The organism is Picosynechococcus sp. PCC 73109, from assembly GCF_001521855.1.
Lineage (GTDB): Bacteria > Cyanobacteriota > Cyanobacteriia > Cyanobacteriales > MRBY01 > MRBY01.
This window is the reverse complement of the sequence record NZ_CP013998.1, coordinates 2629705-2686227: the sequence shown is the minus strand read 5'-3', so window position 1 is coordinate 2686227 and position 56523 is coordinate 2629705. Positions and strand designations below refer to the sequence as shown.

The following is a 56523-nucleotide window of genomic DNA, read 5'->3' as shown; positions in this document are numbered from 1 at the left end:
CCGCACCGATTTTAAGGCGATCGCCTACTATAACGGGGCTGTTTTAACCGATGAACAGGGTCAAGCAGAAGTCTCCTTCACGCTGCCCGATGACCTGACCACCTGGCGTGTCTTAGTCGTCGCGACGGATGATCAAATGCGTTTTGGTAATGGCGACGAAACCTTTATCGTAACCCAACCCCTGCTCACCAATCCCGTTCTCCCCCAATTTGCACGGGTGGGCGATCGCCTTGAGGGGGGCGTGATGGTCACCAATACCACGGGTGCCAAAGGTCGCTTAAATATTGAAGCCCAAGTACAGGGGGCGATGGAATTTGCCCAAGGGAATAAACAACGGCAAAGTCAAACCGCCGAAATTGGCAATGGTACAGAAGTGTACCGTTTTCCGATGGTTGCCAACGAAGCCGGAACCGCCACCTTTAAATTTACAACCCAGAAAAATGGGGTCGCCGATGCCGTGGAAGTGCCCCTCGAAGTCAAACAATTAAGCGTCAAAGAACAGGCGATCGCCACGGGGATTTTGACCGAGGACGAAGTAAAAATTCCCCTGAACATCGATCGGCAGGTGGTTCCCAACCAAGGCGGTTTAACGGTGACCGTTGCCAGTACCCTAATCCCAGAATTAACCGCCCCGGCCCAAGATACGTTTTACAACGACGATTTTCCGTTCCTCGAACCCACTGCCAGCCAGTTGCTCATTGCCGCCAATTTAGAAATCCTCAAACAGCGTTATGGTGAAGCCTTCGAGAATTTTGATATCCAAACCGAAGCGAGCCAAGCCCTCACCCACCTCACCCAATTACAACTCGCCAGCGGTGGATTTGCCTCCTTCCCCGGAGACGACACCCCCGATCCCTATGTCACCCCCTACGCCGCCGAGGCGATCGCCCTTGCCCAGCAAGCCGGATTGAGCGTTGATGAAAATGTGGTGAATAAGCTTAGACAATACCTCGATCAAACCCTTGCCAACCCCGCCCAATTTAGCGAATGCAGCACCACCAATTGTAAAAATACCGTCCGCCTCGAAACCCTCTTAGCCCTCGATCAACTGGGGGATGTGCGGGGCGACTTTGCGGCAACTTTGTACGATGCCCGCGAGGAGTTTGATACCGTCGGCAAAATTAAATTAGCCCGCCACCTTTCCCAACTGCTCGATTGGCAAATCCAAGCCCAGAAGTTAGCTGATGAAATCAACGAGTTAATTTATCAAACCGGACGCACCGCCCAGATTAATTTGCCCCAACGCTGGTTTTGGTATCACTCCAACACCACCGCCCAGTCCCAAGCCCTCCGGCTTTTTGTGGACATTGAGCAAACCCCCACCACCCTCAGCCAAGTCTTGCAAGGGTTGCTCGATCAACGGCGCGATGGCACCTGGCAAACCAGTTATGACAATGCCCAAGCCCTCACCGCCTTAACTGCCTATAGCGCAACGGAATCGATTCCGCTCAGTTTGAGTGGCGCTATCAAGCTTGACCGTAAACAATTGGGTGAATTTAACTTCCAAGGCTACGAAAACCCCAGTGCCACCGTCGATGTGCCGATGCAGGATCTCCCCAAAGGCGATCGCCAACTGATCATTCAAAAAGACGGCGACGGCAAACTCCATTACCTGAGCGAATTTAACTACCGTCTCCCGGGCAGCCAACCCGGCAAATTAAATGGATTGCGCATTACCCGCTATATCCGCCCCGCTAACCAAACCGAAGTTATTCGTAAATACGGACTGTACGACCTCAAAGAACCCTTTAGCGTCGAAGCCGGACAAGTCTTTGACATTGGCTTAGAAGTAATTACCGATCACCCCGTCGATCATGTGCTGATTAGCGATCCCCTCCCCGCCGGCTTCGAGGCCATTGATACCGCCTTCCAAACCGCCACCACCTATTACCAACCCCAACAGGACGCATGGCAACTCAGCTACCAAAAAGTCTATAAAGATAAAGTCGTTGCCTACGGCGATCGCCTGAATGCGGGCGTTTACAATTTGCACTATTTAGTCCGCGCCATCACCCCCGGCAGCTTTGACTATCCTGGGGCTGAAGTATCACTGCAATACAACGCCGAAACCTTCGGCAGAAGTACTTCTTCGACGTTAGAGGTGAATTAGGCGGGGAAAATCCGCAAACGGCGATTGGGTTCTTCCCCAAAGCTCGATGATTGCAAACGGTAATGTTCAATCAATTCGTGTTGCATCTTACGGATTTTGGCCGAACGGGGCAGCAGTTCCACGGGTTGACCCTGGGGAATGACAATCTGCTCCACCGCCAGGCGGGCTTCTTCGAGGGCATCGATTTCGTCGTCACTATTGCTTTGGGCAAATAACCGTAAATCTGTCGGTTCCTGGTTTTGGGGATCATCTAAATTCAAAATGCGCCGCAAACCCCGCGTGATTTGGGGGATTGTATTGGACTTCACCGCATGGATCGGCACATGGCAAGTTTGGGCGATTTGACGCAATTTGGAATGATTTTTCAACTGCGATCGCAACGCTAAAACCGCATCGGCTCCTTCGAGATCTTTGGTGAGTTCGATGGGCAGCCGCAAAATTTCGATCACCTGCTCTAGCTGCGATCGCCCGACGCCATAGGGATAGACATACACGGGATAATCCTCTCCATTGGGGCCAGGCACTCGCACTTTCTCCTGCTGTTGTGGATCACGGGCAATCCAAGATTGATCAATGAGGGGATCGAGGGCGTTGCTTCTAGGGGAAACTAATTTTTTTTTCTGGCTACCGAAAGGGAGAGGAGCCATTTTGCCAGAAGCACGCAGTCCCCGTGGACGGCTGGGTTCAGGGGCCATCTTTGTTTGGGGGTTCCAGTTAGGAATCTCGACGGGATGCTCCATTTCCTCGGTGATCTTCACATTGCCTTGATCATCGACGGTGCGTACTTCCAGTAACGGTTGGTGACCCCGCAAGAGGGTATCAATGGTGATCGACACATCACTATGAACCACCCACCGTTGCCGTTCTAACATTTCTACGGCCACATCAAAGGTTGGAGGCGCTTTTCGTTCGAGGACGGTTTTTTGCGATCGCCGTTTTCGGGCCTCTTCATCCCCCAGGGTAACGGCTTGGATGCCGCCGACGAGATCCGAAAGGGTGGGGTTTTTAATCAAGTTTTCAATGCGGTTGCCGTGGGCCGTCCCGACAAGTTGAACACCCCGTTCGGCAATGGTTCTGGCGGCCTGGGCTTCAAGTTCTGTACCAATTTCATCGATGATAATCACTTCAGGCATATGGTTTTCCACCGCCTCGATCATCACCTTATGTTGCAGTTCCGGGGTAGCCACCTGCATCCGGCGGGCGCGACCAATGGCGGAATGGGGAATATCACCGTCCCCGGCAATTTCATTGGAAGTATCGATAATCACCACCCGTTTACCAAAGTCATCGGCGAGAACCCGCGCAATTTCCCGCAGAGCTGTGGTTTTACCGACCCCAGGCCGTCCTAACAAGAGGATCGATTTACCACTTTCAACGAGTTCCTGGATCATCAAAATCGTGCCAAACACGGCGCGACCGATGCGACAGGTTAAACCAACGATGTCCCCCTGGCGGTTGCGCATGGCACTGATCCGGTGCAGGGTGCGTTCGATACCCGCCCGGTTGTCGCCACTAAACATCCCCACCCGCTCCACGGAATATTGCAAATCTTCGCGGCTAATGGGGCGATCGCCTAGATCTTCGGTGCTATTTTCAAAGCGAGCTTCAGGGATGCGACCGAGATCCATCACCACTTCGATCAGGGCGTTTTTATTGGGGTGGTCAGCGAGGCGATCGCGGATCGCATCGGGCAAAATCGTCAGCAGTTTTTCGAGATCGTCCGTCACGAGGCGACGGTGGGCCGGAAAAGCAGGGGATTGGGGTGCAGTCATAGACTAAGGCTTGGGTTTAACGAAGATTTTAATGGATTTATCAACTGGGTGGCGTGGGCGATCGCCTGGTCAAACCGTTCGGGATCGCTTTCGAGGGGTTGCGGCTGCATTTCAACGGCCTTTTCAAGGATCGGTTGGAGTATTTTTCGGGCATAACCGCCAAAGGCAACCCCAGCAATAAAAGGCGATCGTCCTTCATTCAATAGACCAAGATGTCGCAATTTATCGAAGGTGTGATTATTCGTACCGCCCGCCAGTTGCACATATCCCGGTAAACCGCTCTGGAGTACCTTCTGGGCAAACTGAATACTGGCATGGATTGTCCCTTTACCAATGTCGCCACTCATCGGTCGTCCGTCGGTCTGCCAAAGGAGGAGACAGTCGAGGGGCTGAATTTCTATGAGCAATTGTTCGAGATAAGACAACACATCGGGATGATCCTGGCAGCTAATCGCAAGTAATTTGAGGTGATGGTGGACGGGTTTGAGGGTCTGCCAGAGTCGCTGAAAATCGGCAAAATGGCCCGCTTGGGTATGGATTTCCACCGCATCGATCGCCATGGTTGTGATCATTTCCGCCGCAATGTGGGGACTGGAAATATAATTTTTCGCTTCGATTAAACCCAAAGGACAGATAGGCAAACAGCGGCCGCAACCATAACAGCGATCGCCAATTACACCCGTGTGATCAATCGCTAGGGCAGGACAAACGGTTTCGCAGGGGCGCAGACAATCGGCGGGACAATGGTTTGGATTAAAAAACGCTTTGCGGAAATGGGGATCTTCGGCATCATTGAGGCTAATCATCAACCAGGGTTTGCCCTGCCATTGGGGAAATTTTGCGGGATTTTGACGGGCGATCGCCTCCGCCTGGGTGAGCGATTCCTGGGCCATGGTCACCACCGCCGGATCCGCCGCTACATCGATGCAATCGGCACCCACTAAGCTATAGACGAGGGTCAAATCACGGATGGCGGGGAGATGCTGAAAACTCGCACCACAGATGAGTTTGAACCAGTGGCCAGCGGTGAGGGATTGGGCAGGAAAAAGAGATTGCTTCACCCCTTTATCGTAACGCTCTAATTTTCCCTTTGGAAAGTCTTGATCAGGAGAGAAAGATGTAAAAAACCGTAAGGGCGATCGCCTTTCTTCCCGACCTCTAACCCACAATAGAAAGAATAACCCCTGATCTTTGTGGATATGTTGCAACACGACGTCATTATTGTCGGTGGTGGTTTGGCTGGCTGCCGCGCTGCCCTTGAGATTAAAAAGAAAAATCCAAACTTTGATGTGGGACTCGTCGCGAAAACCCACCCGATCCGCTCCCATTCCGTGGCGGCCCAAGGGGGGATTGCTGCCAGCTTGAAAAATGTTGATCCAGAAGATAATTGGGAAGCCCACGCCTTCGATACGGTCAAAGGTTCTGATTACCTCGCCGATCAAGATGCCGTCGAAATTCTGACGAAAGAAGCCCCCGATGTGATTATCGAATTGGAACATTTAGGGGTTTTGTTTTCGCGCCTCGAAGATGGCCGCATTGCCCAACGCGCCTTCGGGGGTCATTCCCATAAACGGACTTGCTACGCTGCCGATAAAACGGGTCACGCGATCCTCCATGAACTGGTGAATAATTTGCGACGAAACGGGGTCAAAATTTACGACGAATGGTACGTGATGAATCTGATTTTTGAGGAAAATCAGGCGAAGGGCATTGTCATGTATCACATCGAAACAGGACATTTAGAAATTGTTCAAGCGAAGGCGGTGATGTTTGCAACGGGGGGCTATGGCCGGGTATTTAATACGACCTCCAATGATTTTGCTTCCACCGGAGACGGTCTGGCGATGACGGCGGCGGTGGGGTTGCCCTTAGAAGATATGGAATTTGTGCAGTTTCATCCAACGGGGCTCTTTCCAGTGGGAGTTCTGATCTCGGAGGCGGTGCGTGGTGAGGGAGCTTATCTGCGCAATAGTGAAGGCGATCGCTTTATGGAAAAGTACGCCCCGAAGCAGATGGAATTGGCCCCACGGGATATTACTTCCCGGGCGATTACCCTAGAAATTCGGGCAGGACGAGGAATTCATCCCGATGGCAGTGCCGGGGGAAATTTTGTCCATCTCGACCTGACTCACATGGGCAAGGAAAAAATTATGGAGCGGGTGCCCTTTTGTTGGGAAGAAGCCCACCGTCTTGTCGGCGTTGATGCCATTAATGAACCGATGCCTGTGCGTCCCACGGCTCACTATTCCATGGGCGGCATCCCCGTGAATACCGATGGTCGGGTGCGGCGCAATGGTACCGAATTAACCGAGGGCTTTTTTGCGGCAGGGGAATGTGCCTGTGTCTCCGTCCATGGAGCCAACCGTCTCGGCAGTAATTCCCTTTTAGAATGTGTGGTCTATGGCCAGCGGGTCGGTGGCAAGATTGCCGATTATATTGGCGATCGCCCTTTCCCAGAGATTAACGAACAACAATATTTAGACGAAGCGAAAAATCGCATCGGGCAGCTCCTCAATCAATCCGGCAATCTGCGCATCCATAATCTCAGGCAGCAGTTTCAAGACGCCATGAGCGACCATTGTGGTGTCTTTAGAACTGAGGCAACCATGGCGGCAGGGCTAGAACAAATCCAACACCTGAAAGACCGATACAATCATCTTTTTCTCGATGACAAAGATATCCATTGGAATACGGAACTGATTGAAGCCCTAGAGTTACAGAGCATTTTAAAAGTCGGAGAAGCTATTCTTACCTCTGCTTACCACCGCAAAGAAAGTCGGGGGGCGCACTCCAGGGAAGATTTTCCCACCAGGGATGATCAAACCTATCTAGCCCATACCCTGAGTTTCTGCAATGACACAGGTGTAACGATTGAGTATATGCCCGTCGTCATTAATCGTTTTGAACCCAAAGAGCGTAAGTATTGAAGCCTTCAGCCCTTCTCAAAGATGGTGCTGTGGCATGTTCCCCAAAAATACGGATTGAGGTTCCTTAGAAAAGACTCACCACGTCAAGGGAAGCGTGACCGTTGCAGGGCGTTGACTGGTCGTTTCTAAATCTAAAGCTTGCTCGACCTGTTGATAAATTTGGGCGGCTTCTTCGGGGGAATTGCCAATGCTGGTCAGCCCTAATTTGCCAAATTCTGAAAGGGTGCCCATCAGGTGGAACACGCTCCCTGTTTTTGTACTGCTGTCGAAATGGAGGCCATGGGCGGCGATGATATCCATCAAATCACTGGGCAGGAGGCCTTGGTATTGGGGTTTCTGGAGATTGTCAGAGGCGATGTAGTATTTTTTCTGGTGTTGGGGCGTGAAAAATGACCCTGTAGCGCAGTCATAGAAGCCGTTGGTTAACAGTTGTAATGTCATCAACGGATGGGTCGTGCCCCCTTTGCGGAGGTTAATTTCAATGGCCTGGAGATCCCAACTGTGGTCGGGGTTTTCGGTGGCGATAAAATCGACGCCATAGCGTTCCATCGCTCCCTTTTCAGCGAGAATCTTGCCGACTTTTAGGCCCAGTTCCTGTAACTGTAGGCGATATTCGCTGGCGGCTGGAAAATGGCATCCTAAGTAAATTTGACCATCCTGTCCCCCCAGAATTTGGTCGTGGGTCGAGAGGATTTGGACTTCGCCACTGGGCGTGATTAACCCTTGGACACTGGGCGATCGCTTTGGATTTCCTTCGATAAAGGCTTCGGCGATCGCCCCTAGTTCGGGAATGCGCGAGGCAAAATTATCCCAGGTTTCGCCGCTGGCCTGGAAACTGAGCTTGGGCAAAGCCGCCGCAATCTGTTCACAACGTTCCGTAAAACTGTCTCCTGGCGACACAGTAGGTAACTTTAACACCGCATTCCCTTCCCCTGAAAACCCCTCGTTTAGCTTAATTACAATCCGTTTGAGGTGGGGTTGCCGCTCCCACAGTTGCGCCGTAACCTGGATCAACTCCGGCACCGTTTTTACCAAAGCACTGCCATCGGGAAAGGGAACACCCGCCGTTTGAAAGATCTCGCGACTGCCACTTTTCGAGCCCCAATAGTTCAGGCTGGGGCTGGCGGCAAAGAGGGGAATTTGCAGTTTTTCTGACAGTTCCTGTTCTAGGGGCGTTGAGTTGTAACACACCATATAGGACTGGTTCGGCCGTAGGGCGCGGCGAATTCTTTCGACCAGCCGGGGCCGCTCCAAAATCTTTTGGGTTAAAGGTTTGTAGGAGTTGTCATAGGTGGTCACCAACAGCAGGCGATCGCGGGCATGGGAAAACGGAATTCCTGATAGGAGCTGGAGATAATAATCAATAATTAAGGGAGCGAGGGGTTGGGCCGTAACGTAAATCAAGCGCGTGTGGGGATTGCGCAGGCGAATCAGTGAGAACAGTAACCGCTCTTCATAGTGCAAAAATCCAGGCACCTTCTGGCCGACCCGCTGATCCACACTAAAAGAAGGCACCACTAAAATATCTTGATCGTCCGCCTCAAAATCAGCAGAATCTTGCCAACGCTGGCGCAGTTGCTGTTGTAATGCCGCAAAGGTCTGGAAAGAAGGATTATGCACCGTTTTTTGCCCAGATCGAACTTATAGGATTGTTTTTGACCACCCTACGTCTGATCTTAAAATTTTCTGTCCAGCTTACAAAAAAGCTAAACAACACTTAAACCAAGCATTGCTCGCAGGGTGAAATAGAGAAACGCAAAGAGACCCACCAAAAGCCCAATCGTGGCGGTGGCCGTTGCTTTATTTTTGAAAAATAGTGGCTTCAGCCATTCAAATACACTGATAAAAATCCCCAGGATCAGACTGATCATGTAACGGGGATAGCGGAGGACGTTCTCAAAAAACTCTTGCATAGCACCGGAGGGGGAATTTTATGGGTTTAAATAGGGAAGATTTTATGGCTTCAAATTGTAGCATTCCCCTCTGCGTTCCCAGTTTTCCCCTGCCAAGGTAGGCTTGGTAAGATCGATTCATTTTTTATTTCCTTAGCCCTTACCTTCACCTTCGCCATGGACACCCTGCAACTCGTTCTCAATGGTCTGTCGGTCGGGAGTATCCTGGCCCTTGCTGCCGTGGGACTGACCCTAACCTACGGGATTCTGCGCTTATCCAATTTTGCCCACGGGGACTATATGACCCTGGGAGCTTACATTACCTGGTTGAGTAATTCCCTGGGGTTAAATATTTGGCTGTCGATGGTGGTAGGGGCCTTTGGCACCATTGGTGGGATGCTCGTGGCAGAAAAATTACTCTGGCAGCCGATGCGAGATAAGCGGGCGACACCGACAACCTTGATCATCATCTCCATTGGTTTGGCACTGTTTATCCGTAGTGCAGTGCTGTTTATTTGGGGCAGTGGCAATCAACAATATGATCTCCCGGTGGTGCGGGCCATTAACTTGACCGAACTTGTGGGACTTCCGGAAACGGTGCCAGATTTGCGCATCGCCTACTATCGGGTCGTGGTGATGGTGCTGACGGTTTTAGTAATTTTAGGGCTGCATTTTATCCTGCAAAATAGCAAGATTGGCAAAGCGATGCGGGCAGTGGCTGACAATATTGACCTGGCACGGGTGTCTGGCATTGATGTGGAGCGGGTGGTGCTCTGGACTTGGATTATTACAGGGACTTTAACGGCGATCGCCGGCAGTATGTACGGGCTGATCACCACGGTGCGACCGAATATGGGCTGGTTTTTAATTTTGCCGATGTTTGCCTCGGTGATCCTGGGGGGCATTGGCAATCCCTACGGGGCGATCGCCGGTGCTTTTGTGATTGGCATTGCCCAAGAACTCAGTGTGGCTTGGCTCGGCCCAGACTACAAGCTAGGGGTTGCGCTGTTCATTATGGTGGTCCTGCTGTTGGTACGGCCCCAGGGTCTTTTTAAGGGCACCATGTAAATGGCGTCTTAAAGTCCATATCGGTGAATACTGTTCTAAAATTGCTTAGTTGATATGTTGAGTAAACACGAGCGCCATGGGTAATCGAAAAGCACTGGTAACAGGGATCACCGGACAAGATGGCTCCTATTTGGCGGAGTTACTCCTCGAAAAAGGTTACGAAGTTCATGGCATTATCCGTCGCGCTTCTACCTTCAATACCGACCGCATTGACCATCTCTATGTCGATCCCCATACCCCCGATGCTCGGTTTTTTCTTCATTATGGGGATCTCACCGATGGCACGTCCCTAGGAAAATTAATCGAAAAAATTCAACCCCATGAAGTTTACAATCTGGGTGCCCAGTCCCATGTGCGGGTGAGCTTTGATTCGCCAGAATATACCGTAGATACCGTGGCAATGGGGACGCTGCGTATCCTAGAAGCGATTCGGGACTACCAGGAACGAACGGGCAATGAAGTGCGCTTTTACCAGGCCGGTTCGTCGGAAATGTTTGGCCTTGTGCAAGAGGTGCCCCAAAAGGAAACCACTCCCTTTTACCCCCGCAGTCCCTACGCCTGCGCCAAGGTCTATGGCTACTGGCAAACGGTGAACTACCGAGAATCCTATGATCTGTTTGCTTGCAATGGCATTTTGTTTAACCATGAAGGGCCACGCCGGGGGGAAACCTTCGTTACCCGGAAAATCACCAGGGCGATCGCCAGAATTATCGCCGGACAGCAGGACAAACTGTACCTCGGCAACCTCGATTCCAAGCGGGACTGGGGTTACGCAAAAGACTATGTGCGGGCGATGTGGCTGATGTTGCAGCAGGACAAACCCGACGACTATGTCATTGCCACGGGGGAAACCTATTCAGTCCGCCAATTTTTAGAAACAGCCTTCGCCTACGTCAATCTGAACTGGGAAGATTATGTGGCCTTTGACCACCGTTATCTCCGCCCTGCCGAGGTGGACTTACTCATTGGCGATTCCACGAAGGCGAAAAAACAACTGAACTGGGAGCCGAGTATTGATTTTTCGACCCTCGTCGGGATCATGGTCGAAGCAGATCTTGCCATTCTGGGTTTACCGCCCCACAACCCAGCCATGGGCAAACTTTATGAAGCAGATCAAGCCTATATCCGCCAAGCAACCGGCAGCCGCGTTGATTAGTGGGTGTGTCCATCCTCTGGTTCGTCTAGGTGCTCCGAAGCGTCACGATAGAGATTAAGAATGTGGTGATCCTTGAGGCGATAAATCACATTCCGCCCTTCCTTGCGATAGCTCACTAAACGTGCTGTGCGCAGGGTTCTTAGTTGGTGAGAGACAGCCGATTCACTCATCTCAACGGCGGCGGCGAGTTCCCCCACCCGCATCTCTCCAGTGGCCAGGGCCGAAAGAATACGCCAGCGGTTGGCATCCCCCAAGACACCAAAAAATTCGGCCATCCGTTGGGCCTTGGCTTGGTTCAAGATTTTGCCACTGTGGTCTGTCATGGTTCGCTGATCTAAACAATACCTGAATAGTTGTTCATGTGTTAATCTAAAAATATGAACAATCGTTCAACTATTTAAGACAATACCTTGGAGGTTTAAACCATGGTAACTGTGACCCAAATGAAGTGTGCCTGTGAATCTTGCCTTTGCATCGTGGATCTCAATAGCGCTATCCAAAAGGAAGGTAAGAGCTATTGCAGCCAAGCCTGTGCCGATGGCCATCCCGCAGGGAGTGAAGGCTGTGGCCATGGGGGCTGTACTTGTCACCAATAGAGCCATCAATAGAAAGAAATTGAGCCAAATTTATAAGCTGAAGCAATACCCATCACCGAAGCTGGGTATTTTTTTTGATAAAGATTGATTTAGTTGAAGTTTAAAGTTGCTCTAGGGCAGCTTGGGCAATTTCTCGGTTAATCAAAGCGTCTTCGTAGTCTGGGTCAATGGCGAGGGCTTGGTCATAGCTGGCGATCGCCTCGGCATAGCGCCCCAGTGCTTCGAGGGAAATACCGTGATTATTCCAGGCTTCGGCGTCGTCGGGATCGAGTTCTAGGAGGGCAGCATAGGTGGAGATCGCTTCTTCATGGCGACCTAAATCGGCCAGAACATAGCCTTTATTAAACCAAGCATCCACATCTGCGGGATCTAATGCTAGTACTTGATCATAGCTGGCTAATTCTTCTTCATAGCGTTCCAGAAAGCCCAGGGCAATACCCCGGTTATACCAAGCGTCCACATCCCCCGGATCCAGTTCCAGGGCGCGGTCATAGCTGGCCAGTTCTTCTTCGTAGCGCTCTAAAGCTCCTAACACAACGCCCCGATTGTACCACACCAGGTTTTGATCGGGGTCAAGGGCGATCGCCTGATCATAGCTGGCCAATTCCTCTTCGTGCTGCCCCAAGGCCCCTAGGGTAACGCCCCGCCAGATCCAAAGCTCTGCATCGTTCGCATTCAAAATCAAGGCGGCATCGTAGGCCGCGAGGGCCAGTTCATATTGCCCTTGGTCGTAATATTCATTGCCCTGGAATACCAATTCATCCACTGAATCGGCGGTCATGCCAGCACCTTGGGCGAAGAGGCAAGGAGTCGAACCACAGGGGCGCGCTTGGGCGATCGCCGGCGTTAATGTTCCTCCCAAAACCAAGGCTAGACCCATACCACCCAACAGCCCAGAAAAAATACGCACCATGGGAACACTCCACCAAATATTGCCGTTCGTCCAATATCTTCCATCATAGTCAGAATTACCGTTGCCGCTGCTTTTCCTAGGGGGAGATATTTACAATCAATAATGGTTCCCCGTAGTTTCGCTATCTAATCTCTGAATTCCAGTGAGGGGAAGCCGTTCCTTGAGGGCTTGGATCGTTTGCTGGGTGCGGGGTTCACACCAATGGGGCGCAATCTCTGCTAGGGGCACCAACACAAAGGCCCGTTCCTGCATCCGGGGGTGGGGCACCTGCAAATGGGGCAGATAAATTATGTCCTGGCCATACAAAAGCAAATCCAAATCCAACGTCCGCGCCCCCCAACGTTCTCGCCGTTCCCGTCCAAATACTTGCTCGATCGCCAACAGGATTTCGAGGAGAGCTTCGGGACTGAGATTGCGCACCTGACCAGTCACGCAACCATTGATGTAGTCTGGTTGTGGCGGGCCGACCGGGGCTGTGCGGTACCAAGTAGACCGAGCTGTTAGGGCGATCGCCGGATGTTCGCTCAAATGTTGAATGGCATTTTCTAAAATTTCTAAGGAGTTACCCAAGTTACTTCCGAGGGCGATCGCCACATCCACAGCCCGTTCCATTGCGAAAAATTTCCCCGTATTCATGCCCCAAAATCATAGCCCGAACTTCACCTTTTCCCCTGACCCCGAACCAGATACTATGGTGTAGGCAAAAATCCCCCCTCGCAACACCACACCCAAATAATGGAGGAAACCAAGGTGGCAACCCGCGTCATAATCGTGCGTCACGGACAAAGTAGCTATAACGCCCTCAAAATGATCCAGGGCCGTTGTGATGAATCAGTACTCACCGACAAAGGCTGTGCCGACGCCGCCACCGTAGGCCAAACCCTCCAGGGCATCGACTTTGCTGCGATCTATTGCAGCCCCCTCCAACGGGCAAAGCAAACCGCTGAAATTATCCACCAGCACCTCGACAAAGCCCCCGCCCCCATCACCAGTGAGGGTCTGCTAGAAATTAATTTGCCCCAGTGGGAAAAACTCCTCAAAAGTGACGTCAAAGAACAATATCCACAAGCCTATCGCCTCTGGCACGAAAGTCCCGCTGAATTTGTGATGACCCATGCTGATGGGAGCGAACACTCTCCGGTTAAAGACCTCTATGACCAAGCCCGACAATTTTGGCAGGAAATCCTCGCCAAACACCAAGGGGAAACTATTCTAATTGTCGCCCACAATGGCATCAACCGCTGTTTACTGATGAGTGCGGCGAGCATCCCCCCCAGTAAGTACCAGAGCATTCAACAATCCAACTGCTGTATTAATGTGCTGAATTTTGTCGGTCAGTTGGGAGACATTGTTCAATTTGAATCGATTAACCAAACGGCCCACCTCGGCCTATCCCTCCCCAGCTACCGTCCGGGCCACAAAGGTCTCCGTTTGCTGCTCGTGCGCCACGGGGAAACTAACTGGAATAAGGAAGGGCGTTTCCAAGGCACCATGGATATTCCGTTAAATGAGAATGGCCAAGCCCAAGCCGCCAAAGCCCGTGCATTCCTTAAGGATGTGACCCTGCATTTCGGCATGACTAGCCCCATGAGTCGGCCCAAGGAAACCGCTGAAATCATTCTGCAAGCCCACCCTGGGGTGGTACTGGGCACCCACCCTAAATTAGAAGAAATTGGCCATGGTCTCTGGGAAGGCAAACTAGAAGCTGACATTGAAGCGGGCTTTCCCGGCATGCTGGCCCAGTGGAAAACCAAGCCAGAAACAGTCCAGATGCCAGAAGGGGAAAATCTCCAACAGGTGTGGGACCGAGCCAACGAAGCCTGGGATGAGATTGTGGCGCAGTATAGCCAAACCCCGAATCAAGTGGGTTTAGTGGTCGCCCATGATGCCATTAACAAGGTGATTCTCTGTCGCTTGATGGGACTGCAACCCCAGGATATTTGGGCGGTGAAACAGGGGAACTGTGCAGTGACGGTGATTGACTACCTCCAGGGGGCAGACAGTGAACCGGTACTCCAGGCGCTAAATATTACGTCGCACCTCGGCTTTGGGGTGATTGATCAGACGGCAGCCGGAGCTTTGTAAGCCTGGGAAAAAATGAGGGGCGATCGCCATCCCCTATAATCAAGTCTGGAAAATTTTTGTAGCAACAATAACGAGCGTGTGTAATGGGTAAAATTGCGTGGGTCTTTCCGGGCCAAGGATCTCAAGCGGTGGGCATGGGCGTCGATCTCGCCGAACATCCCGTCGCCAAAGCAAGATTTGCTGAAGCAGAGGCAATCCTCGGTTGGTCAATTCTCGAAAAATGCCAGGGGGATGAAGCGACCCTCTCCCGCACCCTTTACACCCAACCCTGTCTCTATGTGCTAGAGGCAATTCTCTGCGATCGCTACCGGGAGAAAGCGCCCCAGGTAGACTTTGTGGCGGGTCACAGCCTCGGTGAATATTCCGCCCTCTATGCGGCTGGAGTCTATGATTTCGCCGCTGGTTTGCAATTAGTGCAAAAGCGCGCCCAACTGATGGATCAAGCGTCTGGGGGGAAAATGGCGGCCCTGATGAAGTTTGACCGTACTGAATTAATGGAAAAAATTGCGGCAACCGAGGGAGTAACCCTCGCCAACGACAACAGCGAACAACAAGTTGTCATCTCTGGTACCCCAGAAGCCGTTGATGCGATTATGAATGGTGTCAAAACCAAGCGGGCGATCGCCCTGAATGTTTCTGGTGCGTTCCATTCCCCGTTTATGGCCGAAGCCGCCGCCCAATTTGAAGCGATTCTCGATGCCGTTACCTTTGCCGATGCCCAGGTACCCGTACTGTCCAATGTCGATCCCCAACCGGAAACCCAAGCAGCCGCCCTCAAGGAGCGCCTCAAGGCCCAAATGACCGGTTCTGTCCGTTGGCTCGAAATCATGCAGCAACTGAGCGCCCTAGAAGTTGCAGAGGCCGTAGAAATTGGCCCCGGTAAAGTGTTAACGGGCTTAATTAAACGCACCTGCAAAGACATGGCCACGGCAAATATTGATACCCTCGCCAGTATTGGCTAGGCTCAAGGCATACAAAACCACTGCGTCCAAAGGGAACCATGATTTATTTAGATTCGGCGATCGCCACCGAAGCCACCGAAGCCGTGGCCTGGGGTTGGGTCAAGGGCATTACCACCAATCCCACCCTCCTGGCCAAAAGTGACGCGCCCCCGGAAGTTACCCTAAAAACCTTGGCGGCCATCACGCCTGGAGAACTCTATTACCAGTTAGTCAGTGAAGACTGTGAGGGGATGCTTCGCGAGGCCCACCGGGCACGGGAAATCATTGGCGATCAGCTCGTGCTTAAAATTCCCGCCACTTTCAACGGCTTTCAGGCTTTGCCCAAACTCTCTCCAGAAATAAGCTGCTCTGTCACCGCCATCTATCAGCCGACCCAAGCGTTAATCGCTGCAGAAGGCGGCGCCAAATATGCGATCGCCTACGTGAACCGCGCCACAAACCTCCAGGGGGATGGTGGTAGCCTTCTCCGCGCCATGAAAGCTCTGTTACAAGGAAGTAAAACCACGATTCTGGCCGCCAGCCTTAAATCCGCCGCCGAAGTCACCCATGCCATAATTGCTGGGGCAGACCACATCACCGTTCCTTTTGCTCTGCTCAAAACCCTGACTACACATTCCTTATCGGAAGAAACCAAAGCCGAATTTAATCGCTTAGGGTGCGGTTTACGCTAAACAGATTTCAGAAAAGGTTGTCTATACTGAGAAAAGACTTTACAAAACTTCATCATAAGCGTTCCCTTGATGACCTTTCTCGACAATCTCAAAAAACCCACCCTCTTCGGCCACCCTGTCACCCCAGAGTTGTTTGCCCTGTTGACAGTGTATTTCGTCCAGGGGATTCTCAACCTCTCCCGGCTTGCGGTGAGCTTTTTTCTCAAAGATGACCTCGGCCTAACCCCGGCAGAAGTGGCAGCCCTCACGGGACTCGCGGCATTTCCCTGGGTCGTCAAGCCCCTTTTTGGCTTTTTGTCGGATGGCTTTCCGATCTTGGGGTATCGACGACGCTCCTACTTAATCTTGGCGGGCTTACTCGGTTGTGGCGCTTGGGCAGCAATGGCCAGCATTGTCCAAGCACCCTGGTTGGCGGCAACGATGATTGTCTTGAGTTCCATCTCCGTGGCGATTAGTGATGTGATTGTTGATTCGGTAGTGGTCGAACGCGCCCGGGCCGAATCTTTAGATAAAGTAGGGTCACTCCAATCCTTGACCTGGGCCGTGGCGGCGGTGGGGAGTTTAACAACAGCCTACTTGAGCGGTTGGTTACTGGAGCAATTTAGTACCAGGGTTGTGTTTGGGATTACGGCCATTTTTCCGCTGTTGGTATCGGCGATCGCCTTGTTAATTATTGAGCAACCCCGTGAAGCCATATCCCTAAAAGCCACCACCGATAACATTGGCAACCAGATGAAAACCCTCTGGGGAGCAGTACGGCAGAAAAAAATTCTGTTGCCCACGGCCTTTGTTTTCCTCTGGCAGGCAACCCCCAGTGCCGATTCAGCCTTTTTCTTTTTTGTCACCAACGAGCTAGACTTTAACCCGGAATTTTTAGGGCGGGTGCGCCTAGTCACTAGCTTTGCGGCCCTGGCGGGGATTGCCATCTACCAAAAATATCTCAAGCAAGTTTCGTTCCGGAAAATGTTGGGGTGGAGTACCGTCATTTCCGCCGTCCTTGGTTTTACCACCCTTATTCTTGTGACCCACGCCAACCGTGCTTTGGGCATTGATGATCGCTGGTTTAGCTTGGGGGATAATTTGATTTTGACCGTTACCGGCGAAATTGCCCTGATGCCCATTCTGGTGTTGTCAGCGCGTCTGTGCCCGCCCGGCGTCGAGGCGACCATGTTTGCCCTGTTGATGTCGAGTTGGAACCTGGCGGGTTTACTCTCCCATGAGTTGGGGGCTCTTCTCACCCAGTGGCTCGGAGTGACAGAAACCAATTTTGACCGACTTTGGCTTTTGGTCACGATCACGAATTTGACGACCCTATTGCCCCTCGTCTTCTTGAAATGGCTCCCGGCAGGGGATCCCCAGGCTGATCTTGAAGAACACACCACGCCCTCAGTGGAACTTTACGAACACCACGCGGCGATTTCGGGAACAGAATCGGCCCTTTTCCCGACGGTAGAACCGAATTTGGTGGGTTCCCAGTCGGAAAAACAGTCTTAAAATGTCATGCCAGCAGTGGTACAGGTCAAAAATCTGTGAAACAAAAGTGCGCAGACTAAAGACTAGACTTACAATGGTTTGTCAACATGATCTTTTTTGTCTGGGACATCCCCTTACCATGGATTTTAGGCTTTGATGTAAATGCTTAACCTACAGTTTTATCTCCGTCGTGCTCGCCGCTGGATTAAACCAATCCTGCTGGGGGCTGTGACCTTGGCCCTTGTGTTGGGGTTTAATCTCCTGCCCCAGCCACAATCAACACCCCTGGCGATCGCCCAGGCCCAAACCCGCGTTAGTATCAACAACAGTTGGCGACAGGCTTCCTTTCCCGTCGAAAATTTTCAAAGTTACACATCTGGGTTTGGCTATCGCACGTCGCCCACCAGTGGCCAACGCCAATTTCACCAAGGCTTAGACATTGCCGCCCCCCTCGGCAGCTACATCCGTAACTGGTGGAGTGGTAAAGTTGTGGGCCTTTCGGATAACACCGCCTGCGGCACAATGATCCAGATTAAATCCGGTGATTGGGAACATATCTACTGTCACCTCAGTGGCTATGTTTCTTCCTCTGGTCAAGGGACTTTCCTCATGGATCGCAACGGTGGCATTCAGCTTTGGCTTGGTCAGGAAGTGAGCGCTGGCACTCGCATTGGTCGTGTTGGGATGACCGGACGCACCACTGGCCCCCACCTCCACTGGGGCTTGAAATATTCCGGGAACTATGTCGATCCGGCCCTTGTGCTCCAGGCAATGTACAACCAGCCCACGGCTTCCCTGGATGATTTGGTACAGCCCACATAGCCAGTTTTTTGGCTTATTCAAAGGGGGCGATCGCTCTTTGGGATAAATCCCCCTGTGCCGCCACTGAGGCTAATAGTTGCAGGGGGGTTAATTTTTTGAGCAAGCTTAACTGCATCTGATTACGCACCAAAAGAGCCCCCGCAAACCCCAGGGAATTCACTGGAATTTTTTCATACTGATCCTGGGCCCGTTGCACCAGCAACATCCAACGGCGGGTAACGAGGAGATTATAGGCTTGGGTTTGCCAACCGGGGTTGAGCGGCCCGTCAATAAAGCGAAGAAAACGCAGCAGGGCGAGGTAACAATCGAACAAAATTTTGCCGTCGTAATCCTGGGGTAGGGGGATAATCCCGTGCATGAAGGGAAAGAGAGGAATTTGCTGGGGCTGCATCCGATCATTGAGCTGGGACAGCACTTGGTCGATGGGCACTGAAAAGGTTTCCCCATTGCTCTGGAAAGGGATCAATTGCAAATGTTTGTGGGGTTGACTCGCCCCGGCGATCGCTCCCGCATTATAAAAAGCCAGCCCATCAAGGCGTTGGAGACAATGGGCCAGGGCGGTAAAATCCGCCTCCATTAACCAGGTTTCCTGGGGCTGAAACTCCCGGGTGATGATCAAAATATGGTGATCAACGACGTTAAATTTATTCAGCAGACAGACATGGTGGGGCGTCAGATCACAAACGAATAAATCTTGCTCGTAGGGCAAAAAAGGATTCACCTTCGCTTTTTCTTGTTTCGCTTGATAATTTTCCTTGCGGTCGAGTTGTTCTAAAATGCGCACCACAAAGGGAATCCCATGGTCAACAATCACTTCCTGGGCCGTGGTCAAAGAATGCAGCGCCCCTACCTGTTTGGCGTGGCGCGTAGTGTGTTGAATTTTGGTCAGCAATTCATTCATAGGGTGCTGGGGCGATCGCCACACGACTCAACATCCCAAAGTTTAGCGGATCAGTTGTTCCGCTTCACCCTTGGGGTGGGGTTGACCGAGGCTAAATTCCGTCTCTGGATCAAAAAAGTGGAGTTGCTCTAAATCAAAGGCCAACCAGACTTTTTCCTGGGGGGCAACCTTAGCCTTGGGGGGAATGCGCACCTTGAGATTTTGTAGCGGCAAGTCAACGGGGTGAGCCGAGAGGAAGGTTTCATTGCCCAGGGCTTCGACAAGATTGATCGCCACTTCAAGATTTTCGGGGGCGGCGGTACTGAGGCTGAGGTGTTCGGGCCGGATGCCGAGGAGGAGCGATCGCCCCTGGTAGGGCTGGAGTAATGGCCGCCAACCCTCTGGGATGGGAAAGCGGAATTGGGGATGTTCAATAATACCAGCGACGGTCAACTGCACTGACAGAAAGTTCATCGGTGGCGAGCCAATAAATTCCGCCACGAAGCGATTCACCGGGCGATTATAAACTTCAAGGGGCGGGGCCACCTGGAGAATTTCCCCTTGGTGCATCACCGCAATGCGATCACCCATGGTCATTGCTTCGGTTTGATCATGGGTCACGTAAATCGTTGTAATCCCCAGTTGACGCTGGAGTTGAACGATCTGGGCGCGGGTTTCACTGCGCAGGGCCGCATCCAAATTAGAAAGGGGTTCGTCCATCAGAAAAACCTGGGGATTGCGGGCGATCGCCCGCCCTAAAGCAACCCGTTGTTTTTGGCCGCCGGACAATTGTTTCGGGAGTCGTGTGAGGAGATGGTCAATCTGTAGCAGTTGGGCGACCTGCTGCACTTTTTGGCGGATCTGTAATTCGGCAGTCGGTTGGTAACGCAGGGATTTTGGGAGTGGTCTGGTGACGCCCCGCCAAGTATTTTGCAGCCAATGGCTTTTCGTTTCTGCCGTGGGCATCCGCCGCAACCCAAAGGCAATGTTGTCATAGACATTGAGGTGGGGATACAGGGCGTAATTTTGGAACACCATGGCAATGTCTCGCTGTTTAGACGGAAGATCATTCACCGGGCGATCGCCAATGGCAATTTGTCCCGTTGTCACCGTTTCGAGGCCCGCAATGAGGCGCAGCAATGTGCTTTTGCCGCACCCAGAAGCTCCCACCAGCACCATAAATTCCCCCGCCTGGATCTGGAGGTTAATCCCCCGCAAGACGGCGGTCATTTTTCCGGTGGAGCGATCCGCAAAAGATTTGTGAATATCGTTGAGTACAACCTGGGCCACGGCAATGTTTTCCCATCAACAGAGAAGCAGTGATGCTTATGGTATCGCACCCTTGTCCCTAGGGTTCAATCTCCGGTTGAAATGCCCGGCGGTCGAGTTCTGTAAAGAAAGCCTGGACAGTTGGTGTATCAAATACAGCTTGGGTGGCCTGGATCAACTTTTCGCCCCAGAGGTTTTCCACGAGGAAATCAATTTCGCCGTAACGACCATCGAGATCTAGGGCGGTACGGGTCAGTTCTAAGCCCTTCGCGCGATCGCCCTTGGTGTAGGTGGCCACGGCAACGGCGAGTTGGGGTTCTGCGGCGGTGGGGTCGAGGGCGATCGCTTTTTGCCAACTGGTAATGGCGGCATCAACTTTACCCTGTTCGTACTGGATCAAGCCAATATTATTAATCCCCGGCCAAAAGGTGGCATCGAGGGCAACGGCTTGGTTGTAGGTGGCGATCGCCGCATCATATTGCTTGAGTTTGTACTGGGTATTACCGAGATCAAAGAGGGTTTCGATGGAATTGTCCCCAAGCTGGGTAGCCGTTTTCAGCGACCGGAGTGCCCCTTCATAATCTCCCTGTTGGAAATAGGCCGACCCCAAAATACTATGGACACCACTTTCACGGGGATTGAGTCGTTTTGCTGTGGTGAGGGCCTGAATCCCGGCATCAAGTTCCCGCTCTTGCACGAGGAGGGTGCCCAAAATGTACCAAGCTTCAAAACGTTCTGGCACCAGTTGGGTCGCGAGTTTGGCCCGGGGAATCGCCCATTCATATTGTTGGAAGCGAGAAAGTTGAATTGCATCTTCGATGAGCATCAGCCCCTGTTGTTCCATTTGGGCCTGGTCAAAATCCCGCCTCAGGGGCAGTACCGCCTGCGATCGCACAGGACTATTTCCCATCCACAACACACTAACACAGGCTCCAAGGGCAACTAACCAACGATGTTTAGGCACGGTTCAACTCTTCACGAAACAACGATTCTTAAAACCAAGTCTAGCGACTTTCCCCCGCAATTGACGTAAAACCATTGTAAAAAGATTCCCCACGGGGGACTATTTCAATTTTGAGGGATTACAGTAGACTACGGATTAGTCCTGTTTACTCAACCCCCCGCAAAAATTCCTATGATTGGTGCCCTTGTCACCCCCAAAAAAGTTGTTTTGTCCTTGGCGGCCTTAGCTGGTGGGGTGCTACTCATTGGTCTGCCGGTGGCGAGAATGTTTGGCGATCGCCAAGCAGGGGTGAATGAAGAACAACTGGCAGCCCTGACCGTTCCCGTTGAAGTGGAAAATTTAGCGGTGCGCATCGAGGCCAACGGCATTGTCGAACCGATCCAGAGCGTTAACATCAGTCCCAAAACCCCCGGTCGCCTCGCCCAACTGCTGGTGGAACAGGGAGATGTTGTCACCGAAGGCCAAGAACTGGCAATTATGGACAATAGTGAATTGTATGCCGAGGGGATTCGTGCTGAATCTCTGACGAAACAACGCATTGCCGAACTCCGGGCCACAGAAACCCGTATCCAGGGAGAAATTGAAGAAGCCCGCGCCCGCTACATTCGCACCGAAGCCCAACTGCAACAGGCGGAACAACGCATTCCCAAAGAAATTGATCAAGCCAATGCGCAACTGGCAGCAGCCCAAGCCAATCTCCAGCGCACCCAGGACAAGGTTGAACGCTTTGAAACACTCCTCGACAGTGGGGCGATCGCCCAGGAAACCTATGACGATGTCCGCAACGAATTTGACAATGCTAGCGCCCGATTTTTTGAAGCTCAGCAACGGTTAGCCCAGGTCAGAAATACCGCTAATCCCGAACTCGAAGCCCTTACCGCTGCCACCGTCGAGGCCAGAGCGAGCCTAGATCGCCTCGAACGCAACGCCGAACCCCAACTGACCCAACTGACGGCGGCCCTCGAACAGGCCCAGGCCCAGCGACAAATTGCGGCGGTACAGTTCCAAGACAGCATTATTCGGGCGCCCTTTGATGGGGTGATCACCCAAAAATTCGCCACCGAAGGGGCATTTGTAACGCCAACGACTGCCGCATCGAGTACGGCCTCGGCCACCTCTTCGTCTATTTTGGCCCTAGCACGGGGTTTGGAAGTGGTCGCCAGGGTGCCGGAGGTGGATATTCAGCAAATTGAACCGGGCCAAGATGTGGAAATTGTTGCCGATGCGGATCCCGCCCAGGTGTTTCGGGGACGGGTGTTGTTGGTGGCCCCGGAAGCGATTGTCGAAAATAATGTGACTTCCTTTGAGGTGCGCATTGCCCTGTTATCGGGTCGGGAATTTCTCCGCTCGAAGATGAATACTGACGTTACTTTCGTTGGCCAAAACTTAACCAATGTGATGACAGTGCCCACGGTGGCGATCGCCACAGAAAATGGCGAAACCGGGGTGCTCATTCCTGATGCGAATAACACTCCCCAATTTAAGCCTGTGATCATCGGGGCGACCGTCGGCGATCGCACCCAGATTGTCCGGGGCGTCACCCCAGAAGACCGGGTCTTTATTGACCTCCCAGAAAACCTAGAGCGGCCTGAATAATTTTAAATTTACTGGGGCAGAGAATCCGATAAATCCACCCCGCACTGGCGACAATATTCTGTGTATTTATAGGTTTTTGCCGCACAGTTTGGGCAACTAATCCATTGTTCAAATCCACAAAAAGGACAAAACTGATCGCCTTTGCGGAGCCGACTACTACATTGAATGCAGCGCTGTTTTTGAATGCGACTTTTCGCCTGGACTTTGGGATTAAAAACAAACCGCTGGAGAAATTTAATCAAGCCAAAGCCCAACAGCGGAATAATCAAGATCAGCAGATAGCTAGAAATAAAAACTAAGCCACCAAAAATTGCGATCAAGACATCAAAAATCGCCCGCACTAGATTCCCAAACTGGATAAATTGGAGAATTTTAATTAGCAGGGGGATCAGGAAAATAAGTAATAAATGCCAACTTAAAAGCGCCTGGGTTCCCCGGTGCCGCTCCACAGCCTGACGATGCCAAAAATAGCTAATGAGAATCAGCGGTAAGAGGAAAAGGGTCTGCAAAAAGAATTGCCGATTGGGGTGCCAAAATTCAGCCCGTTCAAAATCCTGTTTTAAAGTCGCAAAAAATTGGCGATCGCCAATGGCCGTTAAATAAGCCTGTACCTCTGATTGATTAAGAAGCTCGGCTTTTTTACGATCTAGGGTCCCGGTCAGGGTTGCTTTTTGGGCTTCGGCGGCCTCAATCTCCGCCTTGGTTTGGGCTGCCGTTGTTTCGTTGATCGATTGATTCGGATCTTGACCCGCAATTTCTTCTAAAAGCGTCGAATCATATTGCTCTTTGTAGGTGGCAATGCGTTGGTTGACTTCATTAATTTGGGTTTGTAAATTCTGAATCTCTTTGGATAAAGTCAGGGTTTCCGGATTTTTTACCGTTGATGTGAGGGCCAAAAGGCGATCGCACTGGCCAGAAACTTTCCCCAAGCGCCCTTCTGTTTCAACGGGCTGAATGTCTTGGGAAGGATAATCCCCCAACATCTCCATTACCCAGGTGAAGTCTTTATCGGAGTTATCGCTATTTTGATAGGTCTGATAAACCCGGTAGCAAGGATACCGTTCCTGGGGCGAAAGGGGCCAGTTACCAACACTATCAAGACCCTGAAACACGTTGATCAACACAAAAATGTCGATCAAAATCAGGATCACAATACTCACTTTATTGAGTGGTGCCTGACGGACATGGGTCGATTTACGGACAAGATTCCGCCAAAGACGCTTCAGCCAACGCACCATAAAATAAGTCCCCCGTCGTTTTCTCTACTCTAGGAAAAGAAGCCCCAACGGGGGAACCTTGGTCATAAATCTTTGCTGCTGTGGCGCCTTCTGGAGGCCATGATGCAATTACTTCAAATCGTCTAATTTAATGCGGGGATCAGCAAACTTTAACATCAAATCTGCCAGGAGATTCCCCACAATGAGCATGGTTGCACTCATCATCAGGGCCGCCATGACTAAATACAAATCCTGGGATTGCACCGCTTGTAACGTCAAAGTTCCCAGGCCCGGCCAGTTAAAGAAAAATTCAGAAATAAACGAGCCACTCAACAGACTGGCAAATTCAAAGCCAAGCAGGGTAATGAGGGGATTAATCGCATTGCGGAGGGCGTGGACATAGATCACACGATTTTCTGGTAAGCCCTTGGCCCGCGCCGTTTGGATATAATCTTGCCGCAACACATCCAAGAGTTGACCCCGGGTCAGCCGTTGCAGCCCCGCAAAGCCCGTTAAGCTCAAGGCAATAGTGGGCAGGATCATGTGCCAACCGATATCGAGAATTTTGCCGTACCAGGGGAGATCCACGAAATTAATACTGGTCATGCCCCCCACCGGGAGTAATGGGGAAACCTGTTGGGCCACCATCAGTAAGGCGAGGGCCGTAATAAAGCTGGGCAAACCCTGGCCGAGGTAACTAATCACCCGCAAAAATTTATCGAGGACAGTATTTTGCTTCACGGCACTGAGAATCCCTAAAGGAATGGCGATCGCCCAGGTACCGATAATTGACGTGAGCGCCAGGAGTAGGGTGGCGGGCATCCGTTCTAGGAGCAGCTCATGGACAGGCCGGAAGGATTCAAAACTAATGCCAAAATCAAAGTAGCGCACCACCCGCCATAGCCAGCGGCCATATTGGGTCAGAATCGGTTGATCGAGGCCGAAACGACTTTGGAGGTCTAGGAGCGTCTCCTCGGTCATCTTCGGGTTCTGCCGGAGGGCATCAAGGTAATCCCCTGGAGCCAATTGGATAATCACAAAGCTCAGGATCGAAGCCAAAAATAGGGTAAAAATCGCCTGGAGTAGGCGCTTTAAGATATAAAAAATCGTTTCTCGGTCAAAGATCGTTAGGGGATTACGAATGCTCATTGGGGGTTAAATCGGGTGTTCCAAATCCTGCCTAGTATTGTATGAGGGAAAGCACGGGGGCGTCTGGCAGGCGATCGCGGCCCTTAAGATCTAGGAGTTCGACGATAAACACAAAACCAATGATGTCACAGCCAATTTTTGTAAGCAGTTCTGCGGTGGCTTTGGCGGTGCCTCCGGTGGCGATCAGGTCATCGACGATGACAATTTTGTCCCCAGACCCCACGGCATCCTGGTGAATTTCAAGGGTGTCGGTGCCGTATTCAAGTTCGTATTCAACGGTGTGGACGGCGGCGGGGAGTTTGCCGGGTTTACGCACGGGCACAAAACCAGCATTGAGGTTATAGGCGAGGGTCGGCCCAAAGATAAACCCCCTAGACTCCATCCCCACCACATGATCGGGTTTGAGGTTGGCTTCAAGGCAGAGTTGCACTAGGGCATCCATGGTGTAGCGCATGCCTTCGGGGTGGTTGAGGAGGGTAGTAATGTCGCGGAAGAGAATGCCGGGCTTGGGGAAATCGGGGATGTCACGAATCAGGGATTTTAGATCCATAGTTTTTAGAGCGGTTTAACAGGAATAAAAGGCGATCGCCCCTCATCTTAGCGAGTTCTGGCGCGTAAACATCACTGGCGGCCAGCTTATTTTCATGATTTTCAAAAGACTTCCGTGTGACTAGCCAAGAGCCAACATAGCCCGATCAGAAAGCCGAAAAAGGAAAAAAATAAAAAGAGAGCGGCGATCGCCCCGTGATTGGGTTGGTGAAATTTGCCATAGAGCTTCTGTTTGACGGGTCGGTTTTGGCGCAAATGCTGTTTAACAATTGCTGGAATATCGGCTTGTTGCACATGGGCATACCACACCTCATCGGGCAGCACGCGCACCAGGGGGCCATTGCCACATTCCCCAAAACAACCAGCCTGTCGCACTTCAACATCCGCCGGCGCTTGGGCTTGGAAGGCGGCCAAAATCGCCGTTGAACCCTGTTTTGGACAGGTATGGTGACAACAGATCAACACTGTACGGGTCATGTCGTTTGCTCAGTCGAACTCTGCTCCCATGCTAATCAAAACCCCCTACCAATTGCGGCAGAGGGTCATCATCTTGAACTGAAAATATTGTTTTGCCGTTGTCTAGTGATCGGCGATCGCCACTCCAACCAGCTCGCTGTCTACTTGGGCAACGACCTGTTCTGTAGGATGATTTGCCGCTTGCAACATCGGTGTACTGGTGACAGATTGATCCGCAATCACAAACAACGGATTCGAGAGAATCCCCGCCAAAGACGTGATAATCACCGACAGCACCAGACCCACTTGTAAAGGTTTCATCCCCACAGCCGTCCAAGTGACCGCTGGATAATTGCGCACAGAATCAGACATTTCCTGGGGTTCCTTGACCACCATCATCTTAATCACGCGGATGTAGTAGTAGATCGAAATCACACTGGTGATCAAACCCAACAGCACTAAGCCATAGAGGCCCGCTTGCCAGCCTGCCCAGAACAGATAAATTTTCCCGAAGAACCCAGCTAATGGCGGAATGCCCCCAAGGGAGAGTAGGCAAACACTGAGGCCGAGGGTTAGTAACGGATCTTTTTGGTAAAGTCCTGCGTACTCCGCGATTTGGTCTGTGCCCGTCCGGAGAGAGAAAAGAATCACACAGGTAAATGCACCGAGGTTCATGAACAAATACACCAGCAGATAGAAAATTACGCTGGAATAGCCCGCATCAGTCCCCGCAACGAGGCCAATCATCACAAAACCCGCCTGGGCAATGGAAGAATAGGCCAACATCCGCTTCATGCTGGTTTGCGCCAGGGCCACCACGTTCCCCAAGACCATACTGAGGATCGCCAAAGCTGTGAAAATGAAGTGCCATTCTTCGCTCACGGGGTTAAAGACAGTCACCAATAAACGGATCGCCAGGGCGAAACCAGCGGCCTTGGAACCCACCGAGAGAAACGCAACAACGGGGGTAGGCGAACCTTCGTAAACGTCAGGCGTCCATTGGTGGAAGGGCACCGCTGAAATCTTGAAGGCGATCCCGGCGATCGCAAAGACCAGGGCGATCGCCAACGCAAGAGACTGGCCCCCCTGGGGATCCGTAAATCCAAGGGCAATCTCACTGAGAATTGTCTTGCCACCCGATAGGCCGTAGAGCAAAGACACACCGTAGAGGAAAATCGCCGAACTCGCGGCCCCAATTAACAAATACTTGAGGGCGGCCTCATTGGAACGGGGGTCTCGCTTCATGTAGCCCGTCAGTAGATAAGACGAGATACTAAGCATTTCGAGGGAGACAAAAATCATCACCAACTCATTCGCCCCAGAGAGGAACATCCCCCCCAGGGTGGCCGTGAGCAAGATGCAGATAAATTCAGAGAGGGCGGTGCCGGAACGTTCCACATAGCGCACCGACATCATGATCGTGAAGGCCGTAGACAGGACAATGATGCCCCGGAATAAAATACTGAGGTTATCGCTGTTAAATGCCCCCAAAAAGGCAACGGGATGGGGATTATCCCAACCGAGGTACAAGGCGAATACTGACCCCAACAGTCCGGCGATCGCCGCGTAGGGAATCCAACCCGAACGAGCGCGTCCGACAATTAAATCCCCCACCAAAACAACGATGAGGGTCAAAATAACGATACTTTCCGGCAGAATTGCCCCAGTGTACAACTGGCTTGCCACAGTGCTTGAAAAATCCATCTTTGCTCTTCGGCTTAGTGAACCAACTTCCAGTGAACTACCCCACCACAGACGGGCAGAGCTTCCTGATTCGACAGCAATGGCCTCTAGATCTCAGTCGTTCTTTTGGTCTTACATTGCCTCCACAGGCAGGCGTCCGGGTTCCCCAGACCCAATACTTTCTCTTGCGACACGACCCGCTGGGCTTAAATTTGCGCTGCGGGATGCAGTGGTCAAGATGTATCAACCCATGGTACGCCCCAAAGGACGGGGATTTCAACCCGTTGCCGTGCAACAAAACCTTAAAAACAGGGTAAACGCCTGAATTCCCGGTTCTATCCCGGAGACTTAGAAAAATTTAATCCTTGACGAAACAGGGGCTTATGGGCCATTGATTAGATATGTAAGGTATATCAGAAGCCTAAACACCTAAACCCTCACTTTTTTGACAGCCCATGTCTACCCTTGTCATCGTTGAATCCCCGACCAAAGCCCGTACCATTCGGAACTATCTACCGAAGGGATATCATGTGACGGCATCCATGGGCCATATCCGCGATTTACCCTCCTCTGCCGAGGAAATCCCCAAGGAACAAAAAGGGCAGCCCTGGTCTCAGCTTGGGGTCAATGTGGAAAATAACTTCGCACCCCTCTACATCGTGCCGAAGAAAAAAAAGAAAGTTGTCACCGAACTCAAGCAAGCCCTCAAAGAAGCCGATGAGTTAATCCTGGCAACGGACGAAGACCGCGAAGGGGAAAGTATTAGCTGGCATTTGCTCGAAGTGCTCAAGCCCAAGGTGCCGATTAAACGGATGGTCTTCCATGAAATCACCCAAGAGGCGATCCAAAAAGCTTTAACCAATTGCCGGGAAATTGACGAAAACCTCGTTCATGCCCAGGAAACCCGCCGGATTTTAGACCGTTTGGTGGGCTACACCCTCTCGCCCTTACTCTGGCGCAAAATTGCCAAGGGCCTCTCGGCGGGACGGGTACAATCGGTGTCTGTACGCTTGTTGGTGCAACGGGAACGGGAACGGCAGGCCTTTCAGTCGGCCAATTATTGGGACCTCAAGGCAGAATTACTCCAGAAGAAATCAAAATTTGAGGCCAAGCTGATCACCCTCGGCGGCAAGAAATTAGCGTCCGGGAGTGACTTTGATGCGGCCACGGGGAAACTCAGCAAAGGGAAAAAAGTTGTTGTCCTCTCCCAAGCAGAGGCGATCGCCCTCAAGGAGCGTTTACAAGATCAACCCTGGACGGTCAGCAAAACCGAAGAAAAACCCAGTACCCGCCGCCCGTCGCCCCCCTTTACCACCTCTACCCTGCAACAGGAAGCCAACCGCAAACTCGGTATTTCGGCGCGGGATACCATGCGTACCGCCCAGAAGCTCTACGAAGAGGGCTACATTACCTACATGCGGACGGACTCGGTGCATCTTTCCGAACAGGCGATCGCCGCGGCGCGTAGTTGTGTTGAAGAAAAATACGGCAAAGAATACCTCAGCCCCAAGGTGCGCCAATACAAAACGAAAAGTAAAGGTGCCCAGGAAGCCCACGAAGCAATCCGGCCTGCGGGCAACAGCTTTCGCACGCCCCAGGAAACGGGTCTCAGTGGTCGAGAGTTAGCCCTCTATGACCTCATTTGGAAACGCACCGTCGCCTGTCAGATGGCCGATGCTCGTCTCACGCAACTGTCTGTCATTCTCAAGGTCGATGATGCCGAGTTCCGTTCTGCTGGTAAACGCATTGATTTTCCGGGCTTTTTCCGGGCCTATGTGGAAGGCTCTGATGATCCCGATGCTGCCCTCGAAAACCAAGAAGTGGTGCTTCCCGATCTCAAGGAAGGCGACCAACCCACCTGCAAAAAACTAGAAGAAGTCGATCACAATACTCAACCCCCGGCCCGTTATACCGAGGCCAGTTTGGTCAAAGCCCTTGAAAGCAAAGGCATTGGTCGCCCCAGCACCTACGCCACAATTATCGGCACCATCGTTGATCGCGGTTATGTGCAAATTCGCGATAAAGCCTTGACCCCCACCTTTACAGCCTTTGCGGTGACGGCCCTTCTGGAGGAACATTTCCCCAATCTGGTGGATACAGATTTCACCTCCCAAATGGAACAAACCCTCGATGAGATTGCCACCGGCAAAGCCCAATGGTTGCCTTATCTAAAAAATTTCTACCTCGGAGATGATGGCCTGGGTACCCAAGTAAAAGTGCGCGAGGAAAATATTGATCCGGCCACCGCGAAGGCGATCGCCATCGAAAACCTCCCCGTGAAAGTCAAAATTGGTCGCTTTGGCCCCTACATTGAAGCTGCTAACGGCGAAGAAACGATCACTGCATCCCTACCAGCGGACTTAACCCCCGCTGATCTCGATCCGGAGCAGGTTGAAACAATCCTCAAACAAAAAACCGAAGGCCCCGAACAATTGGGGACGCACCCTGAAACAGGCGATCCCATCTATTTACTTGTGGGTAGCTATGGCCCCTATGTTCAACTAGGCGAAGTCACTGAAGAGAAGAAAAAGCCCAAGCGTGCTTCCCTCCCCAAAACCGTTAAGCCTGAAGAGCTCACCCTACAGATGGCTGTGGATCTACTGGCATTACCGCGCCTATTGGGAGAACACCCCGAAACCAACAAACCCGTTAAAGTGGGTCTCGGTCGCTTTGGCCCCTATGTTGTTCATGACCAAGGGAAAGAAGGTAAAGATTATCGGTCTCTTAAAAAAGAAGACAATCTTTTTACGATCGATTTTGAACGGGCCATGGAACTGTTAGCGCAACCAAAGCGTTCCCGTGGCCGGGGCAAAACAAAGACGCCCCTGAAGGAACTGGGGAAACATCCCGCTGATAACGAACCAGTCAATGTTTATGAAGGCCCTTATGGTATCTACGTGAATCACCTAAAAGTGAATGCAGGTTTGCCAGAAGGAGAAACCGTAGAAACAATTACCCTCGAAAAGGCCCTCGAACTAATCGCCGAAAAAGCGGGTAGCAAAGCAACCAAGAAGCGTTCGACAACAAAAAAGAAAACAACAGCAAAAAAAACCACCAGCCGTAAAACAAAAACTTCTTCATGAGCCATAGCAAGCGTCGGTGGGAAGATTGGGGCCAAACCCTTGGCGATCGCCAAATTATCTTAGGTTTAAGCCTAGCGGCCCTTTTTTTGTTTTGCCTGAATCTGGGAAATATGCCCATCCGGGATTGGGATGAAGGCACCAGGGCACTGGTGGCGCGGGAAATTTTCCGTACCGGCAACTGGTTGCATCCCACCCAATTCGGCGATCCTTACCTGCTGAAACCCCCCTTAATGGATTGGCTCGTGGCCAGTAGCTATACCCTCGGTGGCGTGAATGAATGGACAAGTCGCTTACCGGGGGCTCTCGGCAGTGCCCTGGGAGTGCCTCTCCTCTACTGCCTCGGACGGCAATTATTCCAGGGGCGATCGCCTGCCCTGTGGAGTGCCTTGGTCTATCTCACCCTCTTACCTATGGTACGCCATGGTCGTCTGCTGATGCTTGATGGTCTGGTTTTAACGGCCCTCATCTTCAGTCTCTGGTGTTTACTCAAGGCGCAAAAATCCCCCATCTGGGGACTGGGCTTCGGTCTGGGCTTGGGTATCATTGCCTTTGTCAAGGGGTTATTAATGCTTCCCCTGGGGGCGATCGCCCTGTTGTTTGTGATTTGGGATCGCCGCTGGTTTATTTTTAAAAATTCCTATATTTGGCTGGGGTTGGGTCTCGGCGCTTGCCCGGTGCTTCTCTGGTATGGGGCGCAAATTCAGCATTATGGTGCGACTTTTATTCAGGTTCATTTTTTCAATCAAGGGTTTGACCGGGTCGCCAGTACCGTTGAAAGTCACCAAGAGCCCCCCTGGTTTTATTTATTAGAAATAGCCAAATACACGGCCCCTTGGTTATTTTTTCTACCCCAAAGTTATCAATATATTTGGCAGACCCGCCAAATATCCAGCAGCAAATTAATTTTGACGGGCAGCATCTTTTATCTGGGTTTAATTTCTGCGATGGGGACAAAATTGCCCTGGTATGTGATGCCGGTTTACCCGTTTTTGGCCCTTGCGCTGGGACATTACTTAGCGAAATTCTGGGATGCACCACCACGCAAGGCGATGTTTCTGCGGGGGCTATTTGGGTTGTTGGCGATCGCCGCTTTGGGGGGAGGTATTTATCTCTACTTCACAGATCCCCAGATTCCCTTAATTTTAATGGCCTTGACCCTAGGGGGGATGTTTGCCGTGACTACCTGGCTTTGGCCCCGGCCCCAGGCTCTTTATATTTTGGTGGGAGGAATGTATTGCGGTTTAGCTCTGCTGTTTTGCTCCCAGGCTTGGGTCTGGGAAATTAACGAAGCTTTTCCGGTCAAACCCATTGCCGCCATTATTCGGGCGGAAACCCCAGCCGATGCGATTATTTTCACCACCTTCGATTACAGTCGGCCCAGCTTAGATTTCTATGGCGATCGCCCTGTGCGTCCCCAGCCCCTCGAAGCGCCCGTTGGCGAGCAATATTGGCTCATTCACCAAGATTTGTTGACAGAACAACCGGCCCTAAAAGAAGCATTGCCTCCCTTTGAACTGCTGGGACGAGCCTCAGGATTTAACCTGGTGCATTTTTTCCCGGACTAAAGGAGGCGATTGAGCGATAATTCGGTTGTGTTGGGCGCTAAATTGGCTTTAAAAAATATTGAAAGAATCAACTTCTAAGGCTTTTGACCCGCCTTCCCGGAGAATGGCAAAGACTCGCTCCAATTGTTTCCATAAAAGACCTACAGTGCCGATAGTTAAAGGTAAAGACAAGCTGTAGGCAAACCAAGCGGGGATAAAAAAGACTTCTAAACCACTGGCGAGAAAAATACTCATGCCCATACCAATGCCAAATAGGGGGAGCTGTAAATCAATGGTGGATAACTGTTTGCGAATATCGTCGTTATTGGCAACAATCCCCCGTGCTTTGAGCTTCAGGGTACTCTGGAACGCAAAGCCGCTGGTTAGGGCAATAAACAAGCCAAGGCCTACCAACAAAAACGGCGGCTGCGGAATGTAGTAGTAATAATATTCTTCCATGGATTTTTTAACAAAACTTTATTAACTAGCCTTCATTATGACCGAGATTGGGCGAAACTCGGCAAAACAGACGTTAAACGCTCACCGGAAAATTGGCGGAGGTTTGACCAGGCGGCCCCCAGTAATTTTTGGGGTTGAAATTCGTCTTTCAGAAGCGCCCAGAGTCGTTGTACTTCTTCGGTGTGGAGTCGATCGTCTTCCGTTAAGGCCAGGAGGATCATCCGCCGAATTTCTGCACCCTCTTCGGACATTAGATACTGGAAACCCATTTGGGCCGTGGGTAAAATATCAAACTGATTATCGGCCTGGGCGATCGCCAACATATTTTCGAGGCGATGCCATTGGAACTTGCCGTCTTTAAAGAGTACTTCTAGAAGCTTGCGGCGTAGCTCTGGGGTTTCGGCGGTTAGCAAGCGTCGGGAAACATAAGGATAGGAAATTTCGACGATCTTGAAATCCGGATTCAGACTTAGGGCCAATCCCTCCTGGGTCACAAGGGAGCGAATAATCAGCGCAAACTTGGCCGGCACCCGGAACGGATATTCGTACATCAGCGCCGAAAATTCATCGGTAATCGTCTTAAAGTTAAAATCACCAACACTTTCCCCCACCGCTTTCCCCAATACTTTTTCTAGGGCCGGAATAATCGGACGGATATCTGTTTTAGGGGCGAGGAAACCCAATTCCACAAAATCCTTCGCCAGAGTTTGATAATCCTGATTAATCAGCTGGACAACGGAACTAGCAATGGTCTCTTTGGTGGTGTTATCCAACTGATCCATCATGCCGAAATCAATGTAGGCCATGCGTCCGTCAAGGGTGGCAAACAGATTACCTGGGTGGGGATCAGCATGGAAGAAACCATGTTCAAGCAATTGTCGCAGTCCCGTGGTTACGCCAATTTCAATAATTTTGTCAGGGTCTAGGCCAGCGGCGCGGATGCGGTCTAATTCGTTGAGCTTATAACCTTGAATCCATTCCAGAGTGAGAAGGCGATGGCTTGTATATTCCCAATAAATGGCAGGGACTTTAACGGTGGGATCGTCGCGAAAATTAGCGGCAAATTTCTCGGCGTTGCGACCTTCGTTAATGTAATCAATTTCTTCAAAAAGCTTGGTGCCAAATTCATCAACAATTAACGTCAAGTCATGGCCCAAGTTGAGCGGAAGATAGGGGGCAAACAGGCTTGCCCCTAGACGCATCAGGTACAAATCAAGGGTCAGCAGCGGGAGTAATTTGGGACGTTGTACCTTAACGGCAACTTCTTCGCCACTATACAAACGTGCCCGATAGACCTGGGCGAGGCTGGCTGCCGCGACGGGATGGGGGGAAATTTCTTGGTAAATGTCATCGACGGGACGACCGAGATCTTTTTCAATAATCGCAAAGGCAATCTCATTATCAAAAGAAGGCAGTTGATCCTGGAGCTTGATTAATTCTTCGAGAAAGTCGGGACGAATCAAGTCTGGCCGGGTTGAAAGGGCTTGCCCCACTTTGATAAATGTCGGCCCCAAGCGGGTTAGAATTTCACGCAGTTCATTGGCGCGACGGGCCCGGGTTTCGGGGTCTTCTTCGCGTTTACTATCTAGCCACAATTTGAAGGAAAACCACCCAAATAACCAAATAATCGTAAAGGCCCGCCACAGGGATTGCCAGGGTCGCCAACGGTAATGTTTGGCGATCGCCTTGGCGTCATAGCGGGTCAAGGTGGTAGAACCAAGTTTGTGGTCGGGGGCAACGGAAGGATACTGGGTCACAGTGGTTTCGCCGTCAATGAATTGTGTGGTTTTGTAAAGTAAATCACACTATATTGTATCGAAATTTTTCGCAGCGACACCAAACCAAGTCTGCATCGGGGATCAAGCACAGCCATTTTCTCGCCCAATTAAGGGGATTGGCGCGGGGTGATTTGGGTGGCAAGGGCTTGGAGGAGGGCAAAACGATCATCTGTTGCAGGTGGTTTAGGAGACGGCTCGGTGGGCACTGATGAAGGGGTTAATTTTTGTAAAGCAACCTGGGCTGCAGCTTTTTGGGCTTGCTTCTTCGAGGCCGCTTGACCCCGGCCCCATTCCTGTCCTTGGAGATAAACCGCCACCGTAAAAGTTTTTGCATGGTCGGCCCCGGATTCATCTAGGGTTTTGTATTTCGGGATTTCACCGTGGTTTGCTAAGGCCCACTCCTGCAATTGGCCTTTGAAATTTTGGGCGAGGGGATCACTTGGTTGTTGCACGAGGCGATCGGCCACGGGAATGACTAAGGTTTCAACAAAAGCGATCGCCGCTTCAATCCCCGCATCTAGAAAGTAAGCCCCGACGACCGCCTCAAAGGTATTACTTAAAATTTCTGGGTTTTGCCTGGCCCCTTCCTTTTCGGCCCCTTTGCCGAGGCGCAAGATCTGATCGAGACCCAAGGCCTGGGCAAATTCAGCCAGTTGGTGGCGATTATTTTCTAAACTGGCCCGCAGTCGGCTCAGTTCCCCTTCCTGAAAGTCAGGATAACGCTCATACAGCAGCTTTCCCATGATGAACTTGAGCACCGCATCGCCTAAAAATTCCAGGCGCTCATTGTCTTGGATTGTCTCTGGTTGTTCGTTGGCAAAGGAGCGGTGGGTCAACGCCTGTAACAGAAGAGGCGATCGCCGAAAGGGAGGCAAGCTTGTCATGGTTAAGCGAAACTTTATAATGTTCAGAGAGTAAATAAACCTAGCGTCAAACCATCTAAAAGCCAATCACTGCAACTCATAAGCAACGGTGATTCAGGAGATTGGAAAAACGCAATGCACAAACAAACCATCTCACCCCATCACCAGATTTAATTTAAATAAGCATAACGGAAGACCTGCGGATCCATGACAAGAATTGAAACTCGTACCGAACCTATGGTGATTAACATGGGGCCTCACCACCCCTCCATGCACGGCGTATTACGCTTGATCGTCACCCTTGACGGGGAAGACGTCGTTGATTGCGAACCCGTCATCGGCTATCTGCACCGGGGTATGGAAAAAATTGCCGAAAATCGCACCAATGTCATGTATGTCCCCTATGTGAGTCGTTGGGACTACGCCGCAGGGATGTTTAACGAAGCGATCACCGTTAATGCCCCCGAAAAACTCGCCGATATCGAAGTGCCGAAGCGCGCCCAATATATCCGCGTGATCATGCTGGAGCTGAACCGCATTGCCAATCACCTCCTTTGGCTTGGCCCCTTCCTCGCGGATGTCGGTGCCCAGACGCCTTTCTTCTACATCTTCCGGGAACGGGAAATGATCTATGACCTGTGGGAAGCCGCCACCGGAATGCGCCTAATCAACAACAACTATTTCCGCATTGGTGGTGTAGCCGTCGATCTGCCCTACGGTTGGAACGATAAATGTTTAGATTTTTGCGATTATTTCGATCCCAAAGTCGATGAATACGAAAAACTAATCACCAATAACCCCATTTTCCGCCGCCGGGTAGAAGGGGTCGGCACGATCACCCGCGATGAAGCGATCAACTGGAGTTTGTCAGGGCCGATGCTGCGGGCTTCTGGGGTGAAGTGGGATCTGCGCAAAGTAGACCACTACGAATGCTATGACGATTTTGACTGGGATGTGCAGTGGGAAACTGCAGGGGACTGCTTTGCCCGTTATCTGGTGCGGATCCGGGAAATGCGCGAGTCAGTGAAAATTATTCGCCAAGCCCTGAAAGGAATGCCCGGTGGTGCCTACGAAAACCTCGAAGCCAAGCGGATGTTAGAAGGGAAAAAATCCGAATGGAACGACTTCGATTACCAATACATCGCGAAAAAAGTTGCGCCGACCTTTAAAATTCCTGACGGTGAACATTATGTCCGTCTCGAAAGTGGCAAAGGCGAAGTGGGAATTTTCATCCAGGGCAATAACAATGTGTTCCCCTGGCGCTGGAAAATTCGTTCGGCGGACTTCAATAACCTCCAAATCTTGCCCCACCTGCTAAAGGGCGTGAAAGTGGCGGACATTATGGCAATTCTCGGTAGCATTGACGTGATTATGGGTTCCGTTGACCGTTAATTGTTCTGAGTGAGAAATGTGAAAGAGGGCTATGGCGGCTCTCTTTTTTTGTTTGCGGTATTTAATAGTTTTGAAAATTTGGAGAACGAAAAAAAATGGCGATCGCCCCGTTAGAAAGTTTAGAATTTGCCAACTGCCCACCGGAGACCGCGCAATATTTGGTGGTGATGCTCCACGGTTGGGGGGCCAACTACCATGACCTCAAGCCCTTGGCCCGGATGCTGGATCTTCCCCACTGTCACTTTCTTTTCCCCAATGCACCTTTTCCCCATTTCCAAAGTCCCCAGGGGCGGGCTTGGTATGCCCTGGAACGGGAAGATTTTCAGGGTTTGCCAGAGGCGCGCGATCGCCTTTTTCAGTGGCTGCAAATCCTACCAGAAAATACGGGCATTCCTCCGGAACGAACCGCGATGATTGGCTTTTCCCAGGGAGGCGCGATGACTCTCGATGTCGGTTTACAGTTCAATTTTGCGGCCCTTTGTAGTTGCAGCGGCTATCTCCATTACGAACCCCAAAGACGGCCAGGGGATTTTTCGCCGACGTTACTAATTCACGGCACCCAAGATCCCGTGGTGCCGATCCAAGCAGCCCACCAAGCCAAAACCCAACTGGATCAAGTGGGCGTCCCCCTCGACTATTTTGAATTTTCTGGGGGCCACGAAATTCCGGCGATCGCCTTGGCCCGAATATCTCAGTTTCTAAACCAGCATTTGCTTCAGAAGGAAACCTAATTTTGTTTACTGCTTTCGACGGGAATTTTACTGTCCTGGGGCGTGCCTACCCCTGCTACAGCTTCAGTTTGGGAAAACCAAGCGGCAATTTTTTCCCGTTGGTTAATTAAATAAATGCTCACCAGGGTCAAGCCCACCCCAACCCATTGCAGGGGACTCAATTTTTCGTTGAGGAGGACATTGCCGAAAATTAGAGCAAAAACAGGGGTGAGGAACGTCAGGGCGCTAAGACTGGTTAAATTCCCCTCGGACGCCAGGTAGAAAAATAAACCATAGGCGATCGCACTGCCAAAAATCGTTGCATAGGCCAAGGCCCACCAGCCTGACGTGCTAATAAATTGCCATTGCAGGGTTTCTAGTTGATCCGAAGCGATAAAAAGTGGAATGCCGCCGAGAATCATGTGCCAGCCCGTTGCCATCACCGGATCCGCATGGCGACTGACATAACGGATCAAAATCGTGCCCACTGCCATCGATAGGGAAGCTCCCAGCATCAACACTTCACCACTGATCCCCAGGTTTTCCCACTGAAAAAAAGAAAGATCTCCCTGGAACAGCGCCAAAATCCACGCATCAGGAATGCCAATTAAGCTAATCCCCAAAATCCCAAAACCTAACCCTAGCCAACCCCAGAGGCCGATCACTTCCCCAAATAGCCAGCTGGATAAAAGGGCCACGGCGAGGGGTTGCGAATCAATCATCACGGAACCCAATCCTGCTCCTGTTTTCACGAGTCCCTCTGCTAAAAAGCCCTGGAACATGAGGCCATCGACTAGGGCAAAGAGGCCAATCCAGAGCCAACCCTGCCAAGAAATGTGGCGATCGCGTCCCGATAGGAGTCCGAACAGCAACACCAATAATCCCGCTGGCACTAAGCGCAACCCTCCTAGAAAAAGAGGTGTGGTTTGGGGGATCACGCCCTTCATTGCGACCATGGCCGTACCCCACAGGAAAAAGGGCGCAATCAGTACCAAGGGAAATTGACTAAAGTTCGACTTCGAGAGATTGAGGGCCATAAATTCAGGGCAACTATAAAGACTCGCGGTAATGTGTAGTAATGTTAAGCATAGGGGAAATTTATAATTTTTGTTGTTCTTTCCCGTACAGTCCCCCCGCCACTGGCCCCCAAAACTTGCCCACTACCGCCGAAAAAACCACGGTAAAACCCAGCGGATCAGTTAGCATAGGGGATTAGTGCCCTCAACGTCTAATCTGCAGGGCCTGCTAACATTTCATTATTTATTTTTGACAAATCCCTATGGTGTGGCCGTTTCCTCCGAAAACCCGTAAACAAGTTGCGCGTATTGAAATCACCGGGGCGATCGCCGCTGATACCCGAAAACGAGTCCTGAAAGCCCTCGAAGAAGTCGAAGAGAAAAAATATCCGGCCCTGCTGTTGCGGATCGATTCCCCTGGGGGCACCGTGGGCGACTCCCAAGAAATTTATTACGCCCTCAAAAAACTCCAGGAAAAAACAAAGATTGTCGCCAGCTTCGGCAATATTTCGGCTTCCGGGGGCGTTTACATCGGCATGGGAGCGCAGCACATCGTTGCAAATCCAGGGACAATTACAGGCAGCATCGGCGTTATTTTGCGGGGCAATAACCTAGAGCGGCTCCTCGAAAAGGTTGGTGTCTCTTTTAAGGTGATTAAGTCTGGCCCCTACAAGGATATTTTGTCCTTTGACCGGGAGTTGACCGAGGCGGAAGAAAATATTCTCCAGGAAATGATCGACGTCAGCTATGGCCAATTTGTCAAAACCGTCGCCGAGGCCCGCAATCTGGATGTAGAAACAGTGAAAACCTTTGCCGATGGTCGCATTTTTACCGGAGAGCAAGCGCAGGAACTTGGTGTCGTTGATCGTCTCGGCACCGAAGAAGATGCACGCATTTGGGCCGCAAAATTAGCGGGCTTAGATCCAGATAAGGCAGAATGTCGCACCATTGAGGAACCCAAACCCCTGATTACTCGCCTTTTGAGTCGCAATCAACTGAGTTCGCCCGTGGGGAACGCCCTTAATTGGGTAGAATTTGAACTGGCAACGGCGGGACAACCCCTGTGGCTCTATCGACCCTAATTTCGAAAATTTTTGATGCTTGAGGCGGAGGAAACCAACGTGGACTGGAAGGTGCGGGCTATTCGAGGCGCAATTACAGCAACGGCCAATACCAAGGAGGCGATCGCCGATGCGGTGCGGGAACTACTCGATGACATTGAAGTCCGCAACCAACTAGACCCCGAAGAAATTATCAGTGTGGTGTTCACTGCCACTGCCGATTTGGACGCTATTTTTCCGGCGGCGATCGCCCGGCAACGACCCAACTGGGATAATGTGCCCCTCCTCGATGTGCAGCAAATGGCTGTCCAAGGGAGCCTGGAGTGTTGTATTCGCGTCTTAATTCACCTCAATACCCCCAAACCCCAGGCGGAGATTTACCATTCTTACCTGCGCCACGCCCAAAACCTCCGCCCCGATTGGCACCTCGCCCAAATTGCGAGCCGTTAATCTCCAGTAACACCGCCCGCCAAGGATAGAATAGAGGCTATTGATTTTTGTACGTTTCCTAAATAAAAAAGTCCTATGGCAGTTGCAGCACCCCGCAAAACCGAGTATGAAGCGATTATTGGGCTCGAAACCCATTGTCAGCTCAATACCGCCAGCAAAATTTTTTGTCATTGTTCTACTAAATTTGACAGCGACCCCAACAGCAACGTTTGTCCCGTCTGCCTAGGCTATCCCGGAGTTTTGCCCGTTTTAAACGAAAAAGTGCTTGAATCGGCGGTGAAAATGGGCCTGGCTCTCAAGGCAAAAATCAGCCCTTACAGCAAATTTGACCGGAAACAATATTTTTACCCTGACCTACCCAAAAACTATCAAATCTCCCAATTCGATCTGCCCATTGTTGAGCATGGTCACCTAGAAATTGAAATCGCCGACAAACCCAGTGACCCCCCCGTCAAAAAAACCATTGGCGTGACCCGCCTCCACATGGAAGAAGACGCCGGAAAATTAGTCCATGCTGGGAGCGATCGCCTCGCGGGTTCTACCTATTCCAAAGTGGATTTTAATCGTACCGGGATTCCGCTCCTGGAGATTGTCTCAGAACCCGATATTCGTTCTGGCAAAGAAGCCGCTGAATACGCCCAGGAATTGCGCCGCCTCGTCCGCTATCTCGGCATCGGCGATGGCAACATGCAAGAAGGCTCTCTCCGCTGTGACGTAAATATTTCCATTCGTCCTGTCGGCCAAGAAGAATTCGGCACCAAAGTCGAAATCAAAAATATGAACTCTTTCAGTGCGATCCAAAAGGCGATCGACTACGAAATCGAGCGACAAATCAAAGCCGTCGAAACAGGGGAACCCATTTACCAAGAAACGCGCCTCTGGGATGAAAGTAGCCAGCGCACCTTTAGTATGCGGAAAAAAGAAGGCTCCAGCGATTACCGTTATTTTCCAGAGCCAGACCTGCCCCCCATTGAAGTGACCCCAGCACAACTAGAAAAATGGGCTGCCGAACTCCCCGAAACCCCCGCCCAAAAGCGAGAGCGCTACGAAACCGAGTATGGTCTGTCTTCCTATGACACGAGGGTTTTAACCGACGACCGCGACGTAGCTGAATACTTTGAAGCGGCTGTGGCGGCTGGGGCAGATCCCAAACAAGTGACCAACTGGGTGACCCAAGACATCGCTGCCCACCTGAATAAAAATGTCGGTCTAACGATTGTTGAGCTTCCCCTAAAGGCAACGCAATTAGCTGAACTCGTCAATTTAATTCACGATGGCACCATTAGCGGCAAAATTGCCAAAGAAATTCTCCCGGAACTGTTGGAGCAAGGCGGTTCGCCCAAGGCAATTGTTGATAGTCGCGGCTTGACCCAAATTTCAGACACAGGTGCCCTAGAGGCCATGGTAGACGAAGTTTTGGCTGCCAATCCTGAGAAAGTAGAACAATTCCGCACCGGAAAAACAAAGCTACAAGGCTTTTTTGTGGGGCAACTGATGAAAAAAACTAGCGGCCGTGCTGATCCGAAACTGCTCAACCAAATCCTGGCCCAGAAACTGCGTGGTTAGAAATTTTCTTGGGGTGAGGGGATTGTCCCCCCAGGTAGACTGGGCTATATTAAAGATAGTAGATGCACCCTGATGATTGGGGGAGTCACAAGGTGGCTCTCCTTTTTTTGTCGGTTAGAGAAATTAGCCTTTAACAGATGTCGGCATCGCTCAGGTATTGCTGCATCTGTTCTAGGGAAAGATTTTGTTCGAGGAAAATAGGCTGGTTTGGATTGTAGGGACTTTGGAGACGATCAATCCTGAGAATTGGCATTTCTGCTAGAACTGGGTTATCGGGATTATAGTCTGTTGGCTGCATCAAAGAACTAGAAAAGCCTTTAAAAATAATAATTTGGTCTTCTATTTCCCCGTGGCCGAGGTGAAGTAGCAGCACTTCATGGGCATACTTACGGGTATAGGCTTCGAGGTGTTTGGCTAAACGGGAAAAATCTGTACTTTGGTGTGTCATGGTGATGATAGGAACAGAATAAATGACTTAGTATTGAGTATTAGTGTAGGCAATCACTGCGGTTTGTTTGTCAATTAATATTGCAGTGGTGTTTCTATTTTGAAGCTTAAGGGTTATGCGATGACAAATGCCAACTTGCCCCCGGAAATTCCGATTCGCAATTTTGATGCAGCGAAGCAAACAACCCTTTTCCAGACCCTCAAAATGCCCCAGTTTACGGGTCGCTTGATCTTGACGGACCCGCGATCGCATCAATGGTCTTTTTTCTTGTATTTTGGTCGTCTGGTCTATGCTTCGGGGGGAACCCACTCGGTACGGCGTTGGCGGCGTCATCTGACGGCTCAAATGCCCCACATCGCGGCCAATACGCAACTATTGCAACAGGGTTTATCGGCCATTACATCCCAGGCGATTAAACTGCATTGGGAATATGATTTGATTCAAACTTGGCATGGGCAACAACGGATTACGCGGGATCAAATTCGTCGCATGATTGAGGCGATCGCCACCGAGATTTTTTTTGAAGTCAGCCAGAGTACGCAAGTCACCTACCATTTCGACCCCGTCACAGAGCAGCAGGAAGATCCGCTGATTTTAATTGACCCAGCCCAAAGTATTTTGCGAGCTTGGCGACTCTTTGAACGGTGGAATAATCTAGAGATTGCCCACCTGTCGCCCCAGGTTGCCCCTGTTATTGTTAAACCAGATCTGTTACAGGCACGCTCTTCGGAAGCCAATTACCAGTTACTAACAAGTTTGGTCACAGGACGGCGAACCTTTTGGGATTTATCGATCCGTCTCAAACAGGATGTGCCCCAGGTCGCCCGACTCTTGGTGCCCTACATGAAGTTAGGGTTTATTGATGTCAAGATGTTAGATGATCTGTCGTCACCGCTGACGAATGCTCCCCCCCAGCCGACGGCTTCAAAGCCAGTGATTGCTGAGAATCAGCCACTCATCGCCTATCTAAGCTTAGACTCCAAACAACATCAGCACCTCCGTCAAATCCTCAAGCAACAGCGTTATCGTTATTTGGCGATCGCCGATCTCACCAAGGCACTGCCGGATCTCTTAACAGAAAAACCAAACTTAATTCTTTTAGATCTAGAGCTTGATGGCAACACAAATGGCCTTGAATTTTGCACCCAATTGAAAAAACTATCACTATTTCGTCAAACACCAGTCTTGCTCATGACCGATAATAATCGTCTTTTTGATCGCGTTAAAGGGCGCTTAACTGGGGTCACAGACTTTATTTCAAAGACAAGTACACCAGACGAATTACTTAAAGCACTACAAAAATATCTCCGCTAGGATTAGTGCTTTTGACCTGCTGAAATAAAAAAACCTCCCCAAGCTTTTCAAGGAGAGATTACAAAATATTAGTTCAACAATGTAAGGCTTAATTAAAAGATTAGATACCACGCTTCACAGCAATATTGGCTTTTTCAAATTCTGTCGCTAAACGTGTTTTTAATTTTTCAGGTAAAGGGCGACTACCAAAGGAACTGTAGTAACCAGCCAAAGCATTCAATGCAGTTTGCATGGTAGTGAAAGAACGCAACCCAGAGGTTTTCGGGTCACGACGATAGCGGGACATGTATTCATTCATTTGCAAGCGGGCCGCTGCCTGCACTTCGCTGCGGTTAGGGGCATCGGCAGGTAGTTGAATGGCTTCAGTCAGATTTTCGACGACGAGCAAAGTATCATCTACATATTTCCCGGTTAGGCCACTGGCGCTGGTGCCGCTACAGGCTGTTAGTCCGGTTACGCTCACCATAATCACCAGGGCGATCGCCACAAGGCGAGATAAAAATTTCTTTAACATAGTTTTTCGGTATAAAAAAGCACGCTTAGAACTAACTGTTATCCTACCGCGAAAATTTAGCCTTGTCTGCGTTGCAGTTTGGTATAGGTTTTGAAAATTATTGCTCTTCCGGCAAAATATCAACATAAAGACTGACAAGGCGATAGCGACCATCGATTTGGGCATAGGCAAGGTTAAATGCGGTATTGGGATTGGTCGGAAATGCGCCTCTCATGCGTAAAATACCTTGTTCATCAAGGGTGGGTTGTTCAGAAAAAACAGGTTCCAGCTGGGTGATCACCGCAATGTTTGAATCTCGACGACGCATTGGCGCAAAAACATCGGCTAAATTTGTTAGGCTAAATTGGGCTTGAAAAGCAGGTGCGGCTAATTCTTTCAATACACTGTAATTTCCGGTGAGGTTGGCATTATTAACCGCAATTAATGTGCTTTTAAGGAGAGACAATAATAAAAGGCGATCGCCTTCAGTCTGTACAGCAGGACGTAAATTTGTCTGGGTTTCTGTCTGGGCATAGGCAGGGGCCAGGGGCATCACGTTAAATAATCCAGCGATCGTAAGTCCCGTAACACTAGAGATAAGCTTCATTGAAAACTTTTTCATTGCGATAAATTTTGAAAATATTGACAAAAACAATAGCCCCAGTTTCCGCCGATAACAAGTATCAGGAGAACCAAGGGCTATAAGGATTGATAAGAGATATGAGCTTGAGTGGTTACTTCACTTAAGTTATGGCCTAGTTTTTAACTATGCTCTTAGAAACTGAAGCCAAGACCTGCACCAGCAGCGAAGCTATCAGTAGTAAGACCAAAACCAGCGCTCGCTTTGAAAGTAACGGCGGTTCCGGTACTGTTGGGATCAGTAAAGAGAAACTTACCAGAGGTCTCAGTACAGGACAAAAACTTGAAAAGGATAGAGGGAGAGGGTTTGATAGGAATTAGAAGATAACCAAGCAAACCCTCATGAGTCAGATTAGCGAAATTCGCGACCAATTGCGACCCCATATTGGATGGCATGGAGCCAGACTCTCCTTCGTTGCGATGTTCCTGATAGCATTATTCCGGGCGAAAACCGTCAATCTCGCCGAACTCGCCACAGTCTGGGGAGGTGACGCCTCTGAGGAGTCCAATTACAAGCGCATGCAGCGATTCTTCAAGTCCTTTGAGGTCAACCTGGATAAAATCGCCCAGATGGTGATGAATATCGCGGCTATCCCGCAACCTTGGGTCCTGAGTATTGACCGCACCAACTGGTCATTCGGAACAACGGATTTCAATATCTTGATGCTGGGTGTTGTCCATGAAGGCATCGGTTATCCACTGATGTGGACAATGCTGGAGAAGAAGAAGGGCAACAGCAACAGTACAGAGCGCATGGATTTGTTCGAGCGTTTTGAAATCTTATTCCCCGATGCGGAAATTGCCTATCTTACAGGGGACCGAGAGTTTATTGGTAAGCCCTGGCTGTCATACCTGATGCTGGATAAGCCCATTCCCTTTCGTCTGCGCATCCGTCAGACCGACAAGATTAGCAAAGGTAAAGGACAACCAGCGATTGCGGGAGCTCACTTATTTCGGTCATTGGCCATGGGTGAGACAAGAATCCTGCCGGGAAAACGGTGGGTCTGGGGTCGTCTGGTCTATGTCATCGCTACTCGTCTTGACTCGAAACAAAAATCGAAGCAAACGGATGATGATTTTCTGATTATCATCACGGCCCATGAGCCTCAAAATGCTTTAACAGATTACCGTCGGCGTTGGGGGATTGAGACTCTGTTTGGAGCCCTCAAAACCCGTGGCTTTTGCTTGGAATCGACTCATTTTATCGATAAGAGACGTTTGTCGAAGCTGCTGGCTCTGTTGGCCATTGCGTTTGTCTGGGCGATGAAAGCGGGTTTATGGCGACATAGTCAGAGGCCGATTCGCATTATCAAGGCCCATGGCCGTCGAGCGCGGAGTTTGTTTCGCTATGGTTTTGACTTATTACGTCGCTTTTTTACCGTTTCTACCCAACCTCTACTTGGGTCAGGGTTTCACCCCATACAATTTTTGTCCTGTACTTAGACCAGAGGTACCAATCGCAGTTTCGTCTTCATAAACCCCGAAACCAAGACCAACAGCAAAACGATGACCAGGACGAAGTTCAGCTTCTGCATTATCCATTGCAATGGTGGCAGCAATACCGGATCTGAGATCATCAATGATGTTGTTGTTTACTCCAACACGACCATCGCTCTCGATGACAAGAAGATCTGTAGAGTTACTACTTGGGAGATTATTAAAAAAGACATTACCGGCATTAACATTGAGGGTATCTGTAGAGGAACTCCCCAAAGTCGTATCGTCCCAAACAGTAAGATCATCTTGGATAGTGACATTATCTTGGACAGTCAAGTTGTTTTGGATGTTTGCACTGCCGTTGAGGTCAGAAAAGCCATTGACAGTAAATTGACCATCGACAGTTGTAGCGTCAAGAGTAGTTACACCATCAACATTGAGTCCATCAAGCTGGGTGAATCCATCCACATCTAGATTTCCATTGAGATCTGAATTACCGCTAACAGTTAATGAATCAGTAGTTGTGCCGCCAACAACACTCAATCCACCATTCGTAACTGACGTAGCACCATTTAACGTTGAGGTACCATTGACGACCAAATCATTATTGAAAGTGGATGTTGGGCCAGTTATGATTAACTCATTGTCACCAGGACCATTGTCGTCTGGATCAAAAGTGATTGATCCAGCTCCGTTGTCAATAACAAATTCGGGGTTACTGAGACCATCGGCATCAACACTAAAAATGTCATTCTGTGCATCAACAATCACTTCATCGAAGCCTCCATCAGGATCAATGCTGGCACTGTTAGGGGCATTGTCGACAAATGATTGAGCATTGGCTTGCTGAACAGGAACAACCAAGCCAGCTGCAAAAGCTAAGCTTAGGGAGAGTTTGACGGTCTTGGAGTTGAAAAAGCTAGACTTCATAATATTTTCCTCACACGAGAAAGTCTGTTTTTACCTCAGTTTCTAGAATACTTTTGTCACTTGATATCGTCTCGTAAAGTTACGTCTACGTAAGAATGGAAGCAAAAGTTTACTAAAAAATATTTGGGTAAAAATTTACAGTCTTAATTGTAATACAGAATTTTAGAGTTCAAAAAGAAAAAACACTTTAACATTTAAGGCCCACGATGGTCTTAAGCGATAAGTATGACTGATTTACCGGGCTACCAATGGGTTTCCTGATCAGGGCTAGAGAGGGAAAAATTCGGAGCGTTGAGGCCGAATGGAGTGATGATCGCTCACCATAAGATTTTGACCGAGTTGACCTTGGGGATTGAGGCGTTGCTCAAAAAACGTCTGGCAGCGGTTTTGCTCGTCGGCTAGGATCACTTTTGCCGTATGACCTTGCGCTAAAACATCCAGGCGATCGCGTAATTCATAGGCTGCGACAATTAGGCGATCGCCGATCGCCTCTTAAAGATGTTCAAGAATGGGAATCAGGCTTAGAAAATCCTCGGCTTGTTGCAGATAATCATTCACCTCTGCTTCTGAAAATTCGATGCTGGTGTTGTAATCGGCTTGCGATCGCGCTTTTTGGGCATCGATGAGATAACGGTGATATTTGGGGTTGACGATCTGGGTTTTGGCAAAGTGTTTCCCAAAGGCGGCAATCACAGCAGAATGCTTCGAAAAGTTGAGTTCTTGGGATTCGAGGAAAGCAGAAGCAAGATAAAACATGCTGTAGTAGGCACGGGAAATGGCAAAATCATAGTAACCAAGCGCTTTTAGTTCCTTGGCAGCATCAAGGCTTTTTTTTGCTTTTTGGATGAGGCTAATTTGTTCTTTTTTCACAGGCTCACCCCTTCCTGGCGCACGTTGCGGGTAAAGGCATTATTCGTATTCTGCCAGGTATCGAAGTTCATCAAAAAGCAACTAATGACAGTATCGTATTGGAGACACATGTCGGCGATAAATTGACTGTTTGCCTTGTTTTCTTGGTAGGAGTCAAATTGATTTTTGAGCAGCACCAAAATGTCAATGTCAGAGTCGGGGGCAGCATCACCACGGGCTTGGGAACCAAAGAGAATTATATCAACGAGGTTATCTTGATAGTTTTTCTGGAAGTGGTCACGGAGTCGTTCAAGGATGCGAGAGAGGTTCGGGTTAGGGGAGGAGAGGGCTTGTTTCATGGCTTTGTTAGAGTTTGGAGAGCAAAAGTTTCGCTCGGTGCCGTGTGGTGCCCTTGCTCCATCTCCTAGGACAGTGTGAGCTAACAGCTTAATTCTTGAGGAAAGTATAAATGAGATGACTGGGCTTCATGCACAGAGCTAGGTGTTGTCACCGATAAATTTTTGCCAATGACCCCCTGGGGATCGAGGCGTTGCTCAAAAAACGTCTGGCAACGGTTTTGCTCGTCGGCTAGGATCACTTTTGCCGTATGACCTTGCGCTAAAACATCGTGGCGATCGCGTAATTCATAGGCTGCGACAATCAGGCGATCGCCGGGAGTACAAAGATGGGCCGCCGCACCATTTAGACAGACGACACCACTATCTCGCTCACCGGGCAAAACGTAGGTGGTCAGGCGGTTACCATTTTCGACATTCCAGATATTGACTTCTTCGAGGGGCAAAATTCCCACTTTCTCGATCAGGGCTTGGTCGATGGTGATGCTGCCCACATAATCTAGCTCAGCCTGGGTCACCCGCAAATGGTGGAGTTTCGCGTGCATCAGTTTGATTTGGGCCATGGTAAAGGAGAACGCTAAAGGTAAAGAAAGTTGATTGGGAAGGGGGATATCCCTCTAAATCTCTCTTCGGAAGGGAGACTTTAATAAATCTCTAAATCATTTTTCTGCAGGAGACTTGAAGAATTTCATTGCTGCTTAACCCAGTGCACAAAATTTTCGAGGATTTTTAGGCCAATTGCTGAGGATTTTTCGGGGTGAAATTGCATCGCAACTAAGTTATCTTTGGCGATCGCCGCTGTGACGGTTTGCTGGCCGTGGGTGACGGTGGCGGCATTTACTTTAGGATCTGTCGGGGCCACATAAAAAGAATGCACAAAATAAACGAAGGGATCTTTCGGTAAATCCTGCCAAATGGGATGATCCGGTTGGGTTAGTTGCAGTTGGTTCCAGCCCATGTGGGGAATGGTAATCTCTGGCTCTGGCTGAAAGCGTTTCACGCTGCCAGAAATAATGCCTAAACCTTTTTCTGTGCCTTCGGCGGAACTGTCAAATAAAATTTGCATCCCCAAACAAATGCCGAGGAAGGGTTTGCCACTGGCGATCGCCTGGTGAATGGAAGCTTCGAGATGGCGATCGCGGAGATGTTGCATCGCCGGATCAAAGGCCCCAACCCCCGGTAGAACTACCGCATCGGCCCCCAGGATTTGTTCCGATTGATCCGTGATTGTGGGGCTGGCCCCTGCTTTTTCTAGGGCTTTGCAGGCGGAGTGGAGATTCCCCATGTCGTAGTCAACAACCGCAATATTCACCATCTTCTCATTGCCCGAACGTTCACGTTAGAAACCCCTAACATACACCACAAAAGGAATTTGATCCTAACAATTTCTTTAGAATGTTGGTGCTTAACTTTCATCCACCCATTCCGAAAACTGCCGGGTTACAGCATGACGAAATTCCAGCGGTAAGACTAAAACAATATTTTCATCATTCAGGCGACCATAGATTTTGGTTTGGTCAAAATTTTCAGTGCCGAGGCTCAGTTGATAGGGTCGTGCTGCCGATGTTTGGAGCGTGACCACAGCTTTGGGTTCAAGGAGGCCATAATCGGCGAGTTCCTCAGAGGCCACAGAAAAACTAGCGTAACCCTGGGGTTCGATGAGTAAATTGAGCAAATAGGCGATCGCCCCCCGATTTGCCGGTTTTTCAACGGGACTAGTCAGCCACCATTGAGGGACGGGTGCAAAGCGTTGTTCAAAGTTGAGGGTTTCTCCCTGAATTTCTAAAGACAAAGAACGGATCTCCGCTTCCTGAAAGGGAAAAAGCACCTCAGCATCTGCGGCAACGAAACCTGATTCTGAGGGTGTTAAGGTATTTTGTCGTTGCGTAACAGCCCAGGCGATTCCCCCAAGTCCCAAGGCGATCGCCAGCCAAATTCCTGTACTCCGCTGCACCATGGCGATTTTTATCTAGCGCGGATATGGTTTACCAAAGCCCGTAAACCGAGATAGTAACTTTCCGCCCCAAAGCCGCAGATTTGACCCACTGCAATGGGCGCGATATAGGAATGGTGACGGAAGGTTTCGCGCTGGTGAATATTGCTGAGATGCACCTCTATGGTGGGTAAATTTACCGCCGCTAAAGCATCCCTAAGGGCGACACTGGTGTGGGTGTAGGCCGCCGGATTAATCAAAATGCCAGAAAATTTACCGAGGGCGGCCTGGATCTGATCGACTAACGCGCCCTCATGGTTGGATTGAAAACAGTGCAGAGAAACACCAAGAATTTTTGCCTCCTTTTCGAGGCGGGCATTGATGTCTTCGAGGGTTGTGGCGCCGTAGATTTCAGGCTCCCGTAAGCCCAACAGATTTAAATTGGGCCCGTGGAGCACAAGGATATTCAGGGTGGACAACGGTGGTGAACCTAACGCAGATTAACTAATAAGGTTAGCATCCCAACGTCCGAGGCCTTTAGTAGCGGCGACGTTGACGGTCGTGGACAGGGATCGGGATGAGTTCAGGCTCAGGTTCGGCCGCTGGCCCAAGGAGGGTTTCAATGACTTTGCCCGCCCACTCTCTGAGTTTTTCCAGTACTTTTTCGATATAGCCCATCAAAAAGACGACTCCTGTAAACTCGATGTACCACGCTCTGATTTATTCATCATAAATCTTGGCGTCTTTGGTACGTTGTTCTTATAGATATATTAAGAATAACACAAGCTTTTCGGGGGGCGATCGCCGAATCCTTAGTTAGGGCCGAAACTTTTTCCTCAGAAACCATAATATTTCGTAACAAAACTTTAAGATTTGTCGCTCTTTAAATATCGCCTGAGGCCATCGAGGGCATCACAGGCACTCAGGTAACGAATCAGTTCCCGGTCTCGGTCTGTGCCGTAGCGGTAGGTGTGGCTAAATACGTGATTTTGGGGATCGACCCAGGCAATACAAACCAAGCCGATGGGTTTGGCGGAGTCATCACTCTTCGGGCCAGCAATGCCTGTAATGCCAATGCCCCAATCGCTACCAAGGGCTTGTTTGACTCCCAGCGCCATTTGTTGGGCCACAGTTTCACTGACGGCTCCCTGGTTTTGCAGGTCGGCAGAATTCACGCCGAGAAGGTTGATTTTTACCGCATTGGCGTAGGCAGTAATGCCCCCTAAAAAATAGTCGGAGCTGCCGGAAACGCTTGTAATTAGTGCGCCTAGACCGCCGCCAGTGCAAGATTCGGCAACGGCTAGGGTTTCCTGGCGCGCCCGCAGTAAGTCGCCGATGACTAGGGGGAGACTGGCCCCATCGGAACCGAAATAATCCAATCCGGCGATCGCCTTAATTTCTGCAACCACCGGATCCATTAATTTTTTAGCTGCGGCAACGGATTCTGCCCGGGCTGCCACCCGGAGCTTGACTTCTCCCTTAGAGGCATAGGGAGCTACGGTCGGGTTCGTCAATGCAAAAAAGTGGTCAACTTTAGCGGCTAGACTCGACTCACCAATGCCCCGGAAGCGCATCATTTCACTGTGAATCACAATCTGACCGTAGCCTTGGGCCTTGAGGTAGGGGACAGCAGTTTCTTGCCACATCCGCTTCATTTCCCCAGGGACGCCCGGAAAGGTAAAAATTGTTAGTCCCTCAATGGGTTGCCAAATCAGACCAGGGGCAGTTCCCGTCGGATTCGGGAGAATTTCTGCTCCCTCTGGCAAAAGGGCTTGTTTACGGTTGTTGGGGGTCATGGTGCGCCCCCGTTGGGCAAATTTTGTGGTGATATCGGCGACAATCTCTGGTCGCTCGATGAGAGGCGTTTGGAAATAGGCGGCGATCGCCTCGGTGGTGAGATCGTCGGGGGTGGGGCCAAGGCCACCTGTAAAGACGATAATTTCTGTCCCCCGTTGCACGGCAATCTCTAGGAGGGAATGGATGCGAGCAATGTTGTCTCCCACCACAGACTGAAAATAATGGCTGATGCCAAGCTTTGCGAACTCCTGGGCAAGGTACTGGCTATTGCTATTGACGATATCTCCCAAGAGAATCTCGGTGCCGACACAGATAATTTCCGCCGCCATGGTACTCCTTCAGTAAAAGGCGATCGCCTTTCCTCATTTGTTTGGTAAACATTTAATTTTAGAAGCCCACAACAGGACTTGAACCTGCGACCGGCTGATTACAAATCAGCTGCTCTACCAACTGAGCTACGTGGGCATTGGTCTCTAAACCGTATGCAAGTATAGCAAAAGCGCACCGGAAATTGTCAAGCCTTTTACACCAATCGACTGTCCATGGCCCACCGCGCCAGTTCCGTGCGGTTATTTAAGCTGGTTTTGTTCAACATATTCGACACATGGCTTTCGATGGTGCGCTGGCTTACATTGAGCTTCTCGGCAATTTCTCGATTAGAAAGTCCCTGGGCCACAAAGCTCACAACCTTAGTTTCCGTGGGGGTAAGCTCCACATGACTCGGCACCTGAAAGGCCATGGACGAGGTTGTCGCCCCAGAATGACTCAGGATACGCCGGGCCTGGTTTAACGACGATTCCACCTGGGCGACTAATTCTTCTGGTTCAAAAGGCTTCACAAGGTACACATCCGCCCCTTGGTTCAGGCCCTCAATGCGATCGCGGGTTTGCCCTTTTGCCGAGAGGAAAATTACCGGGATCCAGCTAATTTGCGAATTTTGACGGACATTTTGGATAAAGGTATAACCATCCATTTCTGGCATCATCACATCACAAATGATTAAGTCAGGGGTTGTCTCTTCGAGGATTTGCAGGCCTTCGACACCATTGGCCGCGGTCAACATGTCGTAGCCGCGAAATTCGAGATAATCGCGCACTAACAAAATGAGATTGGGATCGTCATCAATCAGGAGTAGAGTCGTACCTTGGGGATTAGGAAAATCGCTCATGGCAGGAATAGGGTCGCAAAGATCAGGGTTAGCCAAATCTTAGCAAAGGAATTTTGGCTGGGATTAGGGATTTGGGACGGGGTTTACTGGTGATGGTTTGGGTAGGGGATGGGCCATAAATACATAATCCTGGACGGGGCGATCGCCGATTAAATGCTCCTGAATAATCCGTTCAATGACCGCTGGTGTGGCACTGTGATACCAAATGCCATCGGGATAGACCACCAAAATCGGCCCCTGACTACAGACCCGGAGACAGTTCGCTTTCGTGCGGAAAATGTGGGGTAAAGCGTCACTGGGAGCATCTAATCCCAATTCTTTGAGGCGTTTTTTGAGATAATCCCAAGCGTCAATGCTGGCCTGCTTATCACAACATTTGGGCTTCGTTTGATCGGCACAGATAAACACATGGCGATCAATTCGGTCGAGGCCAAGATTCTGCGCACAGACTTTCAAACTTGCATCACATTGTTCTGCCATTACCAAGATTCTCTAGGGGGACGCGAACAATTTTACCGATTGACATCCTCCCTAACCTAAAGGCACGGGGATTCTTAGTCTGACCATTTAGATGGCCTCCTGCTGGGTGGGCAGACAAGCAACTGCCCCTGACTGGGGTCTGACACTGCTTAGCGCCTGCCTATTCGAGTCGGCATGTCCTGCCGCTTTGATATTCTTGCTAGCATTCTTGTCTCTATCGTGCTCAGTGCCACAGTTGAGGCACAATACCGACCTGATAGAAAGGTCGAGCTTACCCCAACGATAACCACAACAAGAACAGTATTGAGAAGTTGGTTCCCATCGGCTGATAACCCGCACCTCTCGCTCATTAATCATTTTGGCCTTAGCCTCACACAGGGTTCTGAGTTGCCGCCAGCCAGCTCTACTGATTGTCCTGGCTAACGTGCGGTTTTTCACCATGCCTGAAACATTCAGGTCTTCGAGCACGACGACGCTGTTCTCTCGCACCAGGCGAGTCGCTAGCTTTTGATTACAGTCCCTGCGGATGTCACGTTGTTTGGCCTCCATCCGAGCGACAGCGACCCGCAATGACTCACGCCGCTTCGAGCCTTTTACCGCCCTGGCAAGTTTGCGCTTACCTTTACGGATCTTTAGGTCTAAATCACTGGTGTCTCTAGCTTTCACCTTCTCACCAGTGCTCAACGTGGCTAAAGTCTCAAGACCCAAATCAATGCCGACCCCTTGGTTTTTGGGTTCGGCTTCGGTAGGCTCAACTTCCACCACAAAACTTAGAAAATAGCGGCCAGCACAGTCTTTGATGACCGTTACGGAGCTAGGCTCAGAGGGCAACGGCCTAGACCACTTGGTTTGCATATCTCCTACTTTGGCCAGGTAAACTTTCTCTGCCTTGATGGAGAAGCCACCTTTGCGGAATCGGGCTGACTGTCGGCTCATTTTCTTTTTGAACCGAGGGAACCCAATTCGCCGCCCCTCTCGCTTACCCTTGCGGTAATCGAAAAAGTTCTTGAAAGCCACGCCCAAATCTTGAATCGACTGCTGCAATGGAATATTGCTGACCTCCGAGAGCCAGCTCCGTGCCTCAGTCTTTTTAGCTTGGGTGATACAGAGCTTTTGCAACTCAGCATTGCTTGGCCATTGCTTGCCTTTCGGCACAGCCTTGACCAATACCAGTGCATCATTCCAAACAACCCTACAGCAGCCGAACAGCTTCGCCAGTTCGACTTGTTGATTGGTCGTTGGGTAGATTCTGTACTGATATCGTGCTTTCATGTAGGCATTGTACTGCATATTGCATCATGGCGACGATAACAATTCGACTTCCTGATAAAGAAAAAATAGGGTTTGAGGCTTACTGCAAAGATGTAGGCAGAACCCAAACAGACGTATTGCGAGAGTTCATTCGTTCTAAGAGCAAGAAAAAGCCGTCCTAGAAGGCTTGTCATGAGCTTGCCGAGGGGCCGGGGCTTGTATCCCATTATTTTGGTCATGTACTCCAAGTGACATAAGGAAGGGACATTGAAGGATACACTAGAGGGAAGCAAAAATTTTGAATAACTGTTTGATTCTATGGATCCCATGCTCAAAGATGCCTTTGCTCAACGTCGGGCATTAAAAGTCATTAGTGGTTTGAATAACTTTGATGCGACCAATGTTCTCGCTGTGGCCCGGGCAGCCGAAGCCGGTGGCGCAACATTCGTCGATATTGCCGCCGATGCAGATTTGATTCGTCAGGTGAAAGAAGTCATTTCTCTGCCTGTATGCGTGTCTGGGGTTGATGCTCAAGTTTTAGCTGATGCGGTTGAAGCGGGGGCTGATCTTGTGGAAATTGGGAACTTTGATGCATTCTACGCCCAGGGGATTCGCTTTGAGGCTGAGGAAGTTCTCGCGATCACTAAAGCAACCCGTGCGTTATTACCCAACGTAACCCTTTCGGTAACGGTTCCCCATATCCTTGCCCTCGATGAGCAGGTTGCCCTCGCCGAACAACTCGTGGCAGCGGGTGCAGATATTATCCAAACAGAAGGGGGTACTTCCAGCCGTCCCACCAGCGCTGGAACCCTTGGTTTAATCGAAAAGGCGGCGCCCACCTTGGCTGCAGCCCATGCCATTTCCCGCGCGGTAGATGTCCCTGTGATGTGTGCGTCTGGGTTGTCTGATGTGACAGCTCCCATGGCGATCGCCGCTGGTGCTGCTGGGATTGGCGTCGGCTCTGCAATCAACAAACTCAACGATCCCCTGGCGATGGTGGCAATGGTGCGCCAATTAGTCGAGGCCCTCGATGGTGCTGTTGTGGGCGTAGAAGCTTAAAATTTCGTGCCAGCAGCTTCGGTTAAGGCCAAAATAAAACCCTCCATCGTGCATGGGGGGCTTTATGTTAGGAGTTTTATTTCTTGCTTCTCAGGACAACAACAAATGATGGAGACAGTTGTTCATCAAAAAGTACACAACCATCATGGCAGCGGCGGCGGCGGCAACTAAGGTTCCTGCCAACATCAGAGAAAACTCCTGTTGGTCAAATGCCTGTTGCATCAGGTGGAGTGACCA

56 protein-coding genes and 1 tRNA gene (2 of these 57 cut by a window edge) are annotated in these 56523 nt (G+C 50.5%); 21 read left to right on the top strand and 36 right to left on the bottom strand.

The genetic code is table 11. The features are described 5' to 3' along the window. Positions 1 to 2110 carry the end of an Ig-like domain-containing alpha-2-macroglobulin family protein gene (locus AWQ23_RS12835; protein WP_062436002.1) on the top strand. It extends 3623 nt beyond the left edge of the window, so 2110 of the gene's 5733 nt are visible here — the last part of the coding sequence; the start codon falls outside the window, past its left edge; the stop codon is at positions 2108 to 2110. Here AWQ23_RS12835 and AWQ23_RS12830 read toward each other — a convergent pair. Then, entirely contained in the window at positions 2107 to 3882 is a 1776-nt protein-coding gene (locus AWQ23_RS12830; RefSeq protein ID WP_012308166.1) for a R3H domain-containing nucleic acid-binding protein, read from the bottom strand. The genes AWQ23_RS12835 and AWQ23_RS12830 overlap by 4 nt on opposite strands. After that, complete coding sequence (gene ldpA / locus AWQ23_RS12825) at positions 3879 to 4943, bottom strand: circadian clock protein LdpA (protein WP_062436000.1); 1065 nt, start codon at positions 4941 to 4943, stop codon at positions 3879 to 3881. The genes AWQ23_RS12830 and ldpA overlap by 4 nt, the downstream gene beginning before the upstream one ends. A gap of 138 nt (positions 4944 to 5081) precedes the next feature. Here ldpA and AWQ23_RS12820 point away from each other — a divergent pair, with 138 nt between their 5' ends. Next, positions 5082 to 6809 (top strand): succinate dehydrogenase/fumarate reductase flavoprotein subunit, encoded by a 1728-nt coding sequence (locus AWQ23_RS12820; RefSeq protein WP_062435998.1) that lies wholly within the window; start codon positions 5082 to 5084, stop codon positions 6807 to 6809. Between the two features lie 75 nt (positions 6810 to 6884). On the opposite strand, the gene AWQ23_RS12815 is transcribed toward AWQ23_RS12820, so the two are convergent. Further along, the gene (locus tag AWQ23_RS12815) at positions 6885 to 8429 is read right to left on the bottom strand and encodes a peptide ligase PGM1-related protein (RefSeq protein ID WP_062435996.1); all 1545 of its coding nucleotides are present in this window, start codon (positions 8427 to 8429) and stop codon (positions 6885 to 6887) included. Between the two features lie 86 nt (positions 8430 to 8515). After that, positions 8516 to 8722 carry a DUF751 family protein gene (locus tag AWQ23_RS12810; RefSeq protein ID WP_012308162.1) on the bottom strand — a complete coding sequence of 69 codons (207 nt, stop codon included), beginning with the start codon at positions 8720 to 8722 and terminating at the stop codon, positions 8516 to 8518. Positions 8723 to 8878: 156 nt separating this feature from the next. On the opposite strand from AWQ23_RS12810, the gene AWQ23_RS12805 reads away from it, so the two are divergent. Beyond that, a complete protein-coding gene (locus tag AWQ23_RS12805) occupies positions 8879 to 9769 on the top strand; it encodes a branched-chain amino acid ABC transporter permease (RefSeq protein WP_062435994.1) in 891 nt (296 codons plus the stop codon). A gap of 76 nt (positions 9770 to 9845) precedes the next feature. Further along, on the top strand, positions 9846 to 10925 hold the full coding sequence (gmd, locus tag AWQ23_RS12800) for a GDP-mannose 4,6-dehydratase (RefSeq protein WP_062435992.1): 1080 nt from the start codon (positions 9846 to 9848) through the stop codon (positions 10923 to 10925). Here gmd and AWQ23_RS12795 read toward each other — a convergent pair. After that, complete coding sequence (locus AWQ23_RS12795; protein WP_012308159.1) at positions 10922 to 11248, bottom strand: helix-turn-helix transcriptional regulator; 327 nt, start codon at positions 11246 to 11248, stop codon at positions 10922 to 10924. The two genes, gmd and AWQ23_RS12795, sit on opposite strands and share 4 nt — an antisense overlap. A 102-nt stretch (positions 11249 to 11350) precedes the next feature. Here AWQ23_RS12795 and AWQ23_RS15790 point away from each other — a divergent pair, with 102 nt between their 5' ends. Then, on the top strand, positions 11351 to 11521 hold the full coding sequence (locus tag AWQ23_RS15790) for a metallothionein (RefSeq protein ID WP_012308158.1): 171 nt from the start codon (positions 11351 to 11353) through the stop codon (positions 11519 to 11521). A 100-nt stretch (positions 11522 to 11621) separates the two neighbouring features. Here AWQ23_RS15790 and AWQ23_RS12785 read toward each other — a convergent pair whose 3' ends face one another. Together AWQ23_RS12785 and folK are read right to left on the bottom strand one after the other, a co-directional pair. Beyond that, entirely contained in the window at positions 11622 to 12434 is an 813-nt protein-coding gene (locus AWQ23_RS12785) for a tetratricopeptide repeat protein (protein ID WP_062435988.1), read from the bottom strand. Positions 12435 to 12530: 96 nt separating this feature from the next. Next, positions 12531 to 13046, bottom strand: coding sequence for a 2-amino-4-hydroxy-6-hydroxymethyldihydropteridine diphosphokinase (gene folK / locus AWQ23_RS12780; RefSeq protein ID WP_030007793.1), 516 nt, complete (start codon positions 13044 to 13046; stop codon positions 12531 to 12533). 138 nt (positions 13047 to 13184) lie between these two features. On the opposite strand from folK, the gene AWQ23_RS12775 reads away from it, so the two are divergent. The 5 genes from AWQ23_RS12775 to AWQ23_RS12755 all read left to right on the top strand — a co-directional run bounded on the left by AWQ23_RS12775 (position 13185) and on the right by AWQ23_RS12755 (position 18447). Continuing rightward, positions 13185 to 14519, top strand: a complete 1335-nt coding sequence (locus AWQ23_RS12775; RefSeq protein WP_062436692.1) for a histidine phosphatase family protein — start codon at positions 13185 to 13187, stop codon at positions 14517 to 14519. A gap of 83 nt (positions 14520 to 14602) precedes the next feature. Continuing rightward, the gene (fabD, locus tag AWQ23_RS12770) at positions 14603 to 15481 is read left to right on the top strand and encodes an ACP S-malonyltransferase (protein WP_062435987.1); all 879 of its coding nucleotides are present in this window, start codon (positions 14603 to 14605) and stop codon (positions 15479 to 15481) included. A 38-nt stretch (positions 15482 to 15519) separates the two neighbouring features. Then, the gene (locus AWQ23_RS12765) at positions 15520 to 16152 is read left to right on the top strand and encodes a transaldolase family protein (RefSeq protein WP_062435985.1); all 633 of its coding nucleotides are present in this window, start codon (positions 15520 to 15522) and stop codon (positions 16150 to 16152) included. 69 nt (positions 16153 to 16221) lie between these two features. Beyond that, entirely contained in the window at positions 16222 to 17646 is a 1425-nt protein-coding gene (locus tag AWQ23_RS12760) for a folate/biopterin family MFS transporter (protein WP_062435983.1), read from the top strand. Positions 17647 to 17787: 141 nt separating this feature from the next. After that, complete coding sequence (locus AWQ23_RS12755; RefSeq protein WP_030007788.1) at positions 17788 to 18447, top strand: M23 family metallopeptidase; 660 nt, start codon at positions 17788 to 17790, stop codon at positions 18445 to 18447. Between the two features lie 13 nt (positions 18448 to 18460). Here AWQ23_RS12755 and AWQ23_RS12750 read toward each other — a convergent pair whose 3' ends face one another. Genes AWQ23_RS12750 through AWQ23_RS12740 form a run of 3 tightly spaced genes read right to left on the bottom strand, consistent with a single transcriptional unit; the run spans position 18461 to position 21560 of the window. Then, positions 18461 to 19348 carry a DUF4922 domain-containing protein gene (locus tag AWQ23_RS12750; RefSeq protein ID WP_030007787.1) on the bottom strand — a complete coding sequence of 296 codons (888 nt, stop codon included), beginning with the start codon at positions 19346 to 19348 and terminating at the stop codon, positions 18461 to 18463. A gap of 42 nt (positions 19349 to 19390) precedes the next feature. Beyond that, the gene (locus AWQ23_RS12745) at positions 19391 to 20617 is read right to left on the bottom strand and encodes an ABC transporter ATP-binding protein (RefSeq protein ID WP_062435981.1); all 1227 of its coding nucleotides are present in this window, start codon (positions 20615 to 20617) and stop codon (positions 19391 to 19393) included. 58 nt (positions 20618 to 20675) lie between these two features. Next, complete coding sequence (locus AWQ23_RS12740) at positions 20676 to 21560, bottom strand: tetratricopeptide repeat protein (RefSeq protein WP_062435978.1); 885 nt, start codon at positions 21558 to 21560, stop codon at positions 20676 to 20678. A gap of 171 nt (positions 21561 to 21731) precedes the next feature. On the opposite strand from AWQ23_RS12740, the gene AWQ23_RS12735 reads away from it, so the two are divergent. Further along, on the top strand, positions 21732 to 23156 hold the full coding sequence (locus AWQ23_RS12735; protein WP_062435977.1) for an efflux RND transporter periplasmic adaptor subunit: 1425 nt from the start codon (positions 21732 to 21734) through the stop codon (positions 23154 to 23156). Between the two features lie 8 nt (positions 23157 to 23164). On the opposite strand, the gene AWQ23_RS12730 is transcribed toward AWQ23_RS12735, so the two are convergent. From AWQ23_RS12730 to AWQ23_RS12710, 5 genes are all read right to left on the bottom strand, one after another. Beyond that, positions 23165 to 24394, bottom strand: a complete 1230-nt coding sequence (locus AWQ23_RS12730) for a hypothetical protein (RefSeq protein WP_062435975.1) — start codon at positions 24392 to 24394, stop codon at positions 23165 to 23167. A gap of 108 nt (positions 24395 to 24502) precedes the next feature. Continuing rightward, on the bottom strand, positions 24503 to 25522 hold the full coding sequence (locus tag AWQ23_RS12725) for an ABC transporter permease (RefSeq protein WP_030007783.1): 1020 nt from the start codon (positions 25520 to 25522) through the stop codon (positions 24503 to 24505). A 31-nt stretch (positions 25523 to 25553) separates the two neighbouring features. Continuing rightward, positions 25554 to 26072, bottom strand: a complete 519-nt coding sequence (locus tag AWQ23_RS12720; protein ID WP_030007782.1) for an adenine phosphoribosyltransferase — start codon at positions 26070 to 26072, stop codon at positions 25554 to 25556. A 101-nt stretch (positions 26073 to 26173) separates the two neighbouring features. Beyond that, entirely contained in the window at positions 26174 to 26548 is a 375-nt protein-coding gene (locus AWQ23_RS12715; protein ID WP_012308143.1) for a ferredoxin, read from the bottom strand. 102 nt (positions 26549 to 26650) lie between these two features. Further along, positions 26651 to 28231 (bottom strand): NAD(P)H-quinone oxidoreductase subunit N, encoded by a 1581-nt coding sequence (locus AWQ23_RS12710; protein WP_062435973.1) that lies wholly within the window; start codon positions 28229 to 28231, stop codon positions 26651 to 26653. 434 nt (positions 28232 to 28665) lie between these two features. Between AWQ23_RS12710 and topA the strand changes: the two genes are divergently transcribed. Both topA and AWQ23_RS12700 read left to right on the top strand, forming a co-directional pair. After that, on the top strand, positions 28666 to 31293 hold the full coding sequence (gene topA, locus AWQ23_RS12705; protein ID WP_062435971.1) for a type I DNA topoisomerase: 2628 nt from the start codon (positions 28666 to 28668) through the stop codon (positions 31291 to 31293). Beyond that, entirely contained in the window at positions 31290 to 32858 is a 1569-nt protein-coding gene (locus tag AWQ23_RS12700) for a glycosyltransferase family 39 protein (RefSeq protein ID WP_062435969.1), read from the top strand. The genes topA and AWQ23_RS12700 overlap by 4 nt, the downstream gene beginning before the upstream one ends. Positions 32859 to 32906: 48 nt before the next feature. On the opposite strand, the gene AWQ23_RS12695 is transcribed toward AWQ23_RS12700, so the two are convergent. The 3 genes from AWQ23_RS12695 to rnc form a co-directional block, all read right to left on the bottom strand. Then, positions 32907 to 33296 carry a hypothetical protein gene (locus tag AWQ23_RS12695; protein ID WP_030007777.1) on the bottom strand — a complete coding sequence of 130 codons (390 nt, stop codon included), beginning with the start codon at positions 33294 to 33296 and terminating at the stop codon, positions 32907 to 32909. Between the two features lie 35 nt (positions 33297 to 33331). After that, a complete protein-coding gene (locus AWQ23_RS12690) occupies positions 33332 to 35053 on the bottom strand; it encodes an AarF/ABC1/UbiB kinase family protein (RefSeq protein WP_062435967.1) in 1722 nt (573 codons plus the stop codon). A 128-nt stretch (positions 35054 to 35181) separates the two neighbouring features. After that, positions 35182 to 35958, bottom strand: a complete 777-nt coding sequence (gene rnc, locus AWQ23_RS12685) for a ribonuclease III (RefSeq protein ID WP_062435965.1) — start codon at positions 35956 to 35958, stop codon at positions 35182 to 35184. Between the two features lie 186 nt (positions 35959 to 36144). Here rnc and AWQ23_RS12680 point away from each other — a divergent pair, with 186 nt between their 5' ends. Together AWQ23_RS12680 and AWQ23_RS12675 are read left to right on the top strand one after the other, a co-directional pair. After that, positions 36145 to 37329, top strand: coding sequence for an NAD(P)H-quinone oxidoreductase subunit H (locus tag AWQ23_RS12680; protein WP_012308136.1), 1185 nt, complete (start codon positions 36145 to 36147; stop codon positions 37327 to 37329). 95 nt (positions 37330 to 37424) lie between these two features. After that, positions 37425 to 38060, top strand: a complete 636-nt coding sequence (locus tag AWQ23_RS12675) for an alpha/beta hydrolase (RefSeq protein ID WP_062435963.1) — start codon at positions 37425 to 37427, stop codon at positions 38058 to 38060. Here AWQ23_RS12675 and AWQ23_RS12670 read toward each other — a convergent pair. Next, positions 38057 to 39076, bottom strand: coding sequence for a DMT family transporter (locus AWQ23_RS12670; RefSeq protein WP_062435961.1), 1020 nt, complete (start codon positions 39074 to 39076; stop codon positions 38057 to 38059). The genes AWQ23_RS12675 and AWQ23_RS12670 overlap by 4 nt on opposite strands. Positions 39077 to 39318: 242 nt before the next feature. Here AWQ23_RS12670 and sppA point away from each other — a divergent pair, with 242 nt between their 5' ends. The 3 genes from sppA to gatB all read left to right on the top strand — a co-directional run bounded on the left by sppA (position 39319) and on the right by gatB (position 42132). Continuing rightward, on the top strand, positions 39319 to 40137 hold the full coding sequence (sppA, locus tag AWQ23_RS12665) for a signal peptide peptidase SppA (protein WP_012308133.1): 819 nt from the start codon (positions 39319 to 39321) through the stop codon (positions 40135 to 40137). 15 nt (positions 40138 to 40152) lie between these two features. Continuing rightward, a complete protein-coding gene (gene aroH / locus AWQ23_RS12660; protein ID WP_062435959.1) occupies positions 40153 to 40566 on the top strand; it encodes a chorismate mutase in 414 nt (137 codons plus the stop codon). A gap of 75 nt (positions 40567 to 40641) precedes the next feature. Beyond that, a complete protein-coding gene (gene gatB, locus AWQ23_RS12655) occupies positions 40642 to 42132 on the top strand; it encodes an Asp-tRNA(Asn)/Glu-tRNA(Gln) amidotransferase subunit GatB (protein ID WP_062435957.1) in 1491 nt (496 codons plus the stop codon). 130 nt (positions 42133 to 42262) lie between these two features. On the opposite strand, the gene AWQ23_RS12650 is transcribed toward gatB, so the two are convergent. After that, positions 42263 to 42580, bottom strand: coding sequence for a hypothetical protein (locus tag AWQ23_RS12650; protein WP_012308130.1), 318 nt, complete (start codon positions 42578 to 42580; stop codon positions 42263 to 42265). Positions 42581 to 42700: 120 nt separating this feature from the next. On the opposite strand from AWQ23_RS12650, the gene AWQ23_RS12645 reads away from it, so the two are divergent. Further along, the gene (locus AWQ23_RS12645; RefSeq protein ID WP_062435955.1) at positions 42701 to 43894 is read left to right on the top strand and encodes a response regulator; all 1194 of its coding nucleotides are present in this window, start codon (positions 42701 to 42703) and stop codon (positions 43892 to 43894) included. 100 nt (positions 43895 to 43994) lie between these two features. Here the strand turns inward: AWQ23_RS12645 and psb27 are convergent, their stop codons facing one another. Together psb27 and AWQ23_RS12635 are read right to left on the bottom strand one after the other, a co-directional pair. After that, the gene (gene psb27 / locus AWQ23_RS12640) at positions 43995 to 44534 is read right to left on the bottom strand and encodes a photosystem II protein Psb27 (RefSeq protein WP_071884935.1); all 540 of its coding nucleotides are present in this window, start codon (positions 44532 to 44534) and stop codon (positions 43995 to 43997) included. Then, positions 44506 to 44994, bottom strand: coding sequence for a hypothetical protein (locus AWQ23_RS12635; RefSeq protein ID WP_062435953.1), 489 nt, complete (start codon positions 44992 to 44994; stop codon positions 44506 to 44508). The genes psb27 and AWQ23_RS12635 overlap by 29 nt, the downstream gene beginning before the upstream one ends. A 374-nt stretch (positions 44995 to 45368) precedes the next feature. Between AWQ23_RS12635 and AWQ23_RS12630 the strand changes: the two genes are divergently transcribed. After that, positions 45369 to 46469, top strand: coding sequence for an IS4 family transposase (locus AWQ23_RS12630; RefSeq protein ID WP_062435951.1), 1101 nt, complete (start codon positions 45369 to 45371; stop codon positions 46467 to 46469). Here the strand turns inward: AWQ23_RS12630 and AWQ23_RS12625 are convergent. From AWQ23_RS12625 to AWQ23_RS12570, 13 genes are all read right to left on the bottom strand, one after another. Next, positions 46431 to 47393: a hypothetical protein gene (locus AWQ23_RS12625; protein WP_062435949.1), complete on the bottom strand. Its 963-nt coding sequence runs from the start codon at positions 47391 to 47393 to the stop codon at positions 46431 to 46433. The two genes, AWQ23_RS12630 and AWQ23_RS12625, sit on opposite strands and share 39 nt — an antisense overlap. A gap of 492 nt (positions 47394 to 47885) precedes the next feature. Beyond that, positions 47886 to 48263 carry a HEPN domain-containing protein gene (locus AWQ23_RS16050; protein ID WP_062435948.1) on the bottom strand — a complete coding sequence of 126 codons (378 nt, stop codon included), beginning with the start codon at positions 48261 to 48263 and terminating at the stop codon, positions 47886 to 47888. Beyond that, on the bottom strand, positions 48260 to 48601 hold the full coding sequence (locus AWQ23_RS12615) for a nucleotidyltransferase domain-containing protein (RefSeq protein WP_071884934.1): 342 nt from the start codon (positions 48599 to 48601) through the stop codon (positions 48260 to 48262). The genes AWQ23_RS16050 and AWQ23_RS12615 overlap by 4 nt, the downstream gene beginning before the upstream one ends. An 80-nt stretch (positions 48602 to 48681) precedes the next feature. Further along, the gene (gene panD / locus AWQ23_RS12610) at positions 48682 to 49161 is read right to left on the bottom strand and encodes an aspartate 1-decarboxylase (RefSeq protein WP_062435946.1); all 480 of its coding nucleotides are present in this window, start codon (positions 49159 to 49161) and stop codon (positions 48682 to 48684) included. A gap of 125 nt (positions 49162 to 49286) precedes the next feature. Then, positions 49287 to 49913 carry an imidazole glycerol phosphate synthase subunit HisH gene (hisH, locus tag AWQ23_RS12605; RefSeq protein WP_062435944.1) on the bottom strand — a complete coding sequence of 209 codons (627 nt, stop codon included), beginning with the start codon at positions 49911 to 49913 and terminating at the stop codon, positions 49287 to 49289. 90 nt (positions 49914 to 50003) lie between these two features. Continuing rightward, the gene (locus tag AWQ23_RS12600) at positions 50004 to 50555 is read right to left on the bottom strand and encodes a DUF4340 domain-containing protein (RefSeq protein ID WP_062435942.1); all 552 of its coding nucleotides are present in this window, start codon (positions 50553 to 50555) and stop codon (positions 50004 to 50006) included. Between the two features lie 8 nt (positions 50556 to 50563). Beyond that, positions 50564 to 51010, bottom strand: a complete 447-nt coding sequence (gene aroQ / locus AWQ23_RS12595; protein WP_062435941.1) for a type II 3-dehydroquinate dehydratase — start codon at positions 51008 to 51010, stop codon at positions 50564 to 50566. A gap of 58 nt (positions 51011 to 51068) precedes the next feature. Continuing rightward, positions 51069 to 51212, bottom strand: coding sequence for a hypothetical protein (locus tag AWQ23_RS16045; RefSeq protein ID WP_156785477.1), 144 nt, complete (start codon positions 51210 to 51212; stop codon positions 51069 to 51071). A gap of 185 nt (positions 51213 to 51397) precedes the next feature. Next, complete coding sequence (locus AWQ23_RS12590; RefSeq protein ID WP_062435939.1) at positions 51398 to 52657, bottom strand: competence/damage-inducible protein A; 1260 nt, start codon at positions 52655 to 52657, stop codon at positions 51398 to 51400. 63 nt (positions 52658 to 52720) lie between these two features. Further along, a tRNA-Thr gene (locus tag AWQ23_RS12585) sits at positions 52721 to 52793 on the bottom strand. A 58-nt stretch (positions 52794 to 52851) separates the two neighbouring features. Beyond that, the gene (locus tag AWQ23_RS12580) at positions 52852 to 53496 is read right to left on the bottom strand and encodes a response regulator transcription factor (RefSeq protein WP_030007607.1); all 645 of its coding nucleotides are present in this window, start codon (positions 53494 to 53496) and stop codon (positions 52852 to 52854) included. A 63-nt stretch (positions 53497 to 53559) separates the two neighbouring features. Further along, the gene (locus AWQ23_RS12575; RefSeq protein ID WP_062435937.1) at positions 53560 to 53976 is read right to left on the bottom strand and encodes a ferredoxin; all 417 of its coding nucleotides are present in this window, start codon (positions 53974 to 53976) and stop codon (positions 53560 to 53562) included. 87 nt (positions 53977 to 54063) lie between these two features. Beyond that, entirely contained in the window at positions 54064 to 55266 is a 1203-nt protein-coding gene (locus AWQ23_RS12570; RefSeq protein ID WP_198158660.1) for an RNA-guided endonuclease TnpB family protein, read from the bottom strand. 279 nt (positions 55267 to 55545) lie between these two features. Between AWQ23_RS12570 and AWQ23_RS12565 the strand changes: the two genes are divergently transcribed. After that, positions 55546 to 56286, top strand: coding sequence for a DUF561 domain-containing protein (locus AWQ23_RS12565; RefSeq protein WP_062435935.1), 741 nt, complete (start codon positions 55546 to 55548; stop codon positions 56284 to 56286). 90 nt (positions 56287 to 56376) lie between these two features. Here AWQ23_RS12565 and AWQ23_RS12560 read toward each other — a convergent pair whose 3' ends face one another. Then, a protein-coding gene (locus tag AWQ23_RS12560) for a hypothetical protein (protein WP_030007610.1) crosses the window boundary here: on the bottom strand, positions 56377 to 56523 show its 3' portion. It continues 42 nt past the right edge of the window; the window shows 147 of its 189 coding nt (coding positions 43-189); its start codon lies off the right edge, out of view — the gene reads right to left on this strand; the stop codon is at positions 56377 to 56379.

What these genes read in the sequence shown, in the direction of transcription:
- AWQ23_RS12575 (WP_062435937.1), bottom strand. Translation starts at nt 53,976, where the DNA reads ATGGCAGAACAATGTGATGCAAGTTTGAAAGTCTGTGCGCAGAATCTT.
- AWQ23_RS12820 (WP_062435998.1), top strand. Translation starts at nt 5,082, where the DNA reads ATGTTGCAACACGACGTCATTATTGTCGGTGGTGGTTTGGCTGGCTGC.
- AWQ23_RS12710 (WP_062435973.1), bottom strand. Translation starts at nt 28,231, where the DNA reads ATGGATTTTTCAAGCACTGTGGCAAGCCAGTTGTACACTGGGGCAATT.
- AWQ23_RS12630 (WP_062435951.1), top strand. Translation starts at nt 45,369, where the DNA reads ATGAGTCAGATTAGCGAAATTCGCGACCAATTGCGACCCCATATTGGA.
- gmd (WP_062435992.1), top strand. Translation starts at nt 9,846, where the DNA reads ATGGGTAATCGAAAAGCACTGGTAACAGGGATCACCGGACAAGATGGC.
- fabD (WP_062435987.1), top strand. Translation starts at nt 14,603, where the DNA reads ATGGGTAAAATTGCGTGGGTCTTTCCGGGCCAAGGATCTCAAGCGGTG.
- topA (WP_062435971.1), top strand. Translation starts at nt 28,666, where the DNA reads ATGTCTACCCTTGTCATCGTTGAATCCCCGACCAAAGCCCGTACCATT.
- AWQ23_RS12795 (WP_012308159.1), bottom strand. Translation starts at nt 11,248, where the DNA reads ATGACAGACCACAGTGGCAAAATCTTGAACCAAGCCAAGGCCCAACGG.
- rnc (WP_062435965.1), bottom strand. Translation starts at nt 35,958, where the DNA reads ATGACAAGCTTGCCTCCCTTTCGGCGATCGCCTCTTCTGTTACAGGCG.
- aroH (WP_062435959.1), top strand. Translation starts at nt 40,153, where the DNA reads ATGCTTGAGGCGGAGGAAACCAACGTGGACTGGAAGGTGCGGGCTATT.
- AWQ23_RS12645 (WP_062435955.1), top strand. Translation starts at nt 42,701, where the DNA reads ATGACAAATGCCAACTTGCCCCCGGAAATTCCGATTCGCAATTTTGAT.
- AWQ23_RS12700 (WP_062435969.1), top strand. Translation starts at nt 31,290, where the DNA reads ATGAGCCATAGCAAGCGTCGGTGGGAAGATTGGGGCCAAACCCTTGGC.
- AWQ23_RS12730 (WP_062435975.1), bottom strand. Translation starts at nt 24,394, where the DNA reads ATGGTGCGTTGGCTGAAGCGTCTTTGGCGGAATCTTGTCCGTAAATCG.
- AWQ23_RS12755 (WP_030007788.1), top strand. Translation starts at nt 17,788, where the DNA reads ATGCTTAACCTACAGTTTTATCTCCGTCGTGCTCGCCGCTGGATTAAA.
- AWQ23_RS12750 (WP_030007787.1), bottom strand. Translation starts at nt 19,348, where the DNA reads ATGAATGAATTGCTGACCAAAATTCAACACACTACGCGCCACGCCAAA.
- psb27 (WP_071884935.1), bottom strand. Translation starts at nt 44,534, where the DNA reads ATGTTGATATTTTGCCGGAAGAGCAATAATTTTCAAAACCTATACCAA.
- AWQ23_RS12615 (WP_071884934.1), bottom strand. Translation starts at nt 48,601, where the DNA reads ATGAAACAAGCCCTCTCCTCCCCTAACCCGAACCTCTCTCGCATCCTT.
- AWQ23_RS12720 (WP_030007782.1), bottom strand. Translation starts at nt 26,072, where the DNA reads ATGGATCTAAAATCCCTGATTCGTGACATCCCCGATTTCCCCAAGCCC.
- AWQ23_RS12675 (WP_062435963.1), top strand. Translation starts at nt 37,425, where the DNA reads ATGGCGATCGCCCCGTTAGAAAGTTTAGAATTTGCCAACTGCCCACCG.
- AWQ23_RS12580 (WP_030007607.1), bottom strand. Translation starts at nt 53,496, where the DNA reads ATGAGCGATTTTCCTAATCCCCAAGGTACGACTCTACTCCTGATTGAT.
- folK (WP_030007793.1), bottom strand. Translation starts at nt 13,046, where the DNA reads ATGGAACGGGCTGTGGATGTGGCGATCGCCCTCGGAAGTAACTTGGGT.
- sppA (WP_012308133.1), top strand. Translation starts at nt 39,319, where the DNA reads ATGGTGTGGCCGTTTCCTCCGAAAACCCGTAAACAAGTTGCGCGTATT.
- AWQ23_RS12670 (WP_062435961.1), bottom strand. Translation starts at nt 39,076, where the DNA reads ATGGCCCTCAATCTCTCGAAGTCGAACTTTAGTCAATTTCCCTTGGTA.
- AWQ23_RS12715 (WP_012308143.1), bottom strand. Translation starts at nt 26,548, where the DNA reads ATGACCCGTACAGTGTTGATCTGTTGTCACCATACCTGTCCAAAACAG.
- AWQ23_RS12570 (WP_198158660.1), bottom strand. Translation starts at nt 55,266, where the DNA reads ATGCAGTACAATGCCTACATGAAAGCACGATATCAGTACAGAATCTAC.
- AWQ23_RS12635 (WP_062435953.1), bottom strand. Translation starts at nt 44,994, where the DNA reads ATGAAGCTTATCTCTAGTGTTACGGGACTTACGATCGCTGGATTATTT.
- AWQ23_RS12785 (WP_062435988.1), bottom strand. Translation starts at nt 12,434, where the DNA reads ATGGTGCGTATTTTTTCTGGGCTGTTGGGTGGTATGGGTCTAGCCTTG.
- AWQ23_RS12765 (WP_062435985.1), top strand. Translation starts at nt 15,520, where the DNA reads ATGATTTATTTAGATTCGGCGATCGCCACCGAAGCCACCGAAGCCGTG.
- AWQ23_RS12625 (WP_062435949.1), bottom strand. Translation starts at nt 47,393, where the DNA reads ATGAAGTCTAGCTTTTTCAACTCCAAGACCGTCAAACTCTCCCTAAGC.
- AWQ23_RS12735 (WP_062435977.1), top strand. Translation starts at nt 21,732, where the DNA reads ATGATTGGTGCCCTTGTCACCCCCAAAAAAGTTGTTTTGTCCTTGGCG.
- AWQ23_RS12565 (WP_062435935.1), top strand. Translation starts at nt 55,546, where the DNA reads ATGGATCCCATGCTCAAAGATGCCTTTGCTCAACGTCGGGCATTAAAA.
- AWQ23_RS12830 (WP_012308166.1), bottom strand. Translation starts at nt 3,882, where the DNA reads ATGACTGCACCCCAATCCCCTGCTTTTCCGGCCCACCGTCGCCTCGTG.
- gatB (WP_062435957.1), top strand. Translation starts at nt 40,642, where the DNA reads ATGGCAGTTGCAGCACCCCGCAAAACCGAGTATGAAGCGATTATTGGG.
- AWQ23_RS12650 (WP_012308130.1), bottom strand. Translation starts at nt 42,580, where the DNA reads ATGACACACCAAAGTACAGATTTTTCCCGTTTAGCCAAACACCTCGAA.
- AWQ23_RS12680 (WP_012308136.1), top strand. Translation starts at nt 36,145, where the DNA reads ATGACAAGAATTGAAACTCGTACCGAACCTATGGTGATTAACATGGGG.
- AWQ23_RS12810 (WP_012308162.1), bottom strand. Translation starts at nt 8,722, where the DNA reads ATGCAAGAGTTTTTTGAGAACGTCCTCCGCTATCCCCGTTACATGATC.
- AWQ23_RS12725 (WP_030007783.1), bottom strand. Translation starts at nt 25,522, where the DNA reads ATGAGCATTCGTAATCCCCTAACGATCTTTGACCGAGAAACGATTTTT.
- AWQ23_RS12590 (WP_062435939.1), bottom strand. Translation starts at nt 52,657, where the DNA reads ATGGCGGCGGAAATTATCTGTGTCGGCACCGAGATTCTCTTGGGAGAT.
- hisH (WP_062435944.1), bottom strand. Translation starts at nt 49,913, where the DNA reads ATGGTGAATATTGCGGTTGTTGACTACGACATGGGGAATCTCCACTCC.
- AWQ23_RS12805 (WP_062435994.1), top strand. Translation starts at nt 8,879, where the DNA reads ATGGACACCCTGCAACTCGTTCTCAATGGTCTGTCGGTCGGGAGTATC.
- AWQ23_RS12760 (WP_062435983.1), top strand. Translation starts at nt 16,222, where the DNA reads ATGACCTTTCTCGACAATCTCAAAAAACCCACCCTCTTCGGCCACCCT.
- AWQ23_RS15790 (WP_012308158.1), top strand. Translation starts at nt 11,351, where the DNA reads ATGGTAACTGTGACCCAAATGAAGTGTGCCTGTGAATCTTGCCTTTGC.
- AWQ23_RS12600 (WP_062435942.1), bottom strand. Translation starts at nt 50,555, where the DNA reads ATGGTGCAGCGGAGTACAGGAATTTGGCTGGCGATCGCCTTGGGACTT.
- AWQ23_RS12695 (WP_030007777.1), bottom strand. Translation starts at nt 33,296, where the DNA reads ATGGAAGAATATTATTACTACTACATTCCGCAGCCGCCGTTTTTGTTG.
- panD (WP_062435946.1), bottom strand. Translation starts at nt 49,161, where the DNA reads ATGGCCCAAATCAAACTGATGCACGCGAAACTCCACCATTTGCGGGTG.